Raw genomic sequence first — 57671 nt, 5'->3', positions numbered from 1 at the left:
CGATTTTTCAAATACTAATCATAGATGCAAAAGTATTTGAAGAAGGTGATTTTATGTGGAGGAAAAGAGAACATTTAAGTTTATTCTTGTGTTTTTGTGTTTTAACCATAATGTTTTTGTTTGTTTTTAATTTTGGCCCAACAAGCCTAATTGGAGAAGCTTCTGAAGTTTTGGCAAAAGAAGAAATGTCACCGATGAATGAGGAAAAAATTGTTTATCTTACTTTTGATGATGGACCAACCGTTGTTACAAAACGGGTTCTAGAGGTTTTAAAGGAAGAGAATGTTACAGGAACATTTTTCGTAATTGGTCAATTAGTAGAACAAAATAAGCAAATTGCAGAAAAGATAAAAAGTGAAAATCATGCTATTTGCGTTCATACCTACACCCATGAAGATAAAATATATAGGAGTATTGAGACCTTTATGGATGACCATAGCAAATGTTCTAAGGCAGTAGAGGAGGTCATAGGAAAAGAAGCACCAAAGTTTATGAGATTTCCAGGTGGGTCTAGTAGTACTATGGCGAGAAAACCAGTACTTAAAGAAATTAGGGGTCAATTAGTGGATAAAGGGATGTACTATGTGGATTGGAATATTACAATAGACGATTCTTTTACTAAAAATAAACCTGCGAATACCCTTGTTAATAAATTTAATAAGGAATTTAACAAGGAATTTAAAAATAATGATAAGGATAGACTTGTAGTACTTATGCACGATGCTTATTACAATAAGACCACAGTGACCGCTTTGAAGGAAATTATTCAAACTTTAAAAAAACAAGGATATACTTTTAAAAATTTTAATGACATTGATGAAAAAGAGTTAAAAATCCTAGAAGAAAAATCTCTTGTAAATAAACATGAGAAGAAGCTAGATAGGCAAGTTAATAAGTAAAGAAGCTATATAAGTAGCATTATATAAAAATAAATAAACTTATTCTAATTAACTGTCGTTGCAGAAACATAAGCTTATATAAGGCTAGAAGATATCGTTATAAAGTCAATTTTAAAATTATTATTAAAACAAATGAGTGAGTTTAGTTTATGGTGCACTAACCTATTGTGAAATGTTCATAATAGGTTAATTTTTTTTGGAAATTTCTATGCTATAATTATTTTATAATTAGACAGTATGTCCCTTTAAGATATCTATTAAAACTAAATTGAGGGTTTTATAAGTTATATTTATTAAAGTTCTACTGCGTTAAAATACGAAAGTTCGTTCAGGTTTATTATAAATCTTTAAAAGATTTAGTATTTAATATGCATATTGCAATTTTTTATATATTTTTAATCAAAACAACTGTATTGTAAATAGGATTTTTTATAGATTCTATCTAGATGAAAATTAGGAGAGATATTGGAAGGAGAAAAGCATGGAAAAAATACATAGAGAAATATTTAATATTAAATTTTATGAAGCAGATTTTACTAATAGTGCAAGATTGTATTCAATTATAAATTATATGCAAGAAACATCAGAACAACACTCTAACAATATAGGGATAGGATATAAAGCTCTTATAAATGAAGGATTATTTTGGGTAGTATCAAGACTAGAAGTAAATATGATAAAGTATCCTAAAAATATGGATACAATAATTATGGAAACTTGGCCAAGCGGCGCGGATAAGATGTTTTTTAAACGTAACTTTAGAATTCTAGATGAGAATCAACAGGTTCTTGGTAGCATACTAGCGTATTATCTTTTACTTGATAAGAATTCCATGTTTCCACAAAGACCTTCAAGATTAACAATGCAGGTGGAAAGTGTAGAAAATAGATTTGGCAAAGACAAAAAGTTAGATAAAATTAAGATGATAGGTGAATTAATTGACACATCGGAAAGAAAAATAACATACAGCGATATAGATTTAAATATCCATGTTAATAATGCAAAATACATCAGTTGGGTAGAGGATGTATTTACTCTAGAGGATTATAAAGATAGGAAAATAACTAACTTACAGATTAACTTTGTAAAAGAAGCTAAGTTTGAAGAAGTAGTAGTGTTAAATAAGTATGTAGATAAAAACTCACCTAGTGTATATTATATTGAAGGATTAAACAAGGAAACTGGAAACCAGTTTTTTCAATGTAGAGTGGAATTTGTATAAAAAGAAGGTTAGATTTTATTCAAATCTAACCTTCTTTTTATTATGATAATTTTACCTTATTTTTTTAGAAGTACTTGTGAACAAGCACAATATGTTCAAAAAAAGTTAAAAAGGTTCATGAAAACTATATAAGAAGAGTATCCAATGGATGGTTTAAGAAATTTAAAAACTTTTAATAGTTTCAAATAATTCAATTGCAGCTTGCTTTGGACCCTCTTTTTCTTTTCCTACAACCCCTAAACAAGTTTTTATTTGACCTACTTTAACACCAGTTTCATAGAATTCGTTAAAGAATTCGTCTATAAGTTTATCTGTTTCTTCCATTTTTTGATGAGGTCCAAAAGGATTTGCGAAGAAAGACTTAACTAATCCTTTTTCAGTAGTAGTTCCTTTTGCCATTCTTGCACCATCTCTAAATAAAGGAATTGCTTCTTCAGGAGAGTCAAAGTATTCAATAGCTTGTTCTCCATCTTTTACATCATCGTAATTGTTTGCATATAGAAATAAATCTATAGGATAACCCTTAATGATATCTTTATAAGTAGCTACGGGCATAACTAATCTTGCATTAGTTTTGTCAGGATTCATAAAAATACTCCTGTCTATTTCTTTAAAAGCATAGCCTTGGTCTAAGTCATCCAATCTAACAAAAGCTCCTATTTCTGTTCCGTAAGCCTTAGGTCTCTCACTATTTTTTCGTGGTTTTATAAAACCCATGTCATCAAAGACTATTGTCATATCACTAATGTAATCTTCGCTAAGACTTCTGAAGGCTTCAAGACTTTCTGATTTACCAGCACCGCTATCACCCATAATAATTACATTAGCTGATTTCCCATTTTTCATTACTACATTTACCATTGCACCATGTATAGGTAAGAAGCCTTTTTTTATCATAATCAAATTGTGAAGAGTTAAAGTCATCTTTTTCATGTATCCAAAATAATCTACAGCTTCACCATAATTTACATAGCCTAACATTATGCCGTTTTTTACATCATCATAAAATAAGGTTCTAACACTGTCATAATTATCTTTGGCACCAAAAACGTATACTATATCAGGTTTTTTACCTCTGTACTCATCCTCTCTAGCCATCTCAAATAAATTAGATAAGGTAACTCCATGAGCCATTAAATCTCGATGGAAATATATAAAGGCAAGAAGTTCACCAACTTTAGCTGGATAGCAGAACCAGTGATCTCTATTTATATAGCAATCGAAAAGCGGATTTTTATTGGTTTCTTGAAAAAATCCATCTCTAGTATTTTTCTTTGGATATGTAATAAAAGGGGCCTCAAGCATTATAGTATTTATAAATGGAATTTCCTCTAAAGCTTCATATTCATAAGGGCAAGGCCAAACTGACTTACTTAAAATTAAACCCGCATTTGCACCAGCAGATATTTGACGATAAACGTTAGGCTCAATATAATGAACACTTTCTTGAACCTTTCTATAAAAGTCTAAAACTAATTTTGCAAATTTGTTGTTTGCTTCAATAAAGCTAACAGAGGCTAATCCATCTGTAATTTTATTGGTTTGAATCATGGAATATCTTTCGAGTCTTCTCCAAAAGCCATATAAATCTTCAACGAATTCAAAGAATTCATACCTATCTTTTAAGATTTTTTCGTATTTACAATTTAGTTTAATTATTTCACCAGCTTTTAACACTGTTAATAATCTAAAAAGATTTACTAAGTCTTCTACTATAATTTCTTTATCTGTGCTATCTAAATTCTCATTTAAAAACCTATACACATTAGAGTTTCTATTTTTAACTTTATCATAATAGCTTAATAGAATTCGTCTAAACCCATCACTTTCTAACAACTTTTCTATGGTATCACAGTATTTTGCAGAAAAATTAATCATTACTTTATCGTTACTTAATGAAAATTCCTTTTTCATAAACAGCCTCCTAAAGTTTGTATTTTTTTGATTATTATGTACCTCTCTAGTTTATTTCAGAAATAAGTTTTATATTCAATTAAGTTTTAACATATCAAATTGAAACATATTCCTAAACATAAAACTATATTTAAAATATTGAGAAAATAACTGATGGTACGTGATGAAATTGCAAATTTCAGTCTATTTACTCATTAACATTATAGCATAAGTAAAATATTTGTTAATAAAAAGTTGAAAAATATTCTATGTATCATCAGAATATAATTCAAATACTGCTAATATAACTATTTACTAGGGAAAGTTTTAGAGAGTTAAACATATGTTAAGATGTTATAATAATGTTATTAAGCATTATTTTGGAGGGATAAATATTGAGTAAATATATAATGGCCCTAGACCAAGGCACAACAAGTTCTAGATGCATTATTTTTAATGAAAAAACAGAAGTAATTAGTATGGCTCATAAGGAGTTTAAACAAATATACCCAAAACCAGGATGGGTTGAGCATAATGCTATGGAGATTTGGGCATCTCAGCTTGCGGTGGTAGTAGAAGCTATGGCACAGAAAGGGATCAAAGCACAAGATATTAAAGCCTTAGGAATTACAAATCAAAGAGAGACTGTGGTTGTGTGGGATAAAAGAACAGGTATCCCTATCTATAATGCTATTGTTTGGCAGTGTAGAAGAACTGCAGAATTTTGTGATGAGTTAAAAAATAAAGGCGTTGATAAAATTGTAAAAGAAAAAACAGGGTTAGTTTTAGATTCTTACTTTTCTGCTACTAAAATAAAATGGATTTTAGATAATGTAGAAGGAGCAAGGCAGGAAGGAGAAAAAGGCAATTTATTATTTGGAAATATTGATACTTGGATTATTTGGAATTTAACAAAAGGCAAAGTTCATGCAACTGACTGTACTAATGCTTCAAGAACTATGATCTTTAACATTCACAGTCTTCAATGGGATGAAGAATTGTTACAAGTATTTACAATTCCAAAAGCTATGCTGCCTGAAGTAAAGCCATCAAGTTTTATTTATGGGCAGACAGATGAGAGTCTATTAGGCACAGCTATACCAATTGCAGGAGATGCTGGAGATCAGCAAGCAGCATTGTTTGGTCAGACTTGCTTCAATCCAGGAGAGGCTAAAAACACATATGGAACAGGTTGCTTTCTGCTTATGAATACGGGAGATAAGGCAGTAGAATCAAAGAATGGGTTGTTGACCACTATAGCTATTGCGATGGATGGCAAGGTGGAATATGCATTAGAAGGAAGTATTTTTATGGGAGGGGCATCGATTCAATGGCTTAGAGATGAACTAAGAATGATAAAATCATCAGGGGATAGTGAAAAATATGCTACTGAAGTAGATGATACTAATGGAATGTATATTGTTCCTGCTTTTGTAGGTTTAGGAGCTCCCTATTGGGATCCTTATGCTAGAGGCACTGTGGTTGGTCTTACCAGAGGAGTTAAAAAGGAGCATTTTATTAGAGCTACTCTTGAAGGGATAGCATACCAGACCTATGATGTGCTCAAAGCAATGGAAGAGGACTCTTCAATAAAATTGAAAACTTTAAAGGTTGATGGCGGAGCTTCCTCAAATAATTTTTTAATGCAATTTCAAAGTGACATTCTAGAAGTACTAGTTCAAAGGCCTAAAACAATAGAAACTACAGCCCTTGGAGCAGCATATTTAGCAGGACTCGCAGTTGGTTTTTGGAAGGATAAAAAAGAAATTAATAAAATATGGGAAGTAAGCAATATATTTAATCCCAACATGGATATAGAACTGAAGAAAAAGCTTTTAAAAGGTTGGCATAAAGCAGTTAAAGTTTCGATGGATTGGGCAATTGATTTAGATTGATTATAAACAAGAATAAGTTAGATTAAAGTTATGATAAAGCTTTAAAAGGATAATGCAAACTTGTTTACATTTATGAATAAATCGTAAAATTTGGATTATATTGCATTTTAAACAGGGGAAGTGTATAGGTAAGTAGAATAATAAGATGCAGTAAAAGAAGATTCTATAAGATGATAACAAATTACTTCACATATTAGTTGAAGTAAAATACTTGTTGTTAAGAACTAAAGAGAATGTAAAGAAGATAACTTAAAAAGGTATATCTACTAAAAAGATATTTAAAGTAGATAAACTTTCTACTAAATATTTTCACTAAAGGTATAACATGATTTAATTCCTTAAAGTCTTGTGTATTAAAGAATGGCAAACAAACATGGGGATATCAAATGCAATTGAAATTACGATTTATTGAACAGAAATAAAGGGGGAGAGCTCGTTGTCACAAAAAAAGCCATTAAAGAAGGCTATTAGTGGGGAAAGTTTTATATTTTTAATTATCTTCTTAGGAATATTTTTATCTTTGGGAAGTATTATGGGATGTGTGAACATGATTAATACTCTCATGAATACTGCTTACAAGCTATTATTAGAAACTGTATTTTTTATATTGGCAATTGCAGTGCTCGCTGGTGCCATATCCGCATTACTTTCAGAGTTTGGAATAGTTTCCATAATAAATAAGATACTATCTCCGTTAATGAAACCGCTATATGATTTGCCAGGGGCTGCAACCATAGGAATCTTAGCCACTTATCTTTCAGATAATCCTGCAATTTTGACATTGGCTGACGATAGAGGTTTTAGAAGGTACTTCAAAAAATATCAGTTGCCTGCTCTTACAAATTTAGGCACTGCTTTTGGAATGGGGCTAATAGTAACAACTTTTATGATAAGTCAAAAGTCCATAATAGGTGAAAGTTTTATTTTGCCAGGGATTGTTGGAAACATTGGTGCAGTTGTTGGAAGTATTGTTAGCACAAGGCTCATGTTGAGGTTTACTTCTAAAATTTATGGCAAAGAAGAACTTTGTATCGTGAATGATGGACAAGGCTTCGATATGATAAATTATAGAGAAACAAGAGAAGGCAGCGTTGGAAGTAGAATAATGGATGCACTTTTAGAAGGTGGAAAATCAGGCGTAGACATGGGATTAGCTATCATTCCAGGAGTATTAGTTATTTGTACAATAGTTTTAATGCTCACAAATGGACCATCTTCTACAGGAGAATATACTGGTGCTGCTTATGAAGGAGTTAAGCTATTACCTTGGCTTGGGAGTAAATTAAGTTTTATAATCACTCCTTTATTCGGGTTTCAAAGCTCGGAAGCTATTGCGTTTCCTATAACTTCCTTAGGAGCGGTTGGAGCTGCCTTAGGACTAGTTCCCAAAATGCTTGAACAGGGGCTAATTGGAGGAAATGAAATTGCTGTATTTACTGCTATGGGAATGTGCTGGAGCGGATATTTAAGTACTCATGTTGCCATGATGGATAGTTTAAAATGTAGAGAGCTTACAGGAAAGGCAATTATTAGCCATACATTTGGAGGTCTGGTAGCAGGAATAATAGCACACTTCCTATATTTACTAATTAGTTAACTTTTAAGGATGTAAAATATCCAAAGGTTACAACAATTAATTATGCATAATTAACAGTTTTTAAAAGCATTCACTTGAAAATGTAGATGTTACTAATATTATTTATCAAAATTTATTTGAATATTTATAACATTGTGGCATAATGTTAATATATCATTTAACTTTTAATATAGGGGGACATTTATGTTTAAGAAAGAAATTAACTATATTGATAAAATAGCTTTATTAAAATGTATTGATATGTATAAAGATTCATATACCAATGAACACAAAAATATAGATTCAATGAATGATATATCCTTTATAAATATAATTGGAGTGGGTCAGTTAGGAAAATATTTTATAGATTACTGCAATGATAATAATAGATGGAATGATGATAATTCTATTTTTATTAATACAATAGATAATGCAGTAGTTAAAGAAAAAATGCAAAAAATATCTAATAAACTCTCTTTTTCAACCTTAGATGATTATATAATTATGGAACATCATGATGATGATATTAACATGTTTTTATTTAATTTAAGTGAGCTTGGGGAGTTTGATAAATTTATAAATAAAGTGAACAAAATAAAATGTCCATATAGTGTTATCTTTGGAGTGAGAACAAAACATAGTAGACTTCAATTTGATATTATAGAAAACAGTCTTTCAAAAGATACAAAATTGCCTATAGTTATAATTGATGAAGAAAAGTTATTAGAAGAAACAAATAACTATATAATTTATGAATTATACAATTTAGCAAGAAATTTTATGAAAAATTAAAAATAATTAGAAAAAACCGCCTTATCTTTAAAGGTGGTTTTTCTAATTTAAATTGAAAACAGATTAATTTGTTTAATTTATATATTGATTCATTTCAATTAATAAATAGTGAGATGACTCTATAGGCTTAATTTTAATTGCGTCATCAAAAATTTCTAAAGCATCTTTTGGTTCTAACATTACATTATGATAATCTTCATTAAAAGAAGATACAAAAGATTTACCATCAATTTGAACCAAATATCCTTGTCTGTTTTTTAGTATATTAAACTCTAAATCATTGCCCTTTTCTACAACAGCGCTATAAATATTCACATCTTGGTTTACTTTAACAGGAGCTAGTCCATTTTTATTGCTTACCATATAAATCCATTGATTTTTGATGTCATTTAGTTTAAAGCTATGATTACTATAATCAGGATTATTTAATTTTTTATCTGGCTCAATCCATAATTGTAGAAATCTTAACGAGTTGTTTCCAGAATTACGCTCTTCATAAGTTATGCCGGACCCTGCACTTATATATTGAATATCGCCTTTTTTTAAAATTTTTTCATTTCCTATACTATCACCGTGAGTCAATTCTCCATCTACCACATAAGAAAGTATTTCCATATCATAATGAGGATGATTATGAAATCCACTTCTTGGAAGAAGTGTATCGTCATTTAACAATTTAAGAACACCAAAGTCTTTATATTTTGGATTTTGATATTTATCATAAGAATAGTGATACGTACTTTTAATCCAACCAATGTTATTTTCACCCATAAGACTTAAAGGTTTTTTAGTTATCATATTTTCCCCTCCTTTGTATTTATGAATATAAAAACATTATTAGGAAGAATAAGCTTTTCATTTTAACAATGAAAGCATTCTTCTAAAAGTAAACTATGAAGAGAAAAATCTCAATTAAAAGAATTGGCTAAATGAAGTTATTTGTTAACAAATTTAAAAAGGTAAATTATGAAAGGGCTATATTTGAATAATTCATATTCTATTTGGTACTAATAATAGTATTTGTAGTTTTTCAATATTAATAGATGGTATGTTTTCACAAAAATTATATAAAATTATAAATTGATTAAGTTATAGTAAATACTATGAAAAGCTACTTTCATTTTGAATAAATTTTACATTAATTTGATAAAAGTAACTATATATGATAAAATTGTGGGTATGAAATGATGAGGTGAAATATATGGAAGTAATGAATAAATTCATAAAAGAATGGGCAATTCCAATATTATGTGCAATTATACTTGCTTTTCTAATTAACAAATTTATGTTTTTTAATGTAAGTGTACCAACGGAATCCATGTATCCAACAATAAAACCTGGAGATAAAATTTTTGTTTTGAGAAATTATAAACCATCCTCTTTGAAACGTGGAGATATTTTAGTTTTCCATTCAGAAGAAGCTAATGAAGATTTGATTAAGAGATTAGTAGGACTTCCAAATGAAAAAGTAGAAGTTAAATCTGATGGCTCTGTGCTTATCAATGGTGAGAAACTAGATGAACCTTATGTAAAGTACAAAAGTGATAAAGTAGGTACTTTTTTAGTTCCAGAGGGCCATTACTTGTTTCTTGGTGATAATAGATCCAATTCAGTGGATTCTAGATATTGGGAAAATCCATATATACCTTATGATGAAATTATGGGAAAAGCAAAATTTATTATTAAACCTTTTGATAGGTTTGGATCTTTTAAGTAAATATAAATAATTAAATATGATTTATTAACAACCTTTGTATAATATGCAAGGGTTGTTTTGTATTGTGAGAAATTGAACTAGGCTTGAAGTTAGTAAAAACTAAGTATTTTATTATAGTTTAACATTGGGATAAATTGTATAAGAGAAGTTTGAAAATAATCATTTTTAAATTATGATTATTTACAATGTTGATTTTCATTTAACTGAAATTATACTAAGGTTTCTTGTAAATAATAAAAAATGTAATAAGTAACAATATTTTGGAGAATAATAACTTTATGTTCATATTGCAAAATACTTAATTGCATTTAAAAAATTTAATGAAATTAAAAAACTTGTTTATAAAAATAAATTAATTTTTTGTGGAATTATTCACAATTATGAGGAAAAAAAAGCAAATAAGAGGAAAATGAATTCTTTGAGAGATAATTTAAATAAACAGTCTAAAATGCGCTTAAGTTTTTTTGTCGAAATATGATATGCTTTACAGGACATATTTTAAATAATTAAATAGGAGGTAAAGATATGGAAAACACAAAAAAATTATCCCATAATGCTTATGGTGGCGTTCATGGTGATGACTATGTTCCATTTGTTCCTACGTCTGTAGCAATGCCAGAATCTACTGGTTATTCACTTTTCCTAGGAATTTTATTCGCAATTATATTTGCTGCAGCAAACACTTATCTTGGATTAAAAGTAGGATTAACTATTTCTGCTGGTATCCCAGGAGCAATACTTGCTACAGGTCTTTTAAAAGGAATATTTAAAAGAAATAACATACTTGAAGCAAACTTAGTTTCTTCAGTAGCAGCTATGGGAGAGTCTATAGCTGGTGGTATTATATTTATTCTTCCAGCTATAATACTATGGGGTCTTGACTTAAGTGTTTGGACTGTTGTTATAGTTACTACATTAGGAGGACTTTTAGGAGTATTCTTTGTTACTCCATTAAGAAGATTCTTAATAGTTGAAGAGCATGGAACTTTAATTTATCCTGAATCAATGGCAGCAGCTGAAGTTTTAGTTAACGGAAGCGAAGGTGGAGCAGGATTTAGAACAGTTATGACAGGACTTGGAGTAGGTGCTGGTTATAAATTATTCTCTGGTGGATTTAAGTTATGGCTTGAAGAACCAGAATGGGTTATTACAAAATACCAAGGTTCAATATTTGGTTTTGATACACTAGCTTCATTACTTGGAGTTGGATTTATCGTTGGTACAGAAGCATCTGCATTCATGTTTGGTGGTTCTTTAATAGCATGGTTTGGATTAATCCCTCTTATCAAATTTATTGGAGCAGGATTAACAACACCTTTATTCCCAGCTACACAAATGATCTCTGAAATGGGAGCATGGGATATTTGGAGTAAATACGTAAGATACATTGGTGCTGGTGCAGTTGCTACTGGTGGATTTATATCACTTGGAAAATCTGCTCCAACAATAATTAAATCATTTAAATCTGCTATGGCAGGTATCGGAGCTAAAGGTTCAGGTACAGTAAAAAGAACAGAAGAAGATGCTCCTATTACTTGGGTAATTGGCGCAGCAGTAATAGTATTTGCATTAGCTTGGTTCCTACCAATGTTCAAAGAAGCTGGTATTGCTGGAGCAATATTAGCAGTTGTATTCTCATTCTTCTTTGCAGTAGTTTCTGCAAGAATGTGCGGTATAATTGGAGCTTCTAACAACCCTGTATCAGGAATGACAATTGCTACACTATTATTCGTAGCAGGAACTTTAAAAGCATTAGGAAAAACAAACCAAGAAGCAATGGTTGTTGCTGTATTAATTGGTGGTATAGTTTGTGTTGCTATCGCTGTTGCTGGTGGTGCTGCACAAAGTTTAAAAACAACTTACATCATAGGAGGATCTCCTAAGAAAGTTCAAGTTGCTATGTTTATAGGATTAGTTGTTGCATCTATTTTCGCAGCACTAGTTGTAAACATGTTAGATCAAACTTATGGAATAGGAACTAAAGAAGTTGCTGCTCCACAAGCTACATTAATGTCAATGGTTATTAAAGGTATCATGACTGGAGAGTTACCATGGCCTCTAGTATTCGTTGGAGCTTCTATTGCAGTATTCTGTCAATTAGCAGGTCTTCCAATATTACCAGTTGCACTTGGAATATACTTACCAATCCACTTAAATGCTGGTATATTAGTTGGTGGTATCGTAAGAATATTTGTTGAAAGAAAATTCAAAAACGATGAAACTGCTAAGAAGGATAAAGTTGAAACAGGTATACTTCTTGCATCAGGACTTGTTGCCGGAGATGCTCTAATGGGTATAGTTGTTGCAGGTATTGCTACATTTGGATTAAATATTGGTTTCGGTGCAACATTTATGACTGCATTAACTGGAAACGCATTATTTGCTACTGCAATGTACTTCTTACTAGGATTCTGGGTTTACAAATTCTCAATTAAATCTAAATAGTATAAATTAGTATTTATTGCAAATGCTATAAAAAGTGATATAATCAAAAATATTAAGGGTTTAACTTTATAATTCTGATTATAAAATGAATCTAATTGTAAATAATAAAGTTAAGAGCCTTTTAATAGGCTCTTAATTATTTTGTAGGTGATTTTATGAAAAAAAATGCCAATGAGAAAAAAGAACAATATAATTATCTTCTCTATGTACCAGTAATTAAGCATACTGATTTTTCTACTAATGAGGGGCTTGTGACTTTGTACTTTAAACATGATAAACCTATTGAGAAGTTTGCAAGTTGGTTAGTTAGAAAGAGTAAAGAAAGTGACTTAACACTAGACAAAGCAGGATCAGCTGCTTGGTTACTTATGGATGGAAAAAGAAATATTTATGAAATTGCGGTAGAAATGTCAAAGATTTCTGGAGATGAGGAAAAAGTTGCAATTGAAAGATTGATAACATTCTCAACTTATCTATCCAGAAAGGGATGGATTCATTTTAAAGAAGTAAAGTCTCTAAGCCCTAAAGAAGAACCGCAAAAGGAGTTGAATTAAATGAATTTAAATGAAAAAATCGATGCAATGCGTGAAGACATAATTAAATCTACTCAAGAAATCGTTAAGATTAAGAGTTTAGAGGGAGAGCCGAAACCAGGAATGCCTTTTGGTGAAGACGTAGCTAAAGCATTACAATGTGCCTTAGACAACGCAGAGAGATTAGGATTAAAAATAGTTAATGTAGATGGATATGTAGGATACGCTGAAATAGGCGAGGGTGAAGATTATGTTGCAGCTCTAGGCCATTTAGATGTAGTTCCAGAGGGAGATGGATGGATATATCCACCTTATGGAGGAGAAATTCATGATGGTAAAATTTTTGGTAGAGGGACTTTAGATGATAAAGGACCGATAGTTGCTTGCCTATATGGATTAAAAGCAATTAAAGATGCGAATTTACCACTTTCAAAAAGAATAAGGGTTATATTCGGAACTAATGAAGAAACTGGAAGTAAAGAATTACATCATTACTTACAAAAGGAAAAACCACCAGTAGCTGCATTTACACCAGATGCAAATTTCCCAATAATAAACGGGGAAAAGGGTATAACAATTTTTAATCTTGTTAAAAATGTTAAAAACAAACCTCAAGGTGATTATGTAGTTGAATATCTAAAAGGTGGAGTAGCACCAAATATGGTTCCTGACTATGCTGAGGCAGTTGTTATTACAAACAATGCCACTGATTTAGTAGAAAAACTTAATGGCTTTGCATCAGTAAATGATTATAAAATCACTGCAGAAGCAAATGGAAACAAAGTAACGATAAAATCTGTAGGTGTATCTGCTCATGGAAGTACACCTGAACTTGGTAAAAATGCTATAATGCAGATTATAACTTTCTTAAATGTATTACCACTTGGAGAAGATTGTATTTCAACATCAATAAAATTCTTAGCTGAATATGTGGGTATGGAACTTCATGGAGAATCATTTGGAGTATTGCTTGAAGATAAAGATTCAGGAAAGCTTTCTTTTAACTTAGGAAAAATAAGTATAGATGAAAAAAAAGTAGTGGTGACTCTAAACTTAAGATACCCAGTGACGAAAACTCTTGAAGATATGATGACTCCATTTAACAAAACAATTGCAAATACAGGCTTTGTTATAGAGAATTTTTCACATCAAGAACCACTGTACTTTTCACCAGAAAATTCATTAGTTAAAACTCTTCAAAAGGTTTATGCTGAACAAACTGGAAAAGAAGCACAGCTTATATCTATTGGTGGAGGAACTTATGCTAAAGAAATGCCAAATACTTTAGCTTTTGGTCCAACTTTCCCAGGGGACCCTGATGTTATTCATAAACCAAATGAATATGTTGTTATAGAAGACTTAATTCAAATGACAAAAATTTATACTCATGCATTATTTGAACTAGCAAAATAAGAAATCAGAGGAGAGTGATACTCTTCTCTATTTTTTTATTAGACTTAGTTTATTAGATATCTATTTAAAGCAATAATTTATAAATTCAATTGTAATAATTATTTTATTACGTATAATTAAGATATGATAAATGTACATAATTGTATAATTAGGAATAATAATATAAATAAAAAAAATTATTTTGAGAGGTATGAATATGATAATTCGAGATGTAAAAGTTGGAAAGATAACTGTTCCACTAAAAAAAGCATTTTTAATAGGAGATAAGCCATACAATTACTCTAAAGAAGTGGTTCTTAAAATAATCACAGATGATGGAGAAATTGGATTTGGAAGTGCGGCTCCAGCCCCAAGAGTTACTGGTGAAACAGAGGACTCTATTGTAGGTGCTATAAAACACATAGCAGAACATATCATAGGAATGGATGTTAGCTGTCTTGAGTGTATACTCAAGACTATCGATGAGTGTATTAAAGGGAATAATAGCGCAAAGGCTGCCTTTGATATGGCACTATATGATTTAGCGGCTAAGAGAGCCAATATTCCACTATACAAACTACTTGGAGGGTATAACTCAAGTGTATTAACGGATATGACCATACAATATGATTCTGTTGAAAATATGGTTAATGCTGCCTATGATGCAGTGAGAGATGGCTATAGTAACATTAAAATTAAGCTTGGAAAAGATCCTGAACAAGATCTTGAAAGAGTTAAATTCTTGAGAAAAGCTATAAGAAAAGGCATAAAAGTAAGAATGGATGGAAACCAAGGTTGGACGCCAAAAGAAGCAGTAAAGATTATTAGAAAGATTGAAGAGTTAGATTTAGATATAGAATTTGTTGAACAACCAGTGAAAGCTTGGGATATAGAAGGTCTAAAATTTGTTAAAGAAAATGTAGATACAATGATTTTGGCTGATGAATCTGTTTTTGCAACCCCTGAAGCTTTCAAGATAATCCAAAACAGAGCTTGTGATTTAATAAATATTAAGCTTATGAAAAGTGGTGGTATCCATAACGCCATAAAGATCTATAATATGGCTGACACCATGGGGATTAGATGTATGATGGGCTGCATGATCGAAAGTAAGATTGGAATAACTGCAGCCGCTAGCTTCGCTGCAGCTAAGAGTAATATGATAATTTCAGATTTAGATACAATGATATATTTTGCAGAAGATCCTATCGTTGGAGGGGCAACTTTTGAAGGTAATAATATTATCTTATCAGAAATGCCAGGACTTGGTATAACTGACATAACAGGATGGGAAGAAATCAGTATATAAGGGGAAGGATAACTTTGAGTTATGAGATAAATGAAGAAATAAAAAAACAACTAGAATTTTCTATCGAAGAAGAGAAACTAGGGCAAGTAATAAAGATTATAAATGAAGAAATACTTAAATATATAGAAAAAAGAAAAGAAATAAGCAATTATATACTAGATTATAGGAAAAATGTTATTGAAGAATATAGAGATGATGAAGATAAAATCATTGAATATTTTGATCATGAAAGATTTGTAAAAGAAGAAGCTTTTAAGACAATAGATAGAAAGTTAAAGGAACTTAATATTCTTAAAGTCTCCCCTTATTTTGGAAGGGTAGACTTTCGAGAAGAAGACTATGGCGTTGAGACTATTTCTATAGGACGATTTGGAGTTACACCTGAAGATTCCTTTGAACCACTAATTGTTGACTGGAGAGCACCTATTTCTGCAATATTTTATAATGGTGGAATAGGAGAGGGCTATTATGAGGCTCCCAAGGGAAAAGTGGATGTATCTGTCCTTGCTAAAAGACAATTTATTATCAAAAAGGGTCAATTAGAAGGAATGTTTGATTCTGCTGTTGATGTAAAAGATGATATTTTACAAAGCGTACTCAGTAAGAATTCCTCTGAAAAGCTAAAAGATATCATAATGACTATACAAAAGGAACAGGATGATATTATTAGACAACCAAGAGTTAACACTGTTATTGTTGACGGTGTAGCTGGAAGTGGCAAAACCACAATTGCTCTCCATAGAATAGCTTACCTTCTTTACAATTATAGAAAGATATTAGAGGATAAAGTGCTTATTTTAGGCCCGAATAATATTTTTATGGAGTATATATCCACAGTATTGCCTAGCCTTGGAGAAAGTGGTGTACAACAAACTACTTTTAAAGATTTTGCATTAGATTTAATAGATTTAGATACTGTGCTTTCCTTAAAAAATGTGATGGAAAGAGTTTTAAGTGGAGATAAAAAATTCGAAGAAGAAATCGCGTGTAAAACCTCTATAGAATATAAGTATCTTTTAGATAATTATCTAGAAGAGCTTAATAGTGAATACTTTAAATCAAAGGATGTATACTTTAGAGGGCATAGAGTTTTATTAGCTGCAGAAATGGAGAAAATGTTTAGCTTAGAATTTATTTCTCTTCCTCTTTTTAGGAGATGTAAAAAGGTAAAAAGAATTATTTTCTCAAGATTAAAAGATGCTAGAGATGAAGAGTTTAGAAAGTTGCAAAAAGAACATGAAAACGAGAAGGCCTCTTATTCAAAGGATGAGTTGATTTTCCATATAAATGATATGGAGTATAAGAGAAAGTTAAAAGTTAGAGAATTAATTCAAGATGTAATAGAAGTAAAAAAATCCTTAGCATTTTTAAATCCTCCAGATGTAATCAGCTTATACGAAGAGTTTAATAATAATAATTTCATTAACAAAGAATTAACTGAGGTAGATTTAGGTGCAATTTTATATCTAAAAGTTAAGCTTGAAGGAACAAAACTTTCAAAAGAGATAAAACATATTGTAATCGATGAGGCTCAAGATTATTCTATGTTACAATTTATTGCAATCAAAGAACTAACAAAAGTAGTTTCTATGACTATTGTGGGAGATAGTAATCAAAGAATACTTCCATTAAAAGACGAGAAGGTACCAATGATAGAATTGCAACACACTCTTAATAATATGGAGATAAATAAATTTAATCTTTATAAGAGTTATCGTTCAACAAAGGAAATAATGGATTATAGTAATACTTTCCTTAAAAATGAAAGTATCGTACCTTTAGTGAGAAGTGGAGATAGTGTTGTAGAAAGTATAGCAGAAAATACTGATAGTATAAGTGATTTATTAGAAAAGTACGTTAATGAAATGAGAGATAAGAAACTCGAAAATATAGCTATAGTCACAAGAGATTTAGAAGATGCTTATAAGGTAAATAGTGCTATTAAAAACAAAGTTACTGCAAGAGTTATTGATAGAGAAAACTTGCACCATAGTGATGCGGTGATGATTATACCTAGTTATTTTGCAAAGGGATTGGAATTTGATGGAGTAATTATTGTTAGTAATGAAAAACAATGTTTTACCGAAGAAGATAAGTTGATGTATGTGATGTGTACAAGAGCATTGCATAATTTATATGTGATTAAAGCAAAAGAACTATAATTGTTATAAAAGCAAAAGTTAGTTGTGATAACTAAATATAATACAAAAAGATACTCTCATCATTTAGATGAGAGTATCTTTTCATTGTTACTTATTCATCAAATATTCCTCTTCATATTTTAGTAATCTTTGAATTATTTCCTCGGAAACTTCATTAACTTTTTCAAAGTTCATATTAGGAATAAATCCAGTTTCTAATTCATCATGAAGAGTTTTAGCGCATTTAATACAAGCAAGACCTTTGTTTAATAGCATATAGAAGGTTTCTTTTACATCTTCTATATCAGCTTTATTTTTCTCTAAAAGACCTTGGTTTAAAAGGTTGTTCATGTCATAAACTTTGCCTTCTAAGTTAAGATTATTAATTTCATTTGAAGTTACAATAGCCACTCCAAGTTCAGGAATTAAAACATGCTCAATTCTTTCTGGGGTAAGAGGAGTATGGAATACTTCTACGTAATAACCTTGTCTATTAGCTTCTTCATAGAGATACTGTAACACTTTAGTCTTTCCAGTTCCAGGTCCGCCCTTTAATACATAAACCTTTTGGAATCCCTCTATTAGATTATTAATATAAGTCACAATTCCATTTGGGGTAAAAGCCGTAGCAAATAAATGACGGTCAAAACCTAGTCTGGAAATATTATTAGTTAAAATTTCATTTTTAAGTTCTTCTTTTAATAGGTTAATTTTGTTTAAGCTAAGTGCTTCACTGTTAAAGGTATACCAGTCCTCATAAATATCTTTAGCTGCAGCAAAGAACCTATAAGCCCTTTTGAAGGTTTTTCCAACTTTTTTATTTGTGTCCATAATTAAGGAACGGTAATCTTTAAAGCCTTCTTCGTTCCAGCATTGACCCATGTTTAATATTTCATCTACTGCACCTGGATTCATTGGATCAACTACATGAGGTGCAGTTCCATCTAGTAGAGCAATATTTAGACCTTTAACTACAACACCATCAAGGGAGTTGTTATCAGAGGAACAATGATGTTGTTCAACTTCATAACCTTTTTCAAGAAAAATTTTGGCAACCTTTTTCATTAAAGAAGATTTACCAGTACCTGGACCACCCTTGATGCAAATTATACGTCTTGCTTCATCTTGGGATAGGATATACCTATAAAATGAATAAAATCCTTTAGAAGTATTACCACCTGGGAAAAAATGTCTTTGTTTACCTGACATAAAAAATCACACTCCATATTCTCATAGTAATATATACTATTCACAATACAAACAAAGTGCGATTTCAAACTTATATATTTATGTATTAACTTATGTTAAATTTGGGTAAATTTTCTAGGAGACGAAACTGGTTATTATTTAATTAAGTCTTACACACCTAAATAATCCTTATCTACAGTAATAATTGCATTATGATTTGGATGCATTATTTTCAATTGATGATTAATTTCGTTTTGCAAGTTGAGTTCTTCATCCTTTGAAAATGTATGATCTGCATCAATAACAACATCGAAAATTAAGTTTTTATTCTCTCCCTCACCAACTACTCTAAAATCATGAAAAGATTTAACTATAGGCACAGCTTTTAGGGCCTCTGTAAGTTCATTCTTAGCTTCCAATATCTCATTGTCATCGGTGGTAATTGGATCCATGTGAATAACGAGATAAATATCAAGAGCAGCAGATATTTCTTTTTCTGCTTTATCTATGATTTCATGGATTTTTACCACAGATATATCGGAGGGAACCTCTGCGTGAATAGACGCTATAATTCTTCCTGGACCATAATTGTGAACTAGTAAATCGTGAACTCCATCTATATAATCATAATCTAATAACATTTTCTGAATTTCAACAACAAGTTCTTTATCTGGGGCAGCACCAAGAAGTGGATTTAATGTATCTTTTATTAAATTGTATCCTGCATAAAGAATTACACCAGAAACCACCATGCCTATGTACCCATCAATTGGTAGTGATGTAAACCTTGAAAGTAAAAGTGATAATGCTACTGTAGAAGAGGAAACAACATCACTTAGAGCATCTACCCCAGAAGCTTGTAGTGCAGATGAATTAATTTTATTACCAACATTTTTATAAAATCTACTTAGCCATACTTTAAACAATATAGAAACTAACAGCAGTGCAAAGGGTATATATGAAAACTCTACAGGAGTAGGATTTTTAATTCTATCAAAGGAGCTTTTAACAAATTCAAATCCAACCATTAATACTAAAAATGCTACTATTAATCCAGAAATATATTCAATTCTTCCGTGACCAAAAGGATGTTCTTTATCTGCAGGTTTACTAGATAATTTAAAACCAAAGATGGTTATAATAGATGAACCTACATCTGATAGATTGTTAAAAGCATCTGCAGTAACGGCAATACTGTTTACAATAACACCTACAGTAAATTTAACACCGAACAAAACTAAATTAACTAATATCCCAATGACTCCACCTAGATATCCGTATTTTTCTCTCACTTTCTTATTTTTCACATTAGAGTGGTCAGGTACAAATTTTTCTATTAAGAAATTAGAAATCATGAAAACACCTCATTATAAAAATAATATAAATTTCCTTTTAATAGTTAGCTAATAAATAACATGTTAGGTTTATTTACTAATTCATTAATTTAATTACTAAATATTAATTATTAATCCCTAAAAAAATTTAGTTTTAAAATTAGCAAAATTAAAATTTAAGTGGTCTAAGTTAAAAAACAATGCAACTATTTACATAATTATACAATAATGACATTCATATATTATAGCATAAGTTATAATACTAATGTTTATACTTTATTTAAATTATTAAAATAAATTTTTAGTATTATTATATTATGTGAAAAACACATATTGAATTTATTAACAATCACAATTGTTACAATATATAAATTTAAATAAAACATTGAAGACATGAGATTTATGGTAAATTAGTTACCATAAAAAGTATTAATTTAAAATATTTGTAGAAATCTAACGGGGGATTTTGGTATACTACTTTATAGAAGTATTTAAAAGGAGGAATCTTAAATGACAAAAGAATTACAATTTGCTCAGCAGCTTATAGATTTTTTGTATGAGAGCCCAACAGCTTTTCATGCAGTTGAAAACGTAAAAGCTGATTTAAAAAACGCTGGATTTGAAGAATTAATGGAAGAAAATAAATGGAACCTTAAAAAAGGTGGAAAATACTATACTACAAAAAACCATTCAGCTTTAGTTGCTTTTGTAGTAGGAAATGGAGAAGTTGAAAACCATGGATTTAAGATAATTGGTGCTCATACTGATTCTCCAACTTTTAGAATTAAGCCTGCCTGCGAAATGGTAGTGGAAAGCACCTATGTAAGATTGAACACTGAGGTTTATGGAGGACCTATTTTAAGCACTTGGTTTGATAGACCTCTCTCAGTAGCTGGTAGGGTAGTTTTAAAGGGAGAAAATATTTTATACCCTAAAACTAATTTAGTTAATATTAAAAGACCAATATTAATAATTCCGAACGTGGCTATACATATGAATAGGGAAGTTAATAAAGGGGTAGAAATAAATCCTCAAAGAGATACATTGCCATTGCTTTCACTAGTTAATGAAGAGCTAGAAAAAGGTAATTACTTATTAAATGCTATAGCAAAAGAATTAGGGGTAGAGGCAAAGGATATTATTGACTTTGACTTATTCTTATATGAATTTGAAAAAGGAAGTATCATTGGATTAAATAATGAGTTTATATCTGCTGGAAGATTAGATGATTTACAAATGGTACATGCTGGAATAGAAGCTATAAAAGAAGCACCAGTGACAGAAGCAACTAATGTAATTGTATGCTTCGATAATGAAGAAATTGGAAGTTCAACAAAACAAGGTGCAGATTCAGATATGCTAGCTAATATCCTAGAAAGAATAGTATTGGCTTTTGGAAAGGAAAGAGAAGATTTTTTCAGAGCGCTTTCTAAGTCTTTCTTAATTTCAGGAGATAATGCACATGCAGTACACCCAAATAGTCCTGACAAACACGATCCAACAAGTAGACCTGTTATAAATAAAGGACCAGTTATAAAAATCAATGCTAATTTTGCATACACTACAGATAGCGATTCATCAATTGTTTACCAAGAAATATGCAAAAGGGCAGAAGTTCCATTCCAAAAATTTGTTAATCGCTCAGATGTAAGAGGTGGTTCAACTATAGGACCAATATCTTCAACTCATTTAAATATTCGTTCGATAGATATCGGTAACCCAACTTTAGCAATGCACTCAATTAGAGAACTTGCAGGAGTTAATGACCACACTTATGTGATGAAATCTTTCTTACAGTTCTATAAAATATAATTTATTTGATTTGGAATTTTAAGAGTTACTATCATAGAGGTTTTAGAATGAAAGTTTATTTAAGTAGGAGTTAGTACCATTAGTAAGGTATATTTTATTGTGAATAGAACATACTTTCAAGGTCAGCTACTATGGTAAGTTTGTTTATTTCTACACATCATTCAATTTAATTTTACGAAGTAATAATAGCAAGGAAAAATTTTTCCTTGCTATATAAATTTATTGTGTTTTTTCCTATGTTCTTTTGAAAAATAGTGATATTAAATTACTATTATTTCAAAATAAAACTTACATTAGAGAATTACAAATGAAGATAATCTTTTAGAAAGTTATAGAAAAACTTCTTATGATATCAAAATATTGATTTTTAAGGATATGATTAAACTAAGTTTGATATTACATTAGAAGCGCCATTGCTTGGGAATTTAATATTGTTTACTTCAGTTATTTTATATTCATTATTAATTTTGCAAACAATGAGTTCTCCATTAACTTCATATATTTCTCTTTTGCTCTTATGGTTGTAAAATAGTTCTACGGTAGCGGTATACTTATAAGTAGTGGCATTTAATGATTTTTCTGAAGAATTTAGTTTTATATAATACACAGAACTATCATAGCCATAACTGTATGAAGAAATTATGAAATTATAATATGAATTTTTTTGGGTAAAATCATCAAAGGTTTTTTCAATCATAAAATCTCTTAATTTTAATGAATATTTATCCATTGGATATGTAAACTTATAGAAGGATAAGTTTTTTAAAGAGCTATTTTCAAAGGTGTATAATTTTGTTATGAAAGAATGCACAAAGTTTTCTTCCTCTGTAGCCTTCATATTTGAGCCATAAGCAGTGAGAGAAAAAGATAATAGAAAAAAACATATTATCATAAACTTAAATTTTCTCATGTTAATCACTCCTAAAATATATTATCTTAATTATAGACAGAAGGCTGTGAAAACTATGCAATAATTTGGAAATAAACCAAAAAAAGTTTCTACAAAAAAATATAAAAGCTCAAGAAAATCTCTTGAACTCTCATATTTGATCTTAATTTAATTATTAGTATTTCTCGGATTTTTAGAGGTTTCAGGAAGCTCATTTGAAAATCCAAGAAGATCTTCTCCACCATTATAAGTGTAATCGAATTCCATGTAGGATATATTATTTGAAACTATCGGATCTTGTACATTATCAGGCAGTATAGTGTAGTCCTCCAAGGAGTAAGCTTTTACTTCTTTAGGATCAACTTCTAAAAAGTCTCTTTCATTGGGACCATATGCTTTAGGTTTTGTTGTTGCTTTGTTTTTTATTTCCATAAATTAAGTCTCCTCCTTTATTTTCATTTATTAGCGATAAGAAAAAAACTCGTTAAAGTGATTTCTATAGCAATATTTTGTGTAAGTTTAATAATTAAATACTTAAAAACTAGTAAAAATAGATAAGTTAAAGTTTCATTAATAAAAAATTAAATTATGTATATCATAATAAAGATATGGAATTTATTCAAAATATGGTATTATATTTGTAATAATAAGAAAATTTTGGAGGTAAAATTATGAGTGAATTAAGACAAATTTACAAATGTGAAGTATGTGGACACATAATTGAAGTAGTTCATGCTGGCGGAGGCACATTAGTGTGCTGTGGCAAACCGATGACTCTTAAAAAGGAAAATACCCAAGAAGCAGCTGTTGAAAAGCATGTACCAGTAGTTGAAAAGATAGATGGAGGATACAGAGTAACTGTAGGATCTGTAATACATCCAATGACTGTAGAACATCATATTGAGTGGATAGAAGTTCATACTAATGACAGAGTTTATAGAAAATATTTATCCATAGATGAACAACCAACTGCAGAATTCTTAATTAATGAAGAAATAATATATGCAAGAGAATATTGCAATTTGCATGGTCTTTGGAGATCATAAATTTTTAAAAGTGGTTTAAATTTATTTTAAAACTATATAGGTGTAAATTAAATATTATATGATACAATTAATAGTTTTATAGGTTATATACAGCAAAAGGAAAAAGTACTTGACACTTTTTCAAAACAATAGCATAATATATATAAATTAATACTTATTAAAGTCATTGAAGCGAAGTAAGTAAGCTTAAAAACAAATTCACAGAGAGTGGTAGAGGGTGAAATTACCACAATTATGATTAAGCTGAATGGGTCGTGGAGAGGGAAGATGAAACCTAGTAGTCTTTTACGTGTTCCTCACGTTATAGGGGTAGGATATAATTTGTATCTGATGAAGGAAACCCTATGGTTTTAAATTTAGGTGGCACCGCGTATTTTACGCCCTATGGATTAATAATATCCATAGGGCTTTTGATTTTTTTGAAGGAAATTAGGAATTTTCAATTATATATTTTTTAATATGTAATTGAAAGAACGGATATATGTAACATATCTAGTAATCAAGATTTCAAGAGTGATGATATCTGAATAAAAGAATTAACGTTAAATCCTATTTAAAAATTATACGCAGTTAATTTATTTTTTTAGATATCAAATATGTAAGGAACATACTAAATATAAATATTAGAAAATTGATTTCTATATTTTAAAATATAATACAAGGAGTGAGAATAATGGAAAATAAGAAAAAAGTAATTTTTAGCGGTATAAAACCTTCTGGAGATTTAACTCTAGGTAACTATTTGGGAGCTATAAAAAACTGGGTTAAGTTGCAAGAAGAATATGATTGCTATTTTTGTGTAGTAGATTTGCATGCAATTACTGTTTCACAGATTCCATCAGAACTAAGAAAAAGAACTTTAGAGATTTTAGCTATTTACATCGCATCTGGGATTAGTCCAGAGAAAAACACTTTATTTATTCAATCCCATGTCCCTGCACATTGTGAAGCTTCTTGGCTTTTAACTTGTATATCTTATATGGGGGAAATGAGCAGAATGACTCAATACAAGGATAAGGCGCAAAAAAGTGGAGAGAGCATAGGAGCTGGATTATTTAACTACCCAATTCTTATGGCAGCGGATGTGTTGTTATATGGAACAGATTTAGTTCCAGTAGGTAAGGATCAAGTGCAACACTTGGAACTCGCAAGAGATATTGCAGAAAGATTTAATAGGCTTTATAGTCCAACTTTTGTAGTACCAGAACCTTATGTAGCAAAAACTGGAGCTAAGATTATGGACTTACAAGATCCAACAAAGAAAATGGCTAAATCAGAAGAAAATCCTAATGGATCCATTCAAATTATGGACTCATCAGAGGTTATAAGAAGGAAAGTTTCGAGAGCGGTAACAGATAGCTTAGGAATAGTAAAATTTAATGATGAGCAACCAGGAGTTAGAAACCTTATTACTATACTAAGTACAATTACTGGAATGGATATTGAAGAAATCGAAGCAAAATATGAAGGTCAGGGATATGCTCAATTTAAAGTGGATGTTGCGGAAGCTATCGTAAATGAACTAGAACCTATTCAAATCAAAGTTAAAGAGCTTTTAAGCAACAAGGATTATTTAGAAAGTATCTATAAAGCAGGAGCTGAAAAAGCTAATTATGTTTCTGTGAAGACTTTAAGAAAAATGCAAAAGAAGATTGGGTTAATACCCTTGTCGAAGTAACAAAAATCCTTTGGATCTCAAGTGAAATCTCTCGAAAGCCAATATAGTGTTTTTTATAAGTCATACAGTAATTCAGATTAAACCTGGAGTAACTGTGTGGCTTTTTTTGTGAAATCTATTTTATTTTGAGAGGAATATATTTGCGCATCCATAAATAAGTATTAAGTAGGATATTATAGGGGGAATTTCTTCTCTTATTATAAGTAGTATATTAAAAAAAGATGGTGATATGAAGAGGGTTCAAATAGATGTAAAAAAGCACTTAGATTCTTTTGAAAAATATCAGAATATTCTTTCAAATATGTACTTTAAAATAGCATTAAGTAAAAAAATAACTTATAATATAGATATAGGAATTTGGTCTATACATGAATATAGGAAAATAAAAGGTAAAACAAGAATCTAGAAAGCAGATTAATTTCCTCATAATTAATATATTTACTTAGGAGTTGGTAAGATGGATGAGATAGTTATATACAATACACAGTTTGTAGATAGTCTAGAAAATTTTATGAAAATACTTGCAATGGCACTGGCAGAAAAAGATATAAGGGTACTTGTGTCAGGGACTTTTGATAATATTGTTTACAAGACAATATTAGATAAAATATTAAACAGTTCTCATATTAGAGATTGCAAGATTATAATACCTTTGGTCACAAGCAGTGGTGTCATATCACGATCTTATATTAATAAGATATGCAATAATGGAGGAAACATCAGAATTAATAGCCAATTCAGAAAAAATATCGTAGTAATAGGGAATAAAGCATTTGTATTATCCTTTTCAGGGAAGTATAATAAACAATATGGAATTAAGACTCATTTTGAGTGTTGTATACAAACGGATGAAGTAGAGGTTGTAGAAAAAATTTGTGAAAGTTTTATGATTGGATGGCAAGATAGTTTGCCTTTGGTAAATGAATCATAGTTATCAGGAGGAAAATATGAATATTATCATAATTGGAGCAGGTAAGGTAGGTTATACATTAGCAGAAAGTCTAGCAAATGAAAATAAAAACGTAATAATTATAGATAAAAATGCAGAGGCACTTGAAAAAGTAGAAGATAATTTAGATGTAATGTGCATTAAAGGTAATGGTGTTATTGCGAATACCTTATTAGAAGCAGGGATAGAAGAAGCTGATTTACTTATTGCTGTTACAGGTAGCGATGAAGTTAATATGGTATGCTGCCTTACAGCTAAAAAGCTAGGTGTAACGCAGACAGTGGCCCGTGTTAGAGACCCGGAATATGCTGATGAACTATCGTTAATAAAAGACCAGTTAGGTCTAGATTTTATTATTAACCCTGAATACACTGCAGCTGAGGAGATCGCTAGTACTCTTGGTTTTTCTACAGCAATTAATGTTGAAAGGTTTGCTAGCGGAAGAGTGAGAATGGTTGAACTTAAGGTTACAGGAGATTTTAGAATTGCAGGAATGAAGATAAAAGATACAGATAAAACTGCTTCAACCTCGGTGCTTATTGGAGTAATTGTAAGAGGAAACGAAGTTATAGTACCAAATGGTAATGAAGTTATTAGAGAAAATGATATTATTTACGTTATTGGAAAGGTATCTAATATATACAATTTCTGTAGGCAGTACGGAAAATATCCAGATAAGATTAAAAATGTGATGATTGTAGGTGGAGGTAGAATTACCTATTACCTATACAAGCTATTAAAAGATATGAATATGAATATAAAAATTATTGAGATTGATAGAGAAAGATGTGTTGAACTTTCAGATATGCTACCTAATGCCCTAATCATTAACAGTGATGGAACTGAAGAAGACGTTCTTCTTGCTGAAAATATAAAACGTATGGAGGGATTCGTAGCAGCTACTGGAATGGATGAGGAAAATATAATGTCTTCTCTTATTGCAAAACGAATGGGTGTTAAAAAAATCATAACTAAGTTGAGCAGGACAAGTTATATTAATATTATTGGAGACATGGGACTGGACACTATAATTAGTCCTAAGTTAATTACAACAAATCAAATATTAAAATATGCTAGAGGAAGAGCTTTAGAATCTTTACTTAAGATTGTGGAAGGCCAAATAGAAATTCTGGAGTTTGTAGTAGATGAATCTAGTACATTGATAGAAAAGCCGCTAAGAAAACTAGATATTTCTGATAATACGGTAATTGCTACAATAGTAAGAAAAAAAGAAGTAGTAGTGCCACATGGCAATGATATAATTAAAAAAGGAGATAGAATTATTGTCATAACAAAGGAAAAAAATATTTCAAATTTAAAAGAGTTAGAAGAAGCTGTAATCGGAGGAAATCAAAATGAACTTCGCAATGGTATTAAAAAACTTGGGGACATTATTAATATGTGAAGCACTAGCCCTGCTTCCATCTATGATGGTTGCATTTATATATAAAGAAAATGATATATGGGCTTTTCTCTACACTATAATCATAGTAACAATTTTAGGTATAGGATTATTTTCTATAAGACCTAAAAATAGAGGACTTTATGTAAAAGATGGATTCGCAATTGTTGCAATAGGATGGCTTTTAATATCCTTTTTTGGGGCATTACCTTTCTATTTTAGCGGAGCAATTCCATCATTGGTAGATAGCTTTTTTGAAGCAAGTTCTGGATTTACAACAACAGGATCTAGTATTCTCACAGACGTCGAGAAATTAGGCCATGGGATGCTTTTTTGGAGAAGTTTTACTCATTGGATAGGGGGAATGGGAGTATTGGTTTTAGCTATGGCCATACTTCCATCTGCAGGAGCAGGAAGTATGCAAATAATGAAAGCCGAGAGTCCAGGACCAAATCCAGGCAAACTAGTGCCTAAGGTGAAAGAAACTGCTAAGATATTATATGGAATATATATTCTTATAACTATAGTTCAAATAATATTGCTGGTGCTTGTAGGTATGCCACTCTTCGATTCATTAATTCATACCTTTGGTACTGTAGGTACAGGTGGGTTTTCAAGTAAAAATCTAAGTGTAGGTGCATATAATAATGTTATGGCTGAAGTAATTATTACTGTATTTATGCTTATGTGTGGAGGAAATTTTGCGCTTTATTATCAGGTATTAAAGGGAAATATAAAAGACATTTTAAAAGATGAAGAGTTTAAGATATATGCATTTATTGTTACTGTGGCGATAATACTTGTTGCTATTAATATAAATGAAAGCACATATCATTCTATGAAGCAATCAATAAGATATTCTGCTTTTCAGGTGGCAACTATAATCACTACTACTGGCTATGCAACTACAGATTTTAATACTTGGCCAGTTTTCAGTAAAATAATTTTGTTATTACTTATGTTTATTGGTGGTTGTGCTGGATCTACTGCCGGAGGAATTAAAAATATAAGAATACTGCTATTATTTAAAGCAGCAAAAAGAGATCTTTTGAAAATTATACATCCTAGAGCCACCTATGCAGTAAGAATTGGTGGAAGAGCAGTGGATGATAAAACACTTTCCGAAGTTCTTGGTTTTTTCTTTATGTATATTACTATCTTTTGTATCCTAGTACTTATAGTATCACTAGAGAATATGGATTTTGTGACAACTATCAGTTCTGTAGCTGCTACCCTTGGTAACATTGGACCCGGTTTAGAGATTGTAGGGCCTTTGGGGAATTTTTCGAGTTTTTCTGTTTTGAGCAAAATTTCATTATCACTTGGAATGATAATAGGAAGGCTAGAAATTTATCCAATACTTTTACTGCTGATGCCTAGATTTTGGGCAAAGTAAAGCGCTATTGAATTGTGCAGTGGCTCAAAGTAGTGCAAAGAATTGCTATAAATATTTTAGGGCAAAATTTACAAATAAATAAGTTTACAAGTTAAAAACCTAGTTTCTGAAAATGAAACTAGGTTTTCATTATTAGAAAAGATAATATAGAAATTCTATATAGATTCGCTATTAGAGTTATGTATTTCAGATTTAATTCCTAAAACTTGAAGAATTTGCTTTGCTCTTTCTTTTGTATTTCCAGTTAACTTTGTATGAGGAACGGATTCATTATCCAAAAATTGAAGTATAGCATCATCTATAGCTTGTGCGGCTTCTTCATCCTGCCATCTTACTCCATCACGAGAATAGCCAAACTCTCTTCCTACATAAAATATATGATCATATTTTGATATATCCCTTATAGCAAGACCATACAAATCCTTTAATATTTCAATTTCTTTAATGGTGCGCTTCCTATTTCCAAGCATAAATCGTGCATAAACATATGGTACGAAAGTAGCATAATCTGTTATAGCATAACCAAAGGAAGATAAATCCTCTTCTAGTTTAAGTTGTCCTAAATATATTCCATATTGCTCAGAAATTGTTTCAATCATACCTTTTTCCCTTAGATAGTCAGTACTATATTCTGAAGCACATCCAACGTCTAATCCAGCAATCTTCATATCTACGTATAGTTGTTGCATAAGAGTGGTTTTACCACATCTTGGTCCACCTAAAATTGCGATTCTAGTAGTCATATTATGACCTCCAAATTAATTAATTAGCCTATTTATTATAGCAACAATATCTACATTTTTCAACAAAATAGCTATAAAATATAAATAGATAAAATAATTTACAATAAATTTTATAAAGATTTATATTAAATTGTAAAAGAATTAATTATTATTACATGAGTTTAGGATAAATAAATTACCTTGTGATTACAATATTAAAAAAGATAATAAGCTAATGAAGGCATTGCTATTTTTGAATTATCATCAATGAAAATAAAAAATGAATTTTACTAAATAAAATTTGTGCTAGAGAATTCTATATGATATTATATAATTTGTATGTATAGGGAACTTAATTGAAAAATTTGTATTACATAGAGATTTTAGTTCAATTGATGTTTTTGCTAAAAACCTATAAAACAAAATATTATTTCAATATAAGATATATTAAAAAACTAGTCAACATATTGGATTTTTTGTAATAAACACGTCTTCAGAGCTTATTGAAAGTATATCTAACAATATAACTGTTTTCGTCTTTGGTACAAAGTATTCGGCTTAATATTGACTTGTTATTTTACATCATATGCCAAATATAAATTTATAATAGATAAGGAGAGATAGCTTTGAGCGATTACATAAGAGAAATAGAGAAAAGAAGAACCTTTGCTATAATTTCTCACCCAGACGCAGGTAAGACAACACTTACTGAAAAGCTGCTTTTATACGGGGGAGCAATTAGACTTGCAGGTTCTGTAAAAGCAAGAAAGGCATCTAAGCATGCGGTTTCAGACTGGATGGAGATTGAGAAGAAGAGAGGAATTTCTGTTACTTCTTCAGTGATGCAATTTAATTATAGTGGATATTGTATAAATATCCTTGATACACCAGGTCACCAAGACTTTAGTGAAGATACCTACAGAACCTTAATGGCTGCTGATAGCGCAGTAATGGTTATTGATGGTGCCAAAGGGGTAGAGGACCAAACTAGAAAGCTATTTCATGTTTGTAGTATAAGGGAGATACCTATATTTACTTTTGTTAATAAGATGGATAGGGAAACTAGAGATCCATTTGAATTAATGGAAGAAATAGAAAGAGAACTTGGCATTAAATCTTTTCCAATGAACTGGCCAATAGGAATAGGAATGCATTTCAAAGGTGTATACGATAGAGCAAAAAGAGAAATACATATTTTCCAAGCAGGAAATCATGGCCAAAGTGAAGTCAATGACACCATAATAAGTATAGATGATGAAGCAGCAGCGAGAGAAGCTATTACTGATAGTTTATATGAGAAACTTCTTGATGATATGGAGCTCTTAGATATTGCAGGAGATGAATTCGATGAAGATAAGGTTAAAAATGGAGAGCTAACTCCAGTATTCTTTGGTAGTGCCCTAACTAATTTTGGGGTGGAGCCATTCCTTGAGCATTTCTTAAAATTAACTTCATCACCGCTAGGAAGAAATTCTAATGCTGGCAGAATTAATCCTTTTGATAAAGAGTTTTCAGCCTTTGTATTTAAGATACAAGCAAATATGAATAAAGCCCATAGAGATAGAATTGCTTTTATGAGAATATGTTCTGGAGCATTTGAGAAAGGCATGGAAGTTTTCCATGTGCAGGGTGGAAATAAAATGAAGCTTGCACAACCACAACAATTTTTAGCTCAAGATAGAGAAATTATTGAAGAAGCATATGCAGGAGATATTATTGGGGTTTTCGACCCAGGTATATTCAGTATAGGTGACACTCTGTGTTCCCCAAGTAAAAAGTTTAAGTTTGAAGGAATTCCAACCTTTGCACCAGAGCATTTTGCAAGAGTTAGAACTGTGGATACTATGAAGAGAAAGCAATTTATAAAGGGTGTTACTCAAATTGCCCAAGAGGGAGCAATTCAGGTATTTAAGGAGCTTCATATTGGAACAGAACAAATCATAGTTGGAGTAGTTGGTGTTCTTCAGTTTGAGGTTTTAGAATTTAGATTAAAAAATGAATATAACGTGGATATAAAAATGGATATGCTACCATTTAGAAATATTAGATGGATCGAAAGTTATGATAAACCAGTAGATACCTTAAACCTTACTAGTGATACGAAAATTGTTAAGGATCTTAGAGATAGGGACCTTTTAATATTCCAAAGTGACTGGGGAATTAGCTGGGCACTAGAGCATAATAAGGGATTAGTGTTATCCAACATAGGAAAAAGTGACGATTAATTGATTAAGCAGGTTGAAGTTTATACTTCAGCCTCTTTTTTATAAATTAATTTATAAATGGAAAATCTCCTTCCAACAATTTTATAAAATAGTTTGATTATTATTTAACGTTGATTTTTACAAGAAAAATTGATTCTATATTTATTTTAAAATTTTTACTATTCTTAACCAAAAATTAGTTGAAATAATTTAAAATTGTTATATAATACTGGTGTGAAGAGGGGCTTTAAACCTAATTGTATCAGTACAATTACGTAAGTGCATTAAATTATGAACTATGCTTAAGCTTTAATGAAGAGTTCTTAATATAACTAATAAATTAATTATAGGATTTATAATTAATAAACCTTCATACTAACTTCATTGTAATAATTATATCTAATAATATATTTAAGGAGGGGGATACTATGGGAAAAGATAATAAATTATCTGTAAAAGGTAGATCTTCTGTTGACACTTTAAGTTTGATTCAGGTAGGATTGATGGCTGCATTAACTTATGTAGCAACAAGTATGATTGCTATTCCCGTTGGAAATGGTGCAGTGCTTCATATAGGAGACACGGTAGTTTTTTTAGCAGCAGTACTTCTAGGAAAGAAAAAGGGAGCTGTAGCTTCCGCAATTGGAATGACATTGTTTGATGTGCTATCACCTTATATAATATGGGCACCTTTTACACTTGTAATTAAAGGTGTAATGGCCTATATAGCTGGAAGTATTGCATACAGAAAAGGTTATGAAGGTAAGAACTTTATAAATAATTTGGTTGCCTTTGTGGTGGCTGGCGCATTTATGGTGTTTGGATACTTTATTGCAGGAGGGTTTTTAAATCATTATGTTTACGGTGCACCAACTTTAGTGTCAGGTTTTATTTTAGCATTAAAGGATGTATCTTTTAATGTACTGCAGGTTTTAGCTGGAACGTCTATAGCATTAATTCTAGCTACTCCACTAAAAAAGATGTTAAAAATTTAAGAAAATTATTTAAAGCGTGCAATTTGCACGCTTTTTTTATTCTGTAGTAAATGCAGCTTTTTCACTTGGCAGATTGACTGCAGGGATCTTATATACTAAAGCTAAAATTATGTAAATAATGGAATTAGTAATTATAAGTTATATAAGAGAAGGGAGAAATACATCTTTTTTATTTTTCTAACAGTTCATTGCCATAGGGCTTAAGGCACTTTATGAATTTATAGATTTACGTAAAAAAATAAAGAGCATTTCTCAAAATAGAAATGCTCATTTTCAACTATAAATTATTATCTTTTATTGTTGAATCCGTTATTATTTGTATTTTTTCTAGCTTTTCTGCACTCTGGACATCTTACTGGATTATTTTCAAATCCTTTTTCCTTATAAAATGCTTGTTCGCCTTCTGTGAATATAAATTCTTTTCCACAGTCTTTACATGTAATAGTTTTATCTGCCATAATAATGACCTCCTTTTAATCTAAGGACTAATTAAACTAGAAACACTATCACACAAAAACTTCCTTAAATAAAGGAGGGGATAATTGCCAGTTAATTAATCATAATTTTGAAATTTCTCTCTATATTCATTATACCATATATTGGAAATAGGTCAATTGAATATAAAAAAATAATTGGAAATAGTGGTATAAATATAGTTATTTTGGTAACATAAAATATAAGCAGCATAAAATAATATAAAGCACTATAGGAGAATACTTATGGATTTTCGCAAAGTGAAAAATTTAATTAAGAAGGACGAAGGAACTAAGTTAGATTTCAAACGTAAGTTAGATATCTACACTGATAGTGGGAAAAAAGAACTATCTAAGGACGTTAGCGCCATTGCAAACTCTAGAGGTGGAAGAGGATATATAATTATTGGTGTTGAAGATAAAAGTAAGGGGATAGTGGGAATAGAAGATGAAGATTTAAATGAGGAGCAAATTCAGCAAATAATAAGTTCAAGATGTGTACCACCAATACCAATATCTTTTGATCTAATAGAGTATCAAGGGAAAATCCTTGGAGTAATAACTATTTTTGCAGGAAATCAAAAGCCTTATCAAATCAGAGATAACGGAGCTTTTTATATTAGAAGAGGATCTACAACAGATACTATGAAAAAAGAGGAAATAGTAAATTATCTCTCTGAAAGTTTAAGTTTTAATATGGAGTTGTCTCCAATTGTAGGCAGTAATGTTAAAAACTTAGATATAAGTTTGGTTGATAAATATTTTACCTCTAAGGGAATAGCAATTAATGAAGAAAATAGAAATGAATTTATGGATTCCACTTCAATAACTTATATAGAGAAAGATAGTGGAATAAGAATGGTAACTCTTGGTGGATTATTAGTTTTTTCAAAGATAAATAGTATTTATATACCTCATAATATGATTAAAGTAATAAGTAAGTTGCCAGGAAGTAAGAATGATATAAAAATTCTACAAGGAGATTTGTTATCATTGTTAGATTCAACGGAAGCTTATTTAAAAGCTATTTTACCAGAGAAGTATCCAGTAAATAGTGTTTGTGAAGCAGTAAATAATGCGGTGCTTTACAGAGATTATAGCCTATATAGTAGAACTATTGAAATCATAATAAGTGAGAACAGTATAATTGTATCAAGTCCTGGAGCTATTATTTTTAATAATAGTGAGAAGAATCATAATTATATTAAGAGAAATATGTGGATGTATGAGAAACTAATTGCTTTAGATCATAAAAGAAGATATTTAAAAACTTCACCTGGATTTACAATTATGAAAAAAGCCTTCAAAAGCATAGGAAGAATACAATTTATTAATTCCCTAGAAGAAAATAGTTTCAAGGTTATTTTTCCAGGAATTAAAAACATTTCCTAGTAATGTTGTATAAATATTCTGAATATTATATAATTAAGATAACAATAATATTTAATCAACATGTTAAATATTATTATTATAAGTAATAAAATATTGGGGGCGTTTAAAATGATTCATGTATTTTGTAAAGAAAGAGGATCTGGAAAAACAAAAGCTCTAATAAATCTAGCTAATTCTAAGCTTGAAATTGCAAAGGGAAATTTAGTTTATATTGATGATGATACAAGGGCAATATTAGAAGTAAATAAAAATATAAGATTTATATGTTCAGAAGACTTTAATATCCACAATTATAAGGATTTCTACGGCTTTATATGTGGCATAATTTCAAAGGACTATGATACTGAGGCTATATTTATCGACGGAATATTAAATGATGCTTGTAAATCAGAAAAAGAAATGTTGTTTTTATTATCTAAATTAGAATATTTAGTAGAAAAATTTAATGTAAACTTTTATATAAATATAAACTGCAATGAAACAGAAATCCCTGAAGAAATAAAAAAATATGTAGCTTAGTACCCTTTTAGTTATTTTTTACTTGTAATTTGTGAAAGTTAATAGTATTATATATTTAAAAATAAATTAACAGTGATGATGGAAAGAAGTAGTTATGGAAATCATATAGAGAGCTGATGGTTGGTGCAAATCAGTTGAGGAACATAATGAAATACATTCTTGAGCTTTAGGCTGAAATAATAGTAGGCTGAAACGGGTTCCTAACGTTATTAAGGAAGAGTGGATATTTATTTATTATCAATTTGGGTGGTACCACGGAGTGTTTTCGTCCCTAGTTTTTTACTAGGGACTTTTATTTTTGTCTGAAATTATTTGTTGTAGAACTTAATTCATAACATATTATTGGGCTTTGTAACAAAAACTTATTTTATTGCTATTGTGGTATAGATAAATTTAGGGATGGTTTAATATTCATTTAGAATAGGCGGAGCTTACATAAGTTAAAGCACATAGAAAAGTGACAAAATAAATCAAACTATTAATTATTTAATGGTATGGTTTTATAATAAATTACAAATAAAACTAAAAGAGGAGGAAAAGAAATTGAGTAATATTAATGTATATGACGTACTAAAAGAACGTGGTTTTCTAAAACAATTAACTCATGAAGAAGAAATGAAAGAAATTTTAGGTAAGGAAAAGGTAACTTTTTATATAGGATTTGATCCAACAGCAGATAGCTTACATGTGGGACACTTTATAGCAATGATGTTTATGGCTCATATGCAAAAGGCTGGGCATAGACCAATAGCTCTTGTAGGTGGAGGAACTGCCATGATAGGGGATCCTTCTGGAAGAACAGATATGAGACAAATGCTTACAAAGGAAGAAATAGATCATAATATTTCTTGCATAAAGAAACAACTATCAAGATTAATTGACTTTAGTGATGATAAAGCTATTTTAGCAAATAATGCAGATTGGCTACTTGATTTAAATTATGTGGATTTCATTAGAGATATTGGAGTTCATTTCTCAGTAAATAGAATGTTAACAGCAGAGTGCTTTAAGCAAAGATTAGAAAAAGGATTATCATTTTTAGAATTTAACTATATGTTAATGCAAGGGTATGATTTCTTAGTGCTAAACCAAAAATATGGTTGTACTATGGAATTAGGTGGAGATGATCAATGGTCTAATATTCTTGCAGGGATGGAACTTATAAGAAGAAAAGAAAGTAAATCTGCTTTTGGTATGACATGCACTCTTTTAACTAATAGCGAAGGAAATAAGATGGGAAAGACAGCAAATGGAGCTGTTTGGCTTGATAAAGAAAAGACTACACCATATGACTTCTTCCAATATTGGAGAAATATTGATGATGCAGATGTGGAGAAGTGTTTATCATTGCTAACCTTCCTGCCAATGGATGAAGTGAATAAATTAAGTTCATTAAAAGATGCTGCAATTAACGAAGCAAAATCAGTACTGGCATATGAAGTTACAAAGTTAGTTCATGGAGAAGAGGAAGCAGAAAAGGCAAAAAAAGCTGCTGAAGCACTATTTGGCCAAGGGGTAGATATGAGCACAGTACCAACAGTATCAATTCCGGAAACCATGAAAAATGCAGGAATACTAGATATTTTGGTTCATACAGAAATACTACCATCAAAAGCGGAGGCTAGAAGACTTGTACAACAGGGTGGATTAACTATTAATGAAGAGAAGATATCTGATGTAAATGCTACTTTCCATGAAGGCTTCTTAGTTGATGGTGAAGCTCTAATTAAAAGAGGAAAGAAAAAGTTTTACAAACTAATTATAGAATAATTTATATCATTGACAATAATTAAAAAACGAAGAATGAGTGCAAATTTTCGTACTCATTCTTTGTTTTTGTTTTAGAGGAAAGGTTTGTATTCTTAAGCATAAGGAAATACCTTGTAGCTAAAATTTCACTAGAAATAAACCCATCTAAAAGTTTTGGAAAATAAGTTTATTTATTAATAATTTAAATTATCTTCAAATTATATAACCATATAAAAGTTTGTACTTTGAAGTTCACCGGGAATATATTATACTTAAAGGAAGGAGGGGGATATTATGTCAGGCATTTGGAAGATAAATATGGTGCAGAACTTCACCACTAAAGATGATTTTAACAAGTTATCCTTCAAAAAAGGTGATAGTTTTGTAGCAAGAGTGCTAAAGCTCGATGGCAATACTTCAGAAGTTATTGTTAGATTATTAGATGGAAGAACCTTTCCTGCTAAAATTGAAGGGTTTATAAATGGGCCTTTAGATAATTACTTAATGAAGTTTTTAGTTCAAAGCGCAGAAGATGGAAAAATAAATATAAAGGTTTTAGACAGACAACTCCAAGACGAAAGCCCACTATCAGATCAAAACAAAGGAAATGAATTAAAAGACATATTAGAAAAAATTAATTTCTCTATTGAAAAAGAGGATATAGGAATTATAAAGGATATGCTAAAATCTAATATTCCAGTAAATGAAGAAAATTTTACAGAAATAAAATCATTAAGAGATTTTATAACAAAGATTAATTCACAGCCGGGAGAAGAACAAGCTTTTATTGAGAAATATTTAAATACAAAGGGTATAGATGGCAATAGTGAAAAAGGAAGTTTTATTAGTGAAACCTTAAAAAAATTTTTTAGTGAAGCAAAAAAAATAGATTTTAATACAATTCTTGTAATGAAGGAAAATAAGATTCCTTTTACAGAAGAAAATATTAAAAGCTTTAATAAAGTAACCAAAGCTGACTTTGATGTGTTTAAAGAAATAGATGAATTTAGCAGTATGATTAAGGATATTGAATCTGGAAAAGTAAAGAATAATAATAGAATAAATAATAGTAATGATCATGTAAATAATAAAAGTATTGATGGTGACATAGATAATAAGTTTAATAAAGAATTAGTTGATTCTTATAAAGTACAATCAAAAGATATTTCTAATGAACCAAAAAACAGCAGTTTAAGAACCTTTGGGGAACTCATAAATGAAAAGATTATAAACAAAGAAAGCTTATCTATAAAGCAGTTGGACAATTTAGCTGGTGAAGAAGAGAGTAGCCCCTTAAAAAAGCCTATTGAAATAAAAGATAATCGTATAACTGTTGAAAATGGAAATATAAAAAAAGAAAGTAGTACTCAGAATCTCTCAGTAGAAACAACTTCCCAAGGATTAAGTTCCGAAGAGAAGCTCATTGAATTGAAAAAAGCTCATGATAGTTTTGGGGTTAAAAATGGGGTGTCAACTGAAGCTTTAGTAAAAGAGGAATTTAAAGAAAAAATAGGGTTGTTAAAATCTACATTGTCGGAAATGCTAAAGTTTACAGAAGATAATAATAACGTAGTAAATAAGGTTTTTCAAAATATAGAAAGTAAACTTCAGGATTTTAAAATGTTCAATACTTTAAATAATGATTACTATTATTTAAATGTACCTATGAACGTTAGAGATGATGAATATGATTGTAAACTTATTATTAAGGATGAAAGAAGTAGTGGTAAAAAGTTAGATTCCAAAAACATTAAAATTGCTACTTCTATCAGTACTATTAACATGAATACTGTAGATGCATATATTACAGTGGTAAATAATAATACTTCAATTAAAATAGAAAGTGAAGAGAAATATGTTAAGATATTAGAGATGTTAAAACATAACCTATTAAAAGAATTGGAAAATAACCAATATGTTTTTAATATTTCAGTAGATAGAAAAAAAGAAGAATTTTCACTAGTTAATTGTAGAGAGTTTTTTGATGACAAGGACTTTTCAACAATTAACACAAAGGTATAGTGAACTAAGATGAAAATAAATTTTCAGGGGTGGTGTAATGAGCCAAAGGAAAAAGGCGGCAGCTTTAACCTATGATATTAATAATTCAGCTCCTAGAGTAACAGCAGTTGGTATGGGGAAAATTGCAGAAAAGATAATTGAAACTGCAGAGGAAAATAAAGTACCTGTAGTTTACAATAAAGAATTAACAGATATGCTTACTAAGGTCGACATTGGTGATGAAATACCTTATGAGCTTTATGATATTGTAGCAAAAGTAATTGCGTATGTAATGGATGTAGACAATAATTTAAAGAGCAGGTGATGAAATATGGCCTTATATGCAATATCAGACCTTCATTTAGCATCTACTGGTGACAAGCCAATGGATATTTTTGGTGATAAATGGTATAAACATGAGGAGAAAATTAAAGAGAATTGGCTTTCTAAAATAAATGTAGAAGATACAGTATTAGTGGCAGGAGATATTTCTTGGTCCATGAGAATGGAGGAGGGGAGAGAAGATTTAGAATTTATACATAAGCTACCAGGTAGAAAGATATTTATTAAAGGTAACCATGATTTTTGGTGGACCAGTATAACAAAACTGAATGCAATGTATGAAGATATGGACTTCATACAAAATAATTTTTTTACTTATAAGGATTATGCTATTTGTGGTACAAGAGGATGGACTACTCCTAGCACCTCAAAGTTTACAGCTCACGATAGAAAGGTTTATGATCGGGAACTAATAAGATTGAGGTTATCTTTAGATTTGGCAAAAAAAGCAGGCTATAAAAAAATCATAGCAATGATTCATTATCCACCAACAAATGAGAACTGTGAAGATAAGGATTTTCTTGAGATTTTTAAAGAATATGATGTAGAGAAAGTCATATATGGACACCTTCATGGTTATGGATTAAATAATGTTTTTGAAGGGAAGAAGGATAATGTAGAGTACATATTAACTTCATGTGATTACATTGACTTTAACCCCAAAAAAATATTGGATTAAAAAATGGACTAAAGTTTACTTAGTCCATTTTTTTATAAACTTATAAAGCTATTGATGGAGTGTAAGCATTAAAAGAAATTACTTAAGCAATACGAGATATGAGTAAAGCATAAAATTAACCAATCAACAAATTGAATGTGTTGGATACTACAAGGTTTACCTAACTTGTAGGTTTAAATTTAGTCTTTCATAAATCTTTTTAAACTAAACCTACTTTTTTTAGTAGATTCTTCATGGGGTGTGCTTTCGTCTTCACTATGACCTTCGAAATCAAATCCATGACTATTTAATATTTCACTATTTACCTCTACCTTTTTTAATAAAAGCATTTCTTCTTTAATTAAGTCCTTTTGAGTTCTCGCAAGTTCTTTAAGATTAGTTTTTACTTCTCTAGAAGTAATTAAATTACTAAACCATGTCAAAGCAGCGGAATAGTTAGAAATTCTTCTATTAATTTCACCAATTAGATACATTGTTGAAGAGTTATCCATACCGTATATGGGGAAGGATTCCTTTATATAAGCTTCCTCTAATCCTTTTACAGCTTCTTTTAAAAAAGTTTTTTCCATGTCCTTACTGTTTTCTGAATTCATAAGCCTGTACATCCATGCAAGCTTAAGACATATTATAGCTTTTTTACTTGCTTTGGATTCCATGTAAACTGCGTTAATAAGAGCCATCTTATATCTTTCAATGGCAATATTAACATCATAAACATCAGGATACTCTTTTGCTTTGAACTTTGGGGTGATTTTATCCAAGATTAATTTAGCTTCAGCTTCCCTAACCGTAGGAAAATCAACTTTTAAAGCGGAATAACCACATTTATTACATATCCATACATCATAGAAATATGGATTAATGACATTATATCTTATAAAAAAATCACTATCCTTTGATGCAATTCTAATAGAAGACGATTTTACAGTTCTTTCTTTGAATACATTTTTACATACAGGACAATTTAAGGTACTAAGATATAGTAAGGAAGTTTGAGGCGGTTCCTTTTCAACAGTGTTTTTTTTGGTTTCATCTGTTTTATAAATATCATTTATATTTACTTCTTTAAATCCTAGTTTTTCTAAGCCGGAAAAAATATCATTCATACAGTCCTCCTAAAAATTTATATAATGAGAGATTAGTGTTAAAATAAATAAAGTTAATTTTACATTGACTAAATGATATAGTTCGTAATTTTTAATCACCGTAAAAAGTTGTTATACGAAAACCACTTTTATAAGTACTTAAGATGTGTTTCATCACAAAGTATAAAAAGTAAGTGATTCTTACAGAAAATATTATTCTACCTTTAAAGCTTAATTAATAGTGCAGAGGATGTTATAGCTTTTATAATTATACGCTTTATATTATCGTAGTATTATTAGAATATTTAATAGTATACAGAAATATTAATCTGTTATTTTTACAACAATAATATGAAAGTTAGTCTATACAATATATTATGTGATATAATATATAATGTATTTTAATTTTGGAAACCTGATTTAGTAAAGGAATGAATTATATGGCAGTTATTGAGTGGAAAAAATTTTTAATTCCCTATGAACAGGCAGTGGAAGAATTAAAGGTTAAGTTTAGGAGTATAAGAAGAGAACTAAGAAGAAAAAATGAATATTCACCCATTGAATTTGTTACAGGAAGAGTTAAAGAAGTGTCTAGTATATTAGAAAAGGCAAATAAATTTAGTATACCTATAGATAGAATTCATTTTGAAATGGAAGACATTGCAGGACTAAGAGTTATGTGTCAGTTTGTTGATGATATAGATAAGGTTGTTAGTCTAATTAGACAAAGAAAGGATATGCAAATAATATATGAGAAGGATTATGTAACCAATGTAAAACATAGTGGATATAGAAGTTATCATATGATTATAAAATATCCTGTAAATATGGCAGATGGAATGACAGAGATTTTAGCTGAATTTCAAATAAGAACCCTTGCAATGAATTTTTGGGCCACAGTTGAACATTCTTTAAATTATAAATATAAGCATAATATACCAAATGATATAAGAGGAAAATTAAAAAATGCAGCAGACGCAGCTTTCCAATTGGATCAACAAATGCTTACTATAAAAGATGAAATAAAGGATGCTCAGAAGCTTTTTGAGGTTAAATCCTCCTTGGTAACAACTATAATGGAAAATATTTTAACCTTATCTTCCTTAGGAAAGATTGCAGAAGCGTCTCGTTTTACAGAACAGCTGAATAGGCTTCTTGAGGTAGGAGAAATTTTTGAACTTACAAGTCTATTAGAGGCAACAAAGAAGGTTTTAGATAGATATAAGCCTTAGTTAAGGTTACGTAAATAACACATATAAAATAGGCTGTGAAAGGTATAAAAATACTTTTCACAGCCTTATTTGTTTTTATAAAAGTAGAATTAGGTTTGTTAGACTATAAGAGAATTTTTGAAAGGATTAATTCGCAACTATATTTACAAGTCTTCCTTTTATAACAATAATTTTTCTTACAGTTTTTCCTTCAAGAGCAGCTTTAATAGTTTGAGTTTCTAAAGATGCTGCCTTAATGCCTTCTTCATCTAAAGAGGTTGGAACATCAATTTTAGCCTTGATTTTTCCATTAATTTGTATAGCGATTTCTACTTCATCTTTAATTAATGCAGATGGATCAAAAATTGGCCATTTTTCATTAAATACAGAATAATTCATATTTAAGTTTTCCCATTGCTCTTCACTAAAATGAGGTGCAAATGGAGCAAGAAGTTTAACATAATCAATTAGAACTTCTTTTAGGAAAGCAGTATTCTTATTTTCTTCGTTAAGATACTTATAAAGAACATTGGTAAGCTCCATTAGTCTTGCGATTGCAGTGTTAAATTGAAGCTTTTCAGAATCTTCAGTTACTCCCTTAATAGCAAAATGTCTCCAATAATTTAGCTCTTTTTCTGATGCTTCAGTAGCTGTTTTATTATTTTGGGTTTTAGAAAGTTCAGAAATAGCAGTTTCAAGAGTTCTTTCAATTCTATCTACAAATCTAGCAATAGCTCTAAGTCCATCATCACTCCAAGCACCACCTTCAGTATAGCCAAAGCCAAACATTAAATACATTCTAAATACATCAGCACCAAATTCTTTAATGTAATCGTCTGGAGAGATAGTATTACCCTTAGATTTACTCATCTTTTGTCCATCAGGTCCTAAGATTAACCCTTGATGGGTCAAGGATAAGAAAGGTTCATCAAAGTTCAAATATCCCATATCTCTTAGAGCTTTTGTAATAAACCTTGCATAAAGAAGGTGCATACAAGCGTGCTCTGGACCGCCAACATACTTATCAACAGGAAGCATCTTATTAATAAGCTCAGTATCAAAAGCTTTTTCTGTATTTTTATTGTCTGCATATCTTAAGTAGTAGAAGGATGAACAAACAAAAGTATCAAGGGTATCAGCTTCTCTGTGAGCTTCACCACCACACGTAGGGCAAGTTGTATGAATAAATTCTTCACATTTTGCTAGTGGAGATTTTCCATCAGGTGCAAATTCCACATTATATGGTAATTCTACTGGCAACTGAGATTCAGGTACAGCAACTATTCCACATTTTTCACAATGAACTACTGGAATCGGAGCTCCCCAGTATCTTTGTCTTGAAACTAACCAGTCACGAAGCCTATAGTTAACTTTCTTAGAACCTAAACCAATTGATTGAAGTTTAGAAACAACAGCTTCCTTAGCAGCTTCACCTTGCAATCCATTAAAATCACTGCTATTTACCATTTTCCCATAATCAGTGAAAGGAAGTTCCTCTCCACCTTCTATAACTCTTTCTATTGGTAAGTTATATTTTTTAGCAAAGGTAAAGTCTCTTTCATCATGTGCGGGTACAGCCATAACAGCTCCAGTTCCATAAGTGTTTAGTACATAGTCTCCAATCCAAATTGGAACATGTCTTCCATTGACTGGATTTATTGCATAGGATCCAGTGAATACACCGGTCTTTTCTCTTGTAATAGATTGTCTTTCAATATCGGATTGCTTTTTAGCAGTTTCTCTGTACTCTTCAACTGCAACTTTATTTTCTTCAACTGTTAACTTATCCACTAGCTCATTTTCAGGAGCTAATACTACGTAAGTTACTCCATATAATGTGTCAACTCTTGTAGTAAATACATCAAAGGATAAATCGCTATTATGAACTTTAAATGTAACCTCTGAACCAGTTGATTTTCCAATCCAATGCTTTTGCATAGATTTAGTTTTTTCTGGCCAATCAAGAGTATCTATCATTTCTAGTAGTTCATCAGCATAGTCTGTAATTTTAAGGAACCATTGAGTTAAGTTTTTCTTAGTAACTTCACTGCTGCATCTTTCACAGGCGCCATCAACTACTTGCTCATTGGCTAAAACTGTATTACAGCTAGGGCACCAATTTACAGGTGCATTCTTTCTATAGGCAAGGCCTTTTTCAAATAGTTTTAAAAATAACCATTGAGTCCATTTATAGTAATCAGGTCTACAGGTTACTACTTCATGATCCCAATCAAACATTGCACCCATAGCTTTTAATTGTGTTTCCATGGTTTCAATATTTTTCTCAGTGGAATCCTTAGGGTGAACTCCTGTTTTAATTGCATAGTTTTCTGCAGGTAATCCAAAGGCATCAAAGCCCATTGGTTGAAATACGTTATATCCTTGCATTTTCTTCATTCTAGCCCAAGAATCTACTGGTCCATAATTAAACCAATGTCCAGCATGAAGCTGGCTTCCTGATGGATAGGAAAACATCTCTAAAACATAAAGTTTTTTATCCATATTATTTTCATCAAATTTATAAAGGTTAGTTTCTTCCCATTTTTGTTGCCATTTTTTATCAACGGTTGTGCTATATTTAGCCATAGTATTTTCCTCCTGTATAAAAAAATAAAAGCCTTCATCTCTGTAAAGAGACGAAAGCTATAGTTCCGCGGTACCACTCTAATTAGATTCAAAGAATCTCACTTGAAAAAATATAACGGTTTAAACCGTACTTGCTTTTCGGCAAGTAAGCTCCTAGGCGAGTTCATATGAATTTATTACTACATTACACCAACCAGTAGCTCTCTAAAAATAAATAACATATTACTATTCCTATTCAAAGCGATAAGTTTTAAATTTCTAAATTGTTATTAAGATTATAGTTTAAAACTAATATATTGTCAATAATTGATTTTAAATCTTATACTTCATAAAAGTATTAATAAAAACCGTGAGAGCATAGTCAAATATATAAAATGCAAATTGAGCACCTAATATAATTAATATTATATTATACTGTAAGGTGAAATTTGGTACAAAAAATGTTTTATATAAATAAAAACTTAATAAAGCCAATAAGTTAAAGTAAAAAAGCTTAAGTACGATTTCTAAGGGAACATTTCTAAGTCTTTCTACTAAGTATTTAATAATGCCATAAGGACCAAACAAAAGGGCGTATAGCAGCCATACTGATTTCATTGGAAGTATGAAATACCCAAGTAAGCAGGAGGCAATATAAACCAATATAGAGGTTCTTAAATCAGTTTTAATTAGACATAAGGGAATAACAGCAGAGGCTATTCCTATAAGAAATAAGGTGTTAAATTGAAGAAAGGTGGTAGTGTAAAGTATTATTAGAGTTATGGTTACAAAAAGGCCACCTCTAGCAACATAAGATGACTTAATAGAACTCAAAACAGTCACCGATCCTTTCGCTTAATAATGATCAAGTTTCTTTTGTTAAGCTGTTACAGTAAGGAGATTTTACACCTAACAAAGTATTTCTATGTAAAGGTGACTCCTACCTGGAGAACGCAGTATACTTATACCATAAAATGTAGCTAAATAATACTAAAGACTAAAAATATCTTTAGTATTATCTAAGTTATATGTGATTTATTATATACAGTCTCCACCCATACATTCGCAACAGGTGTCTAGGGCCCAAATCTTTAAGCACATATTACCGCCGCACATATCGTCATTTCTACCACTTCTGCCGTAATAGGTTTGTCTGTAGTTTTGTTGTCTATTATTTAATTCATTAAGCATTTGTCTGTATTCAAAATTATTTGGTTCCATGCTACAAGCAGTATTAAATAATCTATAAGCACTGTCAAACCAACCTTTTCTAAAATGGATCATCCCCATTAAGAAGTTCCATTCTCCATTTCTGTTAGGTATAGCGTTTAGCTTAGCCTCTGCGCCATTTAAATTTCCTCTGTTAATTTCCATACGTATTTCTTGAAAAATATTGTTATTAGTTCCATAGTTTCCAGTACTAGTATTTGAATATCCACCATTGCCAGTGGAGCCTTGAAAGCCTTTCATTAAGGTATCATAGGCTTCGTTTATTTCCCTTAACTTATCCTCAGCAAGATTTTTTAGTGGATTGTTTTCATATTTATCTGGATGATATTGTTTAACTAGTTCTCTATAGGCTTTCTTAATTTCTTCTTCAGAGGCTCCTTGTCTAACGCCTAAAATTTCATAGGGATTTCTCATCTTTATTGTCACTCCTCATTTTTATTCTTTCTATTTTTTCCATTAAACCTAATTGTACAATATTATATAATAATTCTTGATTTTTTTCCAATGGAAGATTTTCTAAAGCTTTTAAACAGCAATCACCACTAAGAATTAAGTTGAACTCAATTCTTTCTCGTATTTCTTCGATAAATTCTTCATAAGGTAAATTATTAGAGTTAAGGGTCATATTAATGGCATTAAATTTATTTTTCTCCATATCATCCTTTAAATCATCATAAGCATCAATAATATAAATCCAACGTCCAAGATTGTAACCTAAGGTGTATAAAGTTTCTTTAAATTCTTCATCCTTATAATAATAAGAAATTATAAACCCAGTTAAATCCGCGAATTTATCACTAATTTCATCTATGCTATAGGATTCCTTAGATTTTTCAAGGGCATATAGTTCATTTAGTTTCTTTTCCATATAATCTATTAACTCTGTGAACCCCTTATCGCTGGTTTTCATAAATTTTTTTAGTGGTAGGGATAGAAGTTTGCTACTTATTGAATTATTATCATTGTAGTCATCAAGTAGTTTAAAATACATTAAAGTAGTATTACAAAAAGCAGCATAATCTATAGCATTACTATCTACAACTTTAAGCCTTTTTTTTAGAGGATGAGCTATGCAACTATTATTTACATAGGAATTTTTATCTTTATCTAAAGAATCTAATAAAATACCTAAAAAAGTCATATCATAATTCAGGGCAAACCTTGAAACATTTCCGTGGTTGTTTTTTAAAGACATACATAAACCACAGTAGTAAGCTTTGAATTTTTCATAGTCTCTTATCTTAAGTTCCATTTTACATGGCATCACATATCCAAACATTATAATCCTTTCAATGAGCCTTCTATATTTAAAATTTCATAAATTGTCTTAGAAGTTGTGTCTTCCATAGTATAACCTAGCAGTGTTACAATTTCTCTGATTTCATCTTCATTATTTGATTCAATCTCAATGTAAGGAAAAGGGCAGAAGCTTTTATCATTTATGTCAATTTCTACTAGAGAATTCTTATATTTATAGCTTTCTCTATACTTTTTGATTGATTCTACTAACTCTAATCCAAGAGAAGCAAAAATTAATGCTCCTTGCTCTGGATTTTCAATGATAGTTTCATTTTCTTCCATGACCTTGTATTTATCTTGACTTAAAAGTTTTTTTGTTGTCATATAATTAACTTTGCAGTCATGAATTGTATCATCTACTGTCCTAATGCGAGCATATCCTTTTTTATTTAAAAGTCTTCTATCAGGAAAATCGAAAATATTATTAATTTGATGTTCTTCCTTTACCTTAACCGCATCTATGGCTTCTAGTTTCTTTCTCATTAAATCAACATCGATTTTAATGATTCTAGTTTCCATTTCCTTCATGGGAAACACTCCTTTTGCATATAGCATTCTTTTCTAACAACCCTTATAAGAAATTTTTGCGATTTTCAAAGTTTTCAACAAATTTCATGAACCATAGGGTAATTTAAACTTCCTCAAGAAATGGTAAAATTGAATACTTAACTAAATAATTTAATTGCTATAATTTATATTATATAGAAATAATATATAAATTCAATTAAAGTATGATTAAAGTAAGATTAAAATATAATTAAATTTTAAAGATTATAAAGCTATGGATTATAGAAAGAATTAATTATATAATTAGATAGATAAATTAACCTTAGATTTAAGTTAGTTTTTAAGTTGTTTTTTGAGTAAAACCATGAATTAAACTGGTTTATATAAATCTATACGGTTATTTTGAGGAGGAATATTTTGGAATATATAAGAGAAGTTAATATTAATGAAGCAGTAATTCATATTTTAGATAATAATGCAGATGGTGCTATTTTAAATGAGTATGCACTAGACTTAAATGAAGAAACACATAGTTTTTTACTGAAACATATTCAAAGGTGTTTAAAGGATGAAGAACTAAAATATGCTTTTTTTAATAAGGAGAGAAATATAGTTAAGGATTTGTCTCAAGAGTATTTAAATGGAGAAAATAATATTTTAGATGTTTCCAAAGAACTTGCACGCCAAATGTTTATTTTAATGAGATCAAAAGGAAGTATCCCATCTTGTGATTTGGTTACAGTGTCCTTTTCCACAGAATATGGTATGTTCTTAGGTATCTTTAAGATGGATTATATAAAAAACTATATGCATAACGTAGAATATGTAGAAGATAAGATAGGAATTAATATTATACCGCAGTTTACAGGACTTCCTGCAAGTAGTTCTAGAATCCAAAAATGCGCATTCATAAGATCTATAAATGCAAATAATCAGTATGACTTAATGGTTATTGATAAACAAAGTAAGAATAAGAATAATGAGGACTACGGTTCTAATTATTTTATAGATAATTATCTTGGTTGTACTATAGTAGATAACGAAAGAGATCAAACTAAAAATTTTGTTAAGGTAGCTGAAAAGTGGACACAAAATGCATTAAACGAAAATGCAGATAAACAGGAGACTGTTAGAAGGGAACTTAAGAAAAAATTAAAAGAAGAGGACTCAATAGATATACAAAAATTTTCTGAAGAAATTTTTGAGGGAACCCCGGAAATAAAAGAAAGTTTTATTTCCTTTGCTACTGAATCTGGAGTTGGTGAAAACATTACTATAGATAAAGAGTGGGTAGATAAAAAATTAAAGAGAATAAGACTAAAAATAGATAAGGATATTGATTTATATATATCAGAAGAAGCCTATCATGACATGCATAGGTTTGAAATTCAAAGAAATGGTGATGGGAGTATCAATATGATACTGAAACATATACTTAATTATGTAGAAAAGTAGGTGATGTTATGCTAAGAAATAGTAAAAAAGAGTTTATTTATGTGTTGAAATTAGCAGAAAGACTTACCAATGGAGATAACTGGACTCAAAAGGATAATGTTATAGTAGAACAACACTTTAAATATTTGAAGAAGCTTTTAAATGAGGGCGATTTAGTGTTAGCTGGAAACACAGAGGGGTTAAGTAAGGACACCTTTGGACTTGTGATAATTAAGGCTTATACAGAAGAAAAAGCTAAAAGAATTATGGAGAATGATCCAGTTGTAAAGGAAAACATTATGAAGAGCGAATTATATCCTTATAAAATTGATATGAAGAGTTTTTAAATCATTTTTAATATTAAAGCAAGAGAGCTATAGATAAAATATCTATAGCTCTTTTAGAAATTTAAAGTTATTTCATTGAATCTACTGATCCTAAAACGTTTTTAATTTTATTCTCTACTAATGTTTGAAGATTTTTTCTTGCTTCACCAAGATATTTTCTTGGGTCAAATTCAGATGGCTTTTCACTAAATACTTTTCTAACAGTACCTGTTACAGCAAGTCTCAAATCTGTATCCATATTTATTTTACAAACAGCCATTGATGAAGCTTTTCTTAACATTTCAGCAGGAACTCCCTTAGCACCTTTAATTTCTCCACCGTTATCATTGCACATTTCTACATATACAGGATCAACAGCTGATGCACCGTGTAGAACTATAGGATAGTTATGAATTCCAGCTTCCTCTAATTTTCTTGTTATTGTTTCTAATCTCTCAAAATCAAGTTTTGCTTCACCTTTGAATTTGTAAGCACCATGGCTAGTTCCAATAGCAATTGCCAAAGAATCTACTCCAGTTCTTTTTACGAAATCTACAGCTTGATCTGGATCAGTATAAGTAGCTTCATGAGCTGCCACGCTAACTTCATCCTCAACACCAGCAAGCTTTCCAAGTTCAGCTTCCACCACTACTCCTTTTGAGTGTGCATATTCTACTACTTCTTTAGTCAATCTTATGTTTTCCTCATATTCATAATGAGAACCATCAAACATTACGGATGTAAAACCAATATCTATACATTTCTTACATAACTCAAAAGTATCACCATGGTCTAAATGCAATGCTACATCAACACCACTTTCTTCTACAGCAGCAAGGATCATATGTCTTAAGTATTCTGGTCTCATATATTTAATAGCTCCTGAAGAACATTGAAGAATTACTGCAGAATTTTGAGCTTTAGCTCCATCAACTATTCCTTGAATAATCTCCATATTATTGATATTGAAAGCTCCAATAGCATACTGGCCTTCGAAAGCTTTTCGAAACATTTCTTTAGTAGTTACTAATGCCATAATTACTCCACCCTTCATTTATTTATGCAATGTTTACCATTACTACAAATTTATTATAAATCAAATCAAGTGCAAATTCTACTAATATGCAAATTATTTTAATGACATTTTCAAAGGAAAATTCTATGATCCTTTTATGCTAAGAGTGTATTATAAAAAAGTATAAATAGATGAGCATTATAATTCAAATCAAAAGTTGCTGACTAAATGATGATATTAATTGTTTAAAAGATCATTGTTATTCAGTTAAATTAATAAAGAAAATATTATTCACCGTTATTTGCTCCATTTGTCTTACCTCTTGAAGAAGGGTTTTTATTAAGTGAAGTGTGGCTAAGGCCTCAGGTTTATCTTCCTCTTTGCAGTACTGAGTGAGTTTAATAACTTCACTATATATTACATCTACATTAACATGATTTACAAATACAGTCATATGCCTAATGTGCCCCTCATAAATATCTAAAAGTTCGAAGGAACGAATATAAGATTCATCCCATGCCTCATCAACAATATTGGTCTCCATTTTATTTGCTACTTCCAAAAGTTTATCAGCAGTTAATATAATATATTGGCTAGCGAAGAAAAGACAAACACACATAACTACAAAAACTATAATGGAAACTATTATGTTCTTCATGCAATCTATCTCCTTTAGTTTTCCTAGAACATCTTCTCTATTTATTCATTTTTAAAGAAGTATCTTTATATTGTAAGAATATTTTTTCTGATTTTGAATATAAAATAGCTACAAAAATATCAGTAGGATCCTCTACGTTATTTTCTTTAAGTTTTTTTTGCAGCCATATTATGTCTTTGTTCATAAGACGAAGATTTCTATAGTTTATATTTCCATCTAGTATTACAGGAATAGGCAATGGTTCATCCTGTACATCTAAATTTATATCTTCTCTGTTAGGAGGAGAGGATGAAGTTTTGGGTATTATTGATATGTCTCCATTGGTTTCCATCATAGCATAATGTATCTCATTTAAATTAAAATACCCTTTAAGTCTTAATTCTTCCAATAAATCATCTAGATTATATCTTAAGTGTTTAAGCTCTTTTATATCTACTATTCCATCTTTCACCAGTATGCTAGGCTCACCGTTTAAAAGAGTCCTAAGTTTTTCACTTTTAAGTTCAATTACAGATGTCATAATTTGAAGTAATACTAAGGTTGATATTGGAACAATTGCATAAATTAACGGTATCCTGTTATCTTCCATAGGTAGTGTTGCTAGTTCAGAAATCATAAGAGCAATTACTAAATCTACAGGTTGAAGTTGGCCTAACTGCCTTTTCCCCATAAGTCTCATAATGAATACTAAGTAAATATACAAAATAAAAGTTCTAATTATTAAATTAAACATGCCATCACCTCTTGTGTTCATATGTATATTTTCTTCCAAAATCATAAAAATTATTAATACTCGAAAAAGTTTAATTATTAATGTTGCAAGTACACGAATAAAAGTACTTTTCTGTAAAATCAGTAAAAGTACTTAGTTAGATATTAGTTGTAGAAATATTAACTATATTATTTTCAGATTATTAGAGACATTTTTTAAAAGAGGAAATATAATAGTAGTAATCAATTTATCGAGGTGACCATATGAGTAAAGTTATGATAACAGTAAAAAATAACAATATTGAAGTGAATAAAGGACTAAATTGCTATGAAATAATGAAAAAGTATAATTTAGAAGGCAAAGTACCCGTGGTCATGGTAAGAATTAATGGAAAACTAAGTGAGCTTTCAAAATGCATTGAAGAAGATTCAGTTCTGGAATATATAGATATCTCAACTAAGCTTGGAATGATGTGTTATATGAGAACTCTTCAATTTGTTTTAATTAAGGCAACTACTGAGTTGTTTAATAATTCAAAAATTACAATAGAACATTCTTTAAGTAAAGGTTTGTTCGGGGAAATTCATAAAAAACCTAAATTAGGTATTGATGATATCTATTCAATTAAAGAGAATATGAGGGATGTTATTGAACATGATATTAGGATAACTAAGAAAATTTACGATCGAAAAGAAGCTATAGAATTGTTTAGACAAAAAGAAATGTTTGACAAGGTAAAATTGCTTGAGTTTGTTAGCCAAGAAAGTGTTACTATATACGAATTAGACGGAACTATAGATTATTTTTATGGGCCTATGGCATATTCCACAGGAGTTTTAAAGTATTTTGATTTGATTTACTATGAACCAGGATTTATTTTAAGATTCCCAACAATAGAGAACCCTACTGAAATTCCTAGATTTGAAGAACATAAAAAGTTAGCAAAAATTTTTTACGAAGCTGAAGAGTGGGGAAATATATTAGATGTTGGGGATGTAGGCTCTTTGAATGAAGTTATTACAAATGGAGATATTGTTAGTTTAATTAGAATAGCAGAAGCCTTGCATGAGAAGAAAATTGCTTATGTTGCAGATAAGATTCACGAAAAGAAAACTGTAAAATTAGTTCTTATTGCAGGCCCATCCTCCTCTGGTAAAACTACATTTTCTAAGAGATTAGGGATACAGCTCAGAGTGAATGGACTTATTCCAATACCTATTTCCCTAGACGATTACTTTGTGAACAGAAATGATACTCCTAAAGATGAATTTGGTGAACTAGATTTTGAGTCCATCTATGCACTGGATTTTGCATTATTTAATAAACATTTGGAAATTTTACTATCTGGAGGAGAAACCGAACTGCCTACCTATAATTTTAGAACCGGAGAAAGAGAGTGGAATGGACACATGATGAAACTACCAGAAAATGGAGTTTTAATAGTGGAAGGTATTCACGGACTTAATGAAATGTTAACGTCATCTATTTCTCACGATGAAAAATTCAAAATATATATAAGTCCATTAACTCAAATTAACTTAGATGACCACAATAGAATAGCCACTACAGACGTAAGAATGATAAGAAGAATTGTTAGAGATTATCTATCAAGAGGGTATGGGGTTGAGGATACCTTAAAAATGTGGCCGTCAATTAGGCGAGGAGAAGATAAAAATATATTTGTATTCCAAGAAGATGCAGATGCAATGTTTAATTCGGCGGTGATATACGAATTAGCAGTACTGAAGAAATATGCACTTACTGAATTATATAAAATCCAACCTAATAGCCCTGTTTATGATGAAGCAAGAAGATTAATTAACTTCCTTCACTTTTTTAAAGAAGTAGATAAAGATTTTGTACCAACGAATTCACTTGTAAGAGAATTTATTGGGGGAAGTTGTTTTTATCAATATTAGATATATAAAACTTAAATAGTTAATAAATGCTAGGGTTTTATCCCTAGCATTTTTAGAAAAAAAGCTTTTTATAGGAGAACTATGAATTAATTAAATGTAAACCTTTAAAGATAACTTAAATTAAGAATTTAATGAATTTATAAATGTTGCTTTTAAAGAAAAAGTGTTAGACTTAACATGGATAAAGATTTGAATAAAAGAAATAGTTACAAACATAATAACTATAAGATTATTTTTAATGATTTTTAAGGAAAATAAAACGAGAGTCATTACAAAATATAAATATGTTTAAATTAAAGCGAATATTCAACAGAATGCACTTAATAAAAAGTTAGCATTCATTTAAGTCAGAAAGCAACGGACTTGTACATTATATAATACATATATTTTATAGGAGGAACTTATGAAAAATTATAGTGCATTTGATATTCTCGGTCCTATTATGATTGGACCTTCTAGTTCTCATACTGCGGGAGCTGCAAGGCTCGCCAAAATTGCTGCTACAATTGCTCCTAATGAGATTAGGGAAGTTAGGTTTTTATTACATGGTTCTTTTGCAAAAACATATAAAGGTCATGGTACTGACAGGGCATTGGTAGCTGGTATTTTAGGTATGGATCCATGGGATGAAGATTTAAGAGATTCATTGAATATCGCCAAAGAAAAGAAGTTAGAATTTACTTTTGAAGAAGCAGATTTAGGTGAAGTTCATCCAAACACTGTAAAGTTCATTATGAAGTCAGATAATGGAGTAATTTCAGAAGTTACAGGATCATCTGTAGGTGGTGGCAATATATTAATTTTTGATGTGGATGGCCAAAGGGTAGAATTTACCGGAGAATATCCTACATTAATAATAACACATTTGGATGTGCCTGGAATGATACATAAGGTAAGCACCTTACTATATAATGAAGACATAAACATTGCATTCATGAATGTATATAGGAGTGCAAAAGGGTCAGAGGCATTTATGGTGGTAGAAACAGATGGGAAAGTAGAATCTGGGGTTATTGATAAAATTAAAGAATTAGGTAACATAAAGAACATAGAAGAAATTATACCACCAACGAAAGGGGAATAAGAAAATGTTTGTTAGTAAAGCCACAGAGTTAATACATATATGTGAAAGTAATAATATTACTATAGCTGAATATACACTTAGAGAAGAAATTGAGAATACAGGTGTTAGTCGTGAAGAACTTATTGAAAAGATGGGAAAAAATCTAGAGGTAATGATGAATTCCTCTAAGGAAGCAATGGAAAGAGAAGTTTATTCCATAAGTGGGCTTATTGGTGGAGAGGCAATTAAAATAAAAAAATATTATGAAAATAATGCGACACTATGTGGAGATTTTATGGGCATGGCCATGGCTAGAGCTCTTTCCTGTTCAGAAGTAAATGCTGCTATGGGTAAAATTGTAGCTGCACCTACTGCGGGAAGTTGCGGAATTATACCAGCTTCAATCATAACTGCAGGAGAGAAACTAAATAAAAGTAGAGAAGAAATGATAATGGCTCTATATGCAGCATCAGGAGTGGGAGTTTTAATTGCGAAAAATGCTACTTTAGCTGGAGCTGAAGGTGGATGTCAAGCAGAGTGCGGTAGTGCGGCAGCAATGGCATCAGCTGCAGTTGTAGAAATGATGGGAGGAAGTGTCTCAATGGCATTTCAAGCAGCAGCAATGGTAATAAAAAATATTGAAGGCCTAGTATGTGATCCTATTGCTGGTCTAGTAGAAATTCCTTGCGCAAAAAGAAATATTGCAGGAGCTATTAGTGCTTTAACTATGGCTGATATTGCAATGGCGGGAGTAGAAAGTAAAATTCCTTTTGATGATACTATCATATCAATGTATAAAATAGGAAAAGCTCTTCCAAGTGAATTAAGAGAAACAGCTATGGGTGGGCTTGCTACAACTCCAGCAGGAATAAGGTTAAGAGATAAAATTTTAAAGTAAATTTTTCAACTCTATAGTATTAAATCACTATATATTGGTGTGCAAATTTCCAGCATAAAATTGGGTGTGAGTTAATATATTTATTGTGAACTAATATATAGGGTGGTTGAGAATGGCGCATAGAAGAGTAATGGAAACCTATTATAAAGATGTAAATAATTTAGCAGATTTATTAAGCAAACTAGTAAATTCATATAGATTGTTAATCGGTGGAGCAAATGAGTTAAATGGCATTGCCTTAGCAAGCAAAAATGATATTAAGGAGGCTCTTAAAAGAGCTCGCGACCTTGGAGATATAATTGATGGAGTAATTGACACACTGGAAGTATCTACAGATAGCTGTAACTGCTACACTAGATTGAAAAGTGAAATAATAAGTAATAAAATACATGTAGATTATATTGAAACTGAAATAACGGAAGATTTAAAATTACAAAATTAGTAAAAGTTGTAGAAATAAAAATAAAAGGCGAGAGTTTTTCTCACCTTTTTTTTATTTGATATTTACTAACCATTAAATAAGACAAAAGAATAATTGTTATAATTGGAAATAATTGAGGAACGTTTTTTGTTTCAGTAAGAAGTGCAATTATTGCAAGCAGACTTCCAGCAATTGTAATAGGTACTCCTGTAAAAACATTATTGAAGTCTGAACAATTATATCGAGCTAATCTAAAAGCTCCAGCTACAGGAAATAAAATTAATAAAATATAACCTATAATTCCTAAATTGTCAAATTGATATAATGAGAATGCCAATAATGAAGGTGCTACTCCAAAAGATACTAAATCTGCTAATGAATCTAGCTCCTTACCAAGCTCGCTTGAAACTTTTAAAAATCTGGCAACAGTTCCATCATATCTATCCAAAACACCTGCTAAAAGTATTAATACACCCGCAACTTTAAAATTTCCTAACATAGTATATTGAATTGAGAGTATACCACATACCAAATTTCCGAAGGTCATTGTATTTGGTATCGAGGATTTATTCATTTAATCACCTCACAAAGAAATATCTTAATACTAATATATTATAGACATTTTAGTATTAGAATAAAAGAACAGATAATAGCAATTTAATATATTTACAATTCTAACATAAATATAAAATTATAGATATATTTAATGAAAATAAATAATGTAAATCTTTATATTTTATAATG

The 57671-nt window shown here is 30.3% G+C and carries 49 protein-coding genes and 3 other annotated features; of the genes, 32 read left to right on the top strand and 17 right to left on the bottom strand.

Features of this window, described 5'->3' with window-relative positions; all coding sequences use genetic code 11:
• Window positions 1-53 precede the first annotated feature (53 nt).
• On the top strand, window positions 54-899 hold the full coding sequence (locus tag RR409_RS01160; protein ID WP_332555880.1) for a polysaccharide deacetylase family protein: 846 nt from the start codon (window positions 54-56) through the stop codon (window positions 897-899).
• Between the two features lie 481 nt (window positions 900-1380).
• The gene (locus RR409_RS01155) at window positions 1381-2121 is read left to right on the top strand and encodes an acyl-ACP thioesterase domain-containing protein (RefSeq protein ID WP_332555879.1); all 741 of its coding nucleotides are present in this window, start codon (window positions 1381-1383) and stop codon (window positions 2119-2121) included.
• Window positions 2122-2283: 162 nt separating this feature from the next.
• Here the strand turns inward: RR409_RS01155 and RR409_RS01150 are convergent, their stop codons facing one another.
• Window positions 2284-4035 (bottom strand): phosphoenolpyruvate carboxykinase, encoded by a 1752-nt coding sequence (locus RR409_RS01150; RefSeq protein WP_332555878.1) that lies wholly within the window; start codon window positions 4033-4035, stop codon window positions 2284-2286.
• A 374-nt stretch (window positions 4036-4409) separates the two neighbouring features.
• On the opposite strand from RR409_RS01150, the gene glpK reads away from it, so the two are divergent.
• From glpK to RR409_RS01135, 3 genes are all read left to right on the top strand, one after another.
• A complete protein-coding gene (gene glpK / locus RR409_RS01145) occupies window positions 4410-5909 on the top strand; it encodes a glycerol kinase GlpK (protein ID WP_332555877.1) in 1500 nt (499 codons plus the stop codon).
• Window positions 5910-6345: 436 nt separating this feature from the next.
• Window positions 6346-7506 (top strand): nucleoside recognition domain-containing protein, encoded by a 1161-nt coding sequence (locus RR409_RS01140; protein ID WP_332555876.1) that lies wholly within the window; start codon window positions 6346-6348, stop codon window positions 7504-7506.
• 183 nt (window positions 7507-7689) lie between these two features.
• On the top strand, window positions 7690-8277 hold the full coding sequence (locus tag RR409_RS01135; protein WP_332555875.1) for a hypothetical protein: 588 nt from the start codon (window positions 7690-7692) through the stop codon (window positions 8275-8277).
• 72 nt (window positions 8278-8349) lie between these two features.
• On the opposite strand, the gene RR409_RS01130 is transcribed toward RR409_RS01135, so the two are convergent.
• The gene (locus RR409_RS01130; RefSeq protein ID WP_332555874.1) at window positions 8350-9075 is read right to left on the bottom strand and encodes a pirin family protein; all 726 of its coding nucleotides are present in this window, start codon (window positions 9073-9075) and stop codon (window positions 8350-8352) included.
• A 403-nt stretch (window positions 9076-9478) separates the two neighbouring features.
• Here RR409_RS01130 and lepB point away from each other — a divergent pair, with 403 nt between their 5' ends.
• The 6 genes from lepB (at window position 9479) to RR409_RS01100 (ending at window position 17835) form a co-directional block, all read left to right on the top strand.
• Window positions 9479-9994: a signal peptidase I gene (gene lepB / locus RR409_RS01125; RefSeq protein WP_332555873.1), complete on the top strand. Its 516-nt coding sequence runs from the start codon at window positions 9479-9481 to the stop codon at window positions 9992-9994.
• 525 nt (window positions 9995-10519) lie between these two features.
• Entirely contained in the window at window positions 10520-12439 is a 1920-nt protein-coding gene (locus RR409_RS01120) for an oligopeptide transporter, OPT family (RefSeq protein ID WP_332555872.1), read from the top strand.
• A 155-nt stretch (window positions 12440-12594) separates the two neighbouring features.
• Entirely contained in the window at window positions 12595-12993 is a 399-nt protein-coding gene (locus tag RR409_RS01115; RefSeq protein WP_332555871.1) for a PqqD family protein, read from the top strand.
• Complete coding sequence (pepV, locus tag RR409_RS01110) at window positions 12994-14385, top strand: dipeptidase PepV (RefSeq protein ID WP_332555870.1); 1392 nt, start codon at window positions 12994-12996, stop codon at window positions 14383-14385. It abuts the gene before it with no gap.
• Window positions 14386-14581: 196 nt separating this feature from the next.
• Complete coding sequence (locus tag RR409_RS01105) at window positions 14582-15673, top strand: dipeptide epimerase (RefSeq protein WP_332555869.1); 1092 nt, start codon at window positions 14582-14584, stop codon at window positions 15671-15673.
• Window positions 15652-17835, top strand: coding sequence for a UvrD-helicase domain-containing protein (locus RR409_RS01100; RefSeq protein ID WP_332555868.1), 2184 nt, complete (start codon window positions 15652-15654; stop codon window positions 17833-17835). Before RR409_RS01105 ends, RR409_RS01100 begins: the two co-directional genes overlap by 22 nt.
• An 87-nt stretch (window positions 17836-17922) precedes the next feature.
• On the opposite strand, the gene RR409_RS01095 is transcribed toward RR409_RS01100, so the two are convergent.
• Window positions 17923-19023: a PRK06851 family protein gene (locus RR409_RS01095; protein ID WP_332555867.1), complete on the bottom strand. Its 1101-nt coding sequence runs from the start codon at window positions 19021-19023 to the stop codon at window positions 17923-17925.
• Between the two features lie 149 nt (window positions 19024-19172).
• A complete protein-coding gene (locus tag RR409_RS01090; protein WP_332555866.1) occupies window positions 19173-20357 on the bottom strand; it encodes a cation diffusion facilitator family transporter in 1185 nt (394 codons plus the stop codon).
• Between the two features lie 489 nt (window positions 20358-20846).
• Here RR409_RS01090 and RR409_RS01085 point away from each other — a divergent pair, with 489 nt between their 5' ends.
• Window positions 20847-22148 carry a M18 family aminopeptidase gene (locus tag RR409_RS01085; RefSeq protein WP_332555865.1) on the top strand — a complete coding sequence of 434 codons (1302 nt, stop codon included), beginning with the start codon at window positions 20847-20849 and terminating at the stop codon, window positions 22146-22148.
• A gap of 379 nt (window positions 22149-22527) precedes the next feature.
• Here RR409_RS01085 and RR409_RS01080 read toward each other — a convergent pair whose 3' ends face one another.
• Together RR409_RS01080 and RR409_RS01075 are read right to left on the bottom strand one after the other, a co-directional pair.
• Complete coding sequence (locus tag RR409_RS01080; protein WP_332555864.1) at window positions 22528-23058, bottom strand: hypothetical protein; 531 nt, start codon at window positions 23056-23058, stop codon at window positions 22528-22530.
• A 147-nt stretch (window positions 23059-23205) separates the two neighbouring features.
• Window positions 23206-23469, bottom strand: a complete 264-nt coding sequence (locus tag RR409_RS01075; protein WP_332555863.1) for a hypothetical protein — start codon at window positions 23467-23469, stop codon at window positions 23206-23208.
• Between the two features lie 239 nt (window positions 23470-23708).
• Here RR409_RS01075 and RR409_RS01070 point away from each other — a divergent pair, with 239 nt between their 5' ends.
• The 5 genes from RR409_RS01070 to RR409_RS01050 all read left to right on the top strand — a co-directional run bounded on the left by RR409_RS01070 (window position 23709) and on the right by RR409_RS01050 (window position 29508).
• Window positions 23709-24083 (top strand): desulfoferrodoxin, encoded by a 375-nt coding sequence (locus RR409_RS01070; protein WP_332555862.1) that lies wholly within the window; start codon window positions 23709-23711, stop codon window positions 24081-24083.
• A 157-nt stretch (window positions 24084-24240) separates the two neighbouring features.
• Window positions 24241-24471, top strand: a binding site (T-box leader).
• Window positions 24472-24756: 285 nt separating this feature from the next.
• Window positions 24757-25761: a tryptophan--tRNA ligase gene (gene trpS / locus RR409_RS01065; RefSeq protein WP_332555861.1), complete on the top strand. Its 1005-nt coding sequence runs from the start codon at window positions 24757-24759 to the stop codon at window positions 25759-25761.
• A 457-nt stretch (window positions 25762-26218) separates the two neighbouring features.
• On the top strand, window positions 26219-26692 hold the full coding sequence (locus tag RR409_RS01060; RefSeq protein ID WP_332555860.1) for a hypothetical protein: 474 nt from the start codon (window positions 26219-26221) through the stop codon (window positions 26690-26692).
• A gap of 16 nt (window positions 26693-26708) precedes the next feature.
• Window positions 26709-28115: a Trk system potassium transporter TrkA gene (gene trkA / locus RR409_RS01055; protein WP_332555859.1), complete on the top strand. Its 1407-nt coding sequence runs from the start codon at window positions 26709-26711 to the stop codon at window positions 28113-28115.
• Window positions 28066-29508 (top strand): TrkH family potassium uptake protein, encoded by a 1443-nt coding sequence (locus tag RR409_RS01050; protein ID WP_332555858.1) that lies wholly within the window; start codon window positions 28066-28068, stop codon window positions 29506-29508. The genes trkA and RR409_RS01050 overlap by 50 nt, the downstream gene beginning before the upstream one ends.
• 155 nt (window positions 29509-29663) lie before the next feature.
• Here the strand turns inward: RR409_RS01050 and RR409_RS01045 are convergent, their stop codons facing one another.
• Complete coding sequence (locus tag RR409_RS01045; protein ID WP_332555857.1) at window positions 29664-30251, bottom strand: ATP-binding protein; 588 nt, start codon at window positions 30249-30251, stop codon at window positions 29664-29666.
• A 605-nt stretch (window positions 30252-30856) separates the two neighbouring features.
• Between RR409_RS01045 and RR409_RS01040 the strand changes: the two genes are divergently transcribed.
• Window positions 30857-32455: a peptide chain release factor 3 gene (locus RR409_RS01040; RefSeq protein ID WP_332555856.1), complete on the top strand. Its 1599-nt coding sequence runs from the start codon at window positions 30857-30859 to the stop codon at window positions 32453-32455.
• Window positions 32456-32862: 407 nt separating this feature from the next.
• Entirely contained in the window at window positions 32863-33429 is a 567-nt protein-coding gene (locus tag RR409_RS01035; RefSeq protein ID WP_332555855.1) for an ECF transporter S component, read from the top strand.
• Between the two features lie 287 nt (window positions 33430-33716).
• On the opposite strand, the gene RR409_RS01030 is transcribed toward RR409_RS01035, so the two are convergent.
• A complete protein-coding gene (locus RR409_RS01030; RefSeq protein ID WP_332555854.1) occupies window positions 33717-33887 on the bottom strand; it encodes a zinc-ribbon domain-containing protein in 171 nt (56 codons plus the stop codon).
• A gap of 261 nt (window positions 33888-34148) precedes the next feature.
• On the opposite strand from RR409_RS01030, the gene RR409_RS01025 reads away from it, so the two are divergent.
• The 6 genes from RR409_RS01025 to RR409_RS01000 all read left to right on the top strand — a co-directional run bounded on the left by RR409_RS01025 (window position 34149) and on the right by RR409_RS01000 (window position 40584).
• Window positions 34149-35294 (top strand): ATP-binding protein, encoded by a 1146-nt coding sequence (locus tag RR409_RS01025; protein WP_332555853.1) that lies wholly within the window; start codon window positions 34149-34151, stop codon window positions 35292-35294.
• A gap of 108 nt (window positions 35295-35402) precedes the next feature.
• The gene (locus RR409_RS01020) at window positions 35403-35813 is read left to right on the top strand and encodes a hypothetical protein (protein ID WP_332555852.1); all 411 of its coding nucleotides are present in this window, start codon (window positions 35403-35405) and stop codon (window positions 35811-35813) included.
• A gap of 66 nt (window positions 35814-35879) precedes the next feature.
• Window positions 35880-36089, top strand: a binding site (T-box leader).
• Between the two features lie 267 nt (window positions 36090-36356).
• A complete protein-coding gene (tyrS, locus tag RR409_RS01015) occupies window positions 36357-37583 on the top strand; it encodes a tyrosine--tRNA ligase (protein WP_332555851.1) in 1227 nt (408 codons plus the stop codon).
• A 273-nt stretch (window positions 37584-37856) separates the two neighbouring features.
• On the top strand, window positions 37857-39584 hold the full coding sequence (locus tag RR409_RS01010) for a hypothetical protein (protein ID WP_332555850.1): 1728 nt from the start codon (window positions 37857-37859) through the stop codon (window positions 39582-39584).
• Window positions 39585-39621: 37 nt separating this feature from the next.
• A complete protein-coding gene (locus tag RR409_RS01005) occupies window positions 39622-39888 on the top strand; it encodes an EscU/YscU/HrcU family type III secretion system export apparatus switch protein (protein ID WP_332555849.1) in 267 nt (88 codons plus the stop codon).
• A 6-nt stretch (window positions 39889-39894) separates the two neighbouring features.
• Window positions 39895-40584: a metallophosphoesterase gene (locus RR409_RS01000; RefSeq protein WP_332555848.1), complete on the top strand. Its 690-nt coding sequence runs from the start codon at window positions 39895-39897 to the stop codon at window positions 40582-40584.
• A gap of 179 nt (window positions 40585-40763) precedes the next feature.
• Here the strand turns inward: RR409_RS01000 and RR409_RS00995 are convergent, their stop codons facing one another.
• Window positions 40764-41690, bottom strand: a complete 927-nt coding sequence (locus RR409_RS00995; protein WP_332555847.1) for a DUF2225 domain-containing protein — start codon at window positions 41688-41690, stop codon at window positions 40764-40766.
• A gap of 419 nt (window positions 41691-42109) precedes the next feature.
• Here RR409_RS00995 and RR409_RS00990 point away from each other — a divergent pair, with 419 nt between their 5' ends.
• Complete coding sequence (locus RR409_RS00990; protein WP_332555846.1) at window positions 42110-42901, top strand: GTP pyrophosphokinase family protein; 792 nt, start codon at window positions 42110-42112, stop codon at window positions 42899-42901.
• Between the two features lie 126 nt (window positions 42902-43027).
• On the opposite strand, the gene leuS is transcribed toward RR409_RS00990, so the two are convergent.
• The 4 genes from leuS to RR409_RS00970 all read right to left on the bottom strand — a co-directional run bounded on the left by leuS (window position 43028) and on the right by RR409_RS00970 (window position 48502).
• Window positions 43028-45466 (bottom strand): leucine--tRNA ligase, encoded by a 2439-nt coding sequence (leuS, locus tag RR409_RS00985; protein WP_332555845.1) that lies wholly within the window; start codon window positions 45464-45466, stop codon window positions 43028-43030.
• Between the two features lie 43 nt (window positions 45467-45509).
• Window positions 45510-45714, bottom strand: a binding site (T-box leader).
• A gap of 769 nt (window positions 45715-46483) precedes the next feature.
• Window positions 46484-47089 (bottom strand): DnaJ domain-containing protein, encoded by a 606-nt coding sequence (locus tag RR409_RS00980; RefSeq protein WP_332555844.1) that lies wholly within the window; start codon window positions 47087-47089, stop codon window positions 46484-46486.
• Window positions 47073-47954, bottom strand: coding sequence for a DUF5685 family protein (locus RR409_RS00975; protein ID WP_332555843.1), 882 nt, complete (start codon window positions 47952-47954; stop codon window positions 47073-47075). The genes RR409_RS00980 and RR409_RS00975 overlap by 17 nt, the downstream gene beginning before the upstream one ends.
• Window positions 47954-48502 (bottom strand): CYTH domain-containing protein, encoded by a 549-nt coding sequence (locus RR409_RS00970; protein ID WP_332555842.1) that lies wholly within the window; start codon window positions 48500-48502, stop codon window positions 47954-47956. Before RR409_RS00970 ends, RR409_RS00975 begins: the two co-directional genes overlap by 1 nt.
• A gap of 396 nt (window positions 48503-48898) precedes the next feature.
• Between RR409_RS00970 and RR409_RS00965 the strand changes: the two genes are divergently transcribed.
• Both RR409_RS00965 and RR409_RS00960 read left to right on the top strand, forming a co-directional pair.
• The gene (locus RR409_RS00965) at window positions 48899-49936 is read left to right on the top strand and encodes a nucleoid-associated protein (RefSeq protein ID WP_332555841.1); all 1038 of its coding nucleotides are present in this window, start codon (window positions 48899-48901) and stop codon (window positions 49934-49936) included.
• An 8-nt stretch (window positions 49937-49944) separates the two neighbouring features.
• Complete coding sequence (locus tag RR409_RS00960; RefSeq protein ID WP_332555840.1) at window positions 49945-50262, top strand: YciI family protein; 318 nt, start codon at window positions 49945-49947, stop codon at window positions 50260-50262.
• A 67-nt stretch (window positions 50263-50329) separates the two neighbouring features.
• Here RR409_RS00960 and fba read toward each other — a convergent pair whose 3' ends face one another.
• The 3 genes from fba to RR409_RS00945 form a co-directional block, all read right to left on the bottom strand.
• Window positions 50330-51277, bottom strand: a complete 948-nt coding sequence (fba, locus tag RR409_RS00955; RefSeq protein WP_332555839.1) for a class II fructose-1,6-bisphosphate aldolase — start codon at window positions 51275-51277, stop codon at window positions 50330-50332.
• 238 nt (window positions 51278-51515) lie between these two features.
• A complete protein-coding gene (locus tag RR409_RS00950) occupies window positions 51516-51914 on the bottom strand; it encodes a DUF4363 family protein (RefSeq protein ID WP_332555838.1) in 399 nt (132 codons plus the stop codon).
• Between the two features lie 37 nt (window positions 51915-51951).
• A complete protein-coding gene (locus RR409_RS00945) occupies window positions 51952-52647 on the bottom strand; it encodes a DUF421 domain-containing protein (protein ID WP_332555837.1) in 696 nt (231 codons plus the stop codon).
• Between the two features lie 242 nt (window positions 52648-52889).
• Here RR409_RS00945 and RR409_RS00940 point away from each other — a divergent pair, with 242 nt between their 5' ends.
• The 4 genes from RR409_RS00940 to RR409_RS00925 all read left to right on the top strand — a co-directional run bounded on the left by RR409_RS00940 (window position 52890) and on the right by RR409_RS00925 (window position 56948).
• A complete protein-coding gene (locus RR409_RS00940) occupies window positions 52890-54545 on the top strand; it encodes a nucleoside kinase (protein ID WP_332555836.1) in 1656 nt (551 codons plus the stop codon).
• Between the two features lie 403 nt (window positions 54546-54948).
• On the top strand, window positions 54949-55629 hold the full coding sequence (sdaAB, locus tag RR409_RS00935) for an L-serine ammonia-lyase, iron-sulfur-dependent subunit beta (RefSeq protein ID WP_332555835.1): 681 nt from the start codon (window positions 54949-54951) through the stop codon (window positions 55627-55629).
• Between the two features lie 4 nt (window positions 55630-55633).
• Entirely contained in the window at window positions 55634-56506 is an 873-nt protein-coding gene (gene sdaAA / locus RR409_RS00930) for an L-serine ammonia-lyase, iron-sulfur-dependent, subunit alpha (RefSeq protein WP_332555834.1), read from the top strand.
• Window positions 56507-56618: 112 nt separating this feature from the next.
• On the top strand, window positions 56619-56948 hold the full coding sequence (locus tag RR409_RS00925; protein ID WP_332555833.1) for a hypothetical protein: 330 nt from the start codon (window positions 56619-56621) through the stop codon (window positions 56946-56948).
• Between the two features lie 40 nt (window positions 56949-56988).
• Here RR409_RS00925 and pssA read toward each other — a convergent pair whose 3' ends face one another.
• A complete protein-coding gene (pssA, locus tag RR409_RS00920) occupies window positions 56989-57501 on the bottom strand; it encodes a CDP-diacylglycerol--serine O-phosphatidyltransferase (protein WP_332555832.1) in 513 nt (170 codons plus the stop codon).
• Window positions 57502-57671 lie beyond the last annotated feature (170 nt).

Origin of the sequence: Clostridium sp. (assembly GCF_036642255.1) — a bacterium.
In the GTDB taxonomy this organism is placed as follows: Bacteria; Bacillota; Clostridia; order Clostridiales; family Clostridiaceae; genus Clostridium_J.
The sequence above is the reverse complement of the archived record's forward strand: the minus strand, read 5'-3'. Positions and strand labels throughout refer to the sequence as shown.

What these genes read in the sequence shown, in the direction of transcription:
- pepV (WP_332555870.1), top strand. Translation starts at nt 12,994, where the DNA reads ATGAATTTAAATGAAAAAATCGATGCAATGCGTGAAGACATAATTAAA.
- RR409_RS01160 (WP_332555880.1), top strand. Translation starts at nt 54, where the DNA reads ATGTGGAGGAAAAGAGAACATTTAAGTTTATTCTTGTGTTTTTGTGTT.
- RR409_RS01085 (WP_332555865.1), top strand. Translation starts at nt 20,847, where the DNA reads ATGACAAAAGAATTACAATTTGCTCAGCAGCTTATAGATTTTTTGTAT.
- RR409_RS01095 (WP_332555867.1), bottom strand. Translation starts at nt 19,023, where the DNA reads ATGTCAGGTAAACAAAGACATTTTTTCCCAGGTGGTAATACTTCTAAA.
- RR409_RS01070 (WP_332555862.1), top strand. Translation starts at nt 23,709, where the DNA reads ATGAGTGAATTAAGACAAATTTACAAATGTGAAGTATGTGGACACATA.
- RR409_RS01090 (WP_332555866.1), bottom strand. Translation starts at nt 20,357, where the DNA reads ATGATTTCTAATTTCTTAATAGAAAAATTTGTACCTGACCACTCTAAT.
- RR409_RS00975 (WP_332555843.1), bottom strand. Translation starts at nt 47,954, where the DNA reads ATGTTTGGATATGTGATGCCATGTAAAATGGAACTTAAGATAAGAGAC.
- RR409_RS00990 (WP_332555846.1), top strand. Translation starts at nt 42,110, where the DNA reads ATGGCAGTTATTGAGTGGAAAAAATTTTTAATTCCCTATGAACAGGCA.
- RR409_RS01045 (WP_332555857.1), bottom strand. Translation starts at nt 30,251, where the DNA reads ATGACTACTAGAATCGCAATTTTAGGTGGACCAAGATGTGGTAAAACC.
- sdaAB (WP_332555835.1), top strand. Translation starts at nt 54,949, where the DNA reads ATGAAAAATTATAGTGCATTTGATATTCTCGGTCCTATTATGATTGGA.
- leuS (WP_332555845.1), bottom strand. Translation starts at nt 45,466, where the DNA reads ATGGCTAAATATAGCACAACCGTTGATAAAAAATGGCAACAAAAATGG.
- RR409_RS01060 (WP_332555860.1), top strand. Translation starts at nt 26,219, where the DNA reads ATGGATGAGATAGTTATATACAATACACAGTTTGTAGATAGTCTAGAA.
- RR409_RS01050 (WP_332555858.1), top strand. Translation starts at nt 28,066, where the DNA reads ATGAACTTCGCAATGGTATTAAAAAACTTGGGGACATTATTAATATGT.
- RR409_RS01020 (WP_332555852.1), top strand. Translation starts at nt 35,403, where the DNA reads ATGATTCATGTATTTTGTAAAGAAAGAGGATCTGGAAAAACAAAAGCT.
- RR409_RS00925 (WP_332555833.1), top strand. Translation starts at nt 56,619, where the DNA reads ATGGCGCATAGAAGAGTAATGGAAACCTATTATAAAGATGTAAATAAT.
- RR409_RS00945 (WP_332555837.1), bottom strand. Translation starts at nt 52,647, where the DNA reads ATGTTTAATTTAATAATTAGAACTTTTATTTTGTATATTTACTTAGTA.
- pssA (WP_332555832.1), bottom strand. Translation starts at nt 57,501, where the DNA reads ATGAATAAATCCTCGATACCAAATACAATGACCTTCGGAAATTTGGTA.
- RR409_RS00960 (WP_332555840.1), top strand. Translation starts at nt 49,945, where the DNA reads ATGCTAAGAAATAGTAAAAAAGAGTTTATTTATGTGTTGAAATTAGCA.
- RR409_RS00980 (WP_332555844.1), bottom strand. Translation starts at nt 47,089, where the DNA reads ATGAGAAATCCCTATGAAATTTTAGGCGTTAGACAAGGAGCCTCTGAA.
- RR409_RS01000 (WP_332555848.1), top strand. Translation starts at nt 39,895, where the DNA reads ATGGCCTTATATGCAATATCAGACCTTCATTTAGCATCTACTGGTGAC.
- RR409_RS00970 (WP_332555842.1), bottom strand. Translation starts at nt 48,502, where the DNA reads ATGAAGGAAATGGAAACTAGAATCATTAAAATCGATGTTGATTTAATG.
- RR409_RS01150 (WP_332555878.1), bottom strand. Translation starts at nt 4,035, where the DNA reads ATGAAAAAGGAATTTTCATTAAGTAACGATAAAGTAATGATTAATTTT.
- RR409_RS01005 (WP_332555849.1), top strand. Translation starts at nt 39,622, where the DNA reads ATGAGCCAAAGGAAAAAGGCGGCAGCTTTAACCTATGATATTAATAAT.
- fba (WP_332555839.1), bottom strand. Translation starts at nt 51,277, where the DNA reads ATGGCATTAGTAACTACTAAAGAAATGTTTCGAAAAGCTTTCGAAGGC.
- RR409_RS01030 (WP_332555854.1), bottom strand. Translation starts at nt 33,887, where the DNA reads ATGGCAGATAAAACTATTACATGTAAAGACTGTGGAAAAGAATTTATA.
- trkA (WP_332555859.1), top strand. Translation starts at nt 26,709, where the DNA reads ATGAATATTATCATAATTGGAGCAGGTAAGGTAGGTTATACATTAGCA.
- RR409_RS01130 (WP_332555874.1), bottom strand. Translation starts at nt 9,075, where the DNA reads ATGATAACTAAAAAACCTTTAAGTCTTATGGGTGAAAATAACATTGGT.
- RR409_RS01025 (WP_332555853.1), top strand. Translation starts at nt 34,149, where the DNA reads ATGGATTTTCGCAAAGTGAAAAATTTAATTAAGAAGGACGAAGGAACT.
- RR409_RS01080 (WP_332555864.1), bottom strand. Translation starts at nt 23,058, where the DNA reads ATGAGAAAATTTAAGTTTATGATAATATGTTTTTTTCTATTATCTTTT.
- RR409_RS01105 (WP_332555869.1), top strand. Translation starts at nt 14,582, where the DNA reads ATGATAATTCGAGATGTAAAAGTTGGAAAGATAACTGTTCCACTAAAA.
- RR409_RS01010 (WP_332555850.1), top strand. Translation starts at nt 37,857, where the DNA reads ATGTCAGGCATTTGGAAGATAAATATGGTGCAGAACTTCACCACTAAA.
- lepB (WP_332555873.1), top strand. Translation starts at nt 9,479, where the DNA reads ATGGAAGTAATGAATAAATTCATAAAAGAATGGGCAATTCCAATATTA.
- RR409_RS00950 (WP_332555838.1), bottom strand. Translation starts at nt 51,914, where the DNA reads ATGAAGAACATAATAGTTTCCATTATAGTTTTTGTAGTTATGTGTGTT.
- RR409_RS01115 (WP_332555871.1), top strand. Translation starts at nt 12,595, where the DNA reads ATGAAAAAAAATGCCAATGAGAAAAAAGAACAATATAATTATCTTCTC.
- RR409_RS01135 (WP_332555875.1), top strand. Translation starts at nt 7,690, where the DNA reads ATGTTTAAGAAAGAAATTAACTATATTGATAAAATAGCTTTATTAAAA.
- trpS (WP_332555861.1), top strand. Translation starts at nt 24,757, where the DNA reads ATGGAAAATAAGAAAAAAGTAATTTTTAGCGGTATAAAACCTTCTGGA.
- sdaAA (WP_332555834.1), top strand. Translation starts at nt 55,634, where the DNA reads ATGTTTGTTAGTAAAGCCACAGAGTTAATACATATATGTGAAAGTAAT.
- RR409_RS01075 (WP_332555863.1), bottom strand. Translation starts at nt 23,469, where the DNA reads ATGGAAATAAAAAACAAAGCAACAACAAAACCTAAAGCATATGGTCCC.
- RR409_RS01100 (WP_332555868.1), top strand. Translation starts at nt 15,652, where the DNA reads ATGGGAAGAAATCAGTATATAAGGGGAAGGATAACTTTGAGTTATGAG.
- RR409_RS01155 (WP_332555879.1), top strand. Translation starts at nt 1,381, where the DNA reads ATGGAAAAAATACATAGAGAAATATTTAATATTAAATTTTATGAAGCA.
- RR409_RS00995 (WP_332555847.1), bottom strand. Translation starts at nt 41,690, where the DNA reads ATGAATGATATTTTTTCCGGCTTAGAAAAACTAGGATTTAAAGAAGTA.
- RR409_RS01035 (WP_332555855.1), top strand. Translation starts at nt 32,863, where the DNA reads ATGGGAAAAGATAATAAATTATCTGTAAAAGGTAGATCTTCTGTTGAC.
- RR409_RS01120 (WP_332555872.1), top strand. Translation starts at nt 10,520, where the DNA reads ATGGAAAACACAAAAAAATTATCCCATAATGCTTATGGTGGCGTTCAT.
- RR409_RS00940 (WP_332555836.1), top strand. Translation starts at nt 52,890, where the DNA reads ATGAGTAAAGTTATGATAACAGTAAAAAATAACAATATTGAAGTGAAT.